The sequence below is a fragment of the Mesorhizobium sp. LNHC252B00 genome (genome assembly GCF_000502955.1).
Lineage (GTDB): Bacteria > Pseudomonadota > Alphaproteobacteria > Rhizobiales > Rhizobiaceae > Mesorhizobium.
Genome location: NZ_AYWO01000001.1, coordinates 1 through 56,546, shown reverse-complemented (window position 1 = coordinate 56,546; position 56,546 = coordinate 1). Strand labels below are relative to the sequence as shown.

Sequence of the window (56,546 nt, the reverse complement as noted above, 5' to 3'; positions counted from 1 at the left end):
CGCCCGATGGCGGCAAGACCTATGTCTTCAGCCTGCGCCATAGCGTCAAATGGCATGACGGAACGCCCTTCACCGCCAAGGACGTGGTGTTCAGCCTCAACCTCTACGCCAACCCCAAGGTTGGCTCGCCTTGGGCGCAGAAGCTCGGCTCGGTGGCCGGATACAAGGCTTTCCAGGATGGCTCGGCCTCCTCGCTTGCCGGGGTCAAGGCGCTTGACGACACGACCGTCCAGATTGAACTCGACAGCGCCAAGCCTCTCTGGGTCGAGCTGCAGCTTATCGCGATCAGCATCTTTCCCGAACACATCCTCGGCAAGGTCGCGCCCGGCGATATCAAGGGCAACGCCTTCTGGGTCAACCGCGTCGGCACCGGCCCGTTTATCTGGAAGAAATACGAAAGCGACCAGTATGTCGAGGTCGACCGCAATCCCGACTATTTCCTCGGTGCGCCGAAGCTCGAGCGCATCATCTACCAGATCTACAAGGACGTGCCGCCGATCATCGCCGCACTCGAAACGCAGGAGGTCGACGCCATGTCCTATGAGGGCGGTGGCGTGCCCATCTCCGAACTCGCCCGGCTGCAGAAGCTCGACTATTTGACGGTGCTGCCGAAATTCTCCGCCGGCTTGCCGACCTACTTGCAGTTCAACCTGGAGAACAAGCGCTTTGCCGACGTGCGGGTGCGTCAGGCGATGCTCTACGCCATCGACCGCAAGGCCATCATCGAGACGGTCAAGCAAGGCGCCGGCGAGCTGTCGAACACGCTGTTTCCGCAGGATTGGGCACGCGCCAAGGACCTCGAGCCCTACGACTACAATCCCGACAAGGCCAAGCAATTGCTCACCGACGCGGGCTGGGACGGCAGCCAGCCGGTCGATTTCATCTACTACTATTCCGACCAGATGAATGTCGACACCGTCACCGCCATCCAGAGCTATCTGGCCGCAGTCGGCGTCAACATCCAGCCGCGCCTGCTCGATCCGGCGGCAATCAACCAGACCTATGCCGACGGCAGCTTCCAGATGGGCTTTTTCGCCAACGGTATGGGGCTCGATCCCTCGCTCGGTTCGCCGGTCGTCGTCTGCGGCGCAAAACCACTCAGCATGGGCTATTGCAATACCAAGGTCGATGAACTGTTCAACAAGGGGCTGGAATCGACCGACCGAGCCGTGCGTGCCGAAAGTTACCAGGAAGCGTCACGCATCCTCAACGAGGAGCTGCCCAAGGCCTGGCTGTGGAACGAGGTGCGGCCGCTGGCTTTCAACAACCGCATCGTTGGCCTGGCGCAGCACTTCAAGGAGCAGCCGCTCGTGATCTTCAACCACCCGGTCTACAACGAAGTCGAGAAGTGGGAAGTGGCAAAATAGGCCGCTGCGTAGACGCCCTCATCGGTTGGTCATGAGGTGGAACCTCATGACCAACCGCCTCAACAGCCGCCTTCAGCGATAGGAGAAGCCGGTGCTCAGCTATCTCATGCGCAAGCTGCTGCTCAGCATCCCGGTGCTGTTCGGCGTCACCGTCATAGTCTTCGCGATCGCGCATGCCATGCCGGGCGACGCCGTGCTGGCGATGATCACGGCGGAGGCGCCGTCGAGCGAGGCGCTGATCGCGATGCGGCGCGGCGAGCTCGGCCTCGACCAGCCGTTCTACATCCAATACCTCAACTGGATCGGCCAGATCCTGCACGGCAATCTCGGCCGCTCCTTCGTCAACGGTCGCAGCGTCGGCGATATCATCGGCGAGCGCCTGCCGATGACGCTGGAGCTGATGGCGGTGGCACTGCTCGTCGCCTTCCTCATCGGCACCACGCTGGGCGTGATCTCGGCGCTCCGGCAATACAAGTTGACCGACTATTCGCTGACGCTGGGCGGCTTCGTCGGCGTGTCGATCCCGGATTTCTTCATGGGGCTGCTGCTCGTCTACGTCTTTGCGCTTGAACTGCGCTGGCTGCCGTCGTCGGGCATCTCGACGGCGGGCGACAACTTCTCGCTCCTCGACAATCTCAGGCACCTGATCCTGCCGGCGGCAGCACTTGCTTTGTTCCGCGCCGCCATCTTCATGCGCTATGCCCGCGCCGGCATGCTCGACGTGCTGAACCAGGACTATATGCGCACCGCCAAGGCCAAGGGCCTGCGGCCAAGCACGATCACGCTGCGCCACGGTCTGCGCAACGCGTTGATCCCGCTGGTCACTGTCTTCGGCCTCGCTTTGCCGACGCTGTTCGGCGGCTCGGTGGTGATCGAGACGATCTTCCAGTGGCCGGGCATCGGCCTGATGTTTATCGATGCGGTGGTCAACAGGGATAGCCCGGTCATCATGGGCTATGTGCTGCTCACCGCCATCATCGTCATGCTGGCGAACCTTGCGACCGACCTTGCCTACAGCGTGCTCGACCCGCGGGTGAGCTATGACTGACGTCACCGCCGCCGATGTAACGATCGCTGTCGGCGTCTCGCGCGGCCTGTGGGCCGAGGCGGTCCGCCGTTTCCTCAATCACCGTCTGGCGACGCTCGGGCTGATCATGCTCGCCATCATCGTGCTCGCCTGCATGCTGGCGCCGCTGATCGCTCACTACGGCCCCAACGACATCGATCTGCGCGGCCGCAACCAGCCGCCCGGGGACGTGCATTGGCTGGGCAGCGACGGCACCGGTCGCGACATCTTTGCCCGCATCCTCTATGGCGGCCGCATCTCGCTGACGGTCGGCTTCGTCGCGGTGGCGATCTCAGCGGCAATAGGCATCTTCATCGGCTGCATTGCCGGCTATTTCGGCGGCAAGGTCGACCTCTTGCTGATGGGCGTGATCGACATGGTGCTGACCTTTCCACGCCTGGTCATCATCATCGCCTTCGTCGCAGTGGTCGGCCCGAGCATCTTCAACACGATGGTGGTGATCGGCCTGCTCAGCTGGCCGTCCATCGCCCGGCTGACGCGCGGCGAGATCCTGGCGCTGCGCAACCAGGAATTCGTCCTCGCCGCGCGCTCGCTCGGTACCTCGCCGTCGGTCATCATTCTCGAACACATATTGCCCAACGTGCTGGGCCCGATCCTGGTGGCGATCACGCTCGACGTCGCCACCGTCATCCTGCTCGAAGCCTCGCTGTCCTTCCTCGGCCTCGGCGCGCAGGCGCCGGCGGCCAGCTGGGGCAACATGCTGCGCGATGCCCGCACGCTGTCGATCCTCGAGAGCCAGCCCTGGATGTGGATCCCGCCCGGCGCGATGATCGCGATGGCCGTGCTCAGCATCAACTTCGTCGGCGACGGCCTACGTGACGCGCTCGACCCGCAGCACATCATGGGCGGTGGTGGCAAATGATGGAGGCCAACACGCTTTCCGTCGACAGGGCTGCAAAGGGGATAGGACAGCAAGCTGTGCTTTCCGTACAAGGCGTAAGCGTCGAATTCGGCCCCAAAGGCAGCTCCGTCTATGCCGTCAACGACGTCTCCTTCGATCTTGCCGAAGGCGAGTCGCTGGCCATCGTCGGCGAAAGCGGCTCCGGCAAGTCGGTCACCGTGCAGACGCTGATGGGCCTGATCCGCAAGCCTCCCGGCCGGGTCACCTCCGGCCGTGCGTTGTTTCGAGGCCGCGATCTGCTGGCCATGCCCGACAGCGAACTGCGCCAGATCCGCGGCCGCGACATCGCCATGATCTTCCAGGATCCGATGTCGTCGCTGAACCCGGTGCTGACCATCGGCCTGCAGCTGACCGAGGCGCTGCGCGAGCACCAGGGCCTGAGCCAGCCACAAGCACAGCGCCAGGCGCTCGACATGCTGGATCTCGTCGGCATTGCCAACGCGCCGCAGCGCATGCGCGCCTTTCCACACCAGTTCTCCGGCGGGCAATTGCAGCGCATCGGCATCGCCATGGCCTTGGTTTGCAAGCCGTCGATCCTGATCGCCGACGAGCCGACCACGGCACTCGATGTCACTATCCAGGCACAGATCGTCGAGCTGGTCGCTCGCCTGCAGAAACAGCTCGGAATGGCGATCATCTGGATCAGCCATGACCTCAGCCTCGTTGCCGGCTTCGCCGATCGCGTCGCGGTGATGTATGCGGGCTCGATCGTCGAATGCGCGCCGGTCGATGAGCTGTTCTCGGCAACAACGCACCCCTATACGATCGGCTTGTTGAATTCGATTCCATCGCTGACGGCGGCAAACACAAGGCTGGTGCCGATCAAGAGATCGGAAGAGCACACGTCTGAACTCNCCGCGAGCAGAACCCGCCACTGGAAACGGTCGGCGCCGGCCACACCGCCGCATGCTGGCGCTGGCGGCAAGTCGAGCGATCGCCGCGTGCGCCGGCAGCCGCGCCAAGCGCGGCACCGGCCGCGACGCTCCAACAAGAACCGCTGCTCGTCGTCGCCGATCTCAAGGTGCATTTTCCCATTCGGCGCGGTGTGCTCAGGCGACAGGTCGGCGCCGTGCATGCCGTCGATGGGGTGAGTTTCAAGGTGATGCGCGGCGAGACTCTGGCGCTGGTCGGTGAAAGCGGCTGCGGCAAGTCGACGACCGGCCGCGCGGTGCTCGGGCTCGAGCCGCCGAGCGCCGGCAGCATCGTCTTCGAGGGCAGGGACTATGCCGCTGCGACAGGCGAGCAGCTCAAGCTGCGCCGCCGCGACATGCAGATGGTTTTCCAGAACCCGTTCGGATCGCTCAACCCGCGCATGACGGTCGGGCGCATTATCGGCGAGGGGCTGCGTGCGCAGAAGATCGGCACGCGCGCCTCGCGCGATGCCCGCGTCAGTGAATTGCTGGCGCTGGTCGGCTTGCGGGAAGCGCTGCGCGACCGCTACCCGTTCGAGCTCTCCGGTGGCCAGCGCCAGCGTGTCGGCATTGCCCGCGCTCTGGCGGCCAATCCAAAATTCATTATTGCCGACGAGCCGATCTCGGCGCTCGACGTCTCCATCCAGGCGCAGATCGTCAATCTGCTGGACGACCTCAAGGCGCGCCTCGGGCTGACCTATCTGTTCATCGGTCATGACCTGTCGATGATCCGCTATCTCAGCGACCGTGTCGCGGTGATGTATCTGGGCCGGATCGTCGAGATCGGCACCACGGCAGGGGTGTTCGGCAGCCCGCTGCACCCGTATACACGCGCGCTGCTGTCGGCGATCCCGGTGCCCGACCCCAAGGCCGGTGGTACACGCCGGCGCATCGTGCTGGGCGGTGCGGTGCCCGATCCGTCGAAGCCACCGCCCGGTTGCCATTTTCATCCGCGCTGTCCGATGGCGAGCGACATCTGCGCGAGGGTGACGCCGGAGGTGCGCGATTTCGGCTCACCCATCACCGGGCAACATCTCGTCGCCTGCCACCATGCAGGCGAGGCCACACAATGAAATTTCCGAACGGACTGAGGATTCCCAAATGACCAAGGAATTGGCGGGCATGTATGCCGCCTTGATGACCGGACTAAGCGATGCCGGCGAATTCGATCCGCAGCGCCAGCGCAACATTAACGACTACGTCCTGCGCCAGGGCCTGGCCGGGCTCTATGTCGGCGGCAGCAGCGGCGAATCTGGCCTGCTGACGGCGGACGAATTGCTGGTTCAGCAAGAGGTGGTGTTCGCCAGTGCTGCAAGCACCGGCACCAGGCTGATCGCTCATGTCGGCATGCCGAACCTGCGCGATTCCATCCGCTTGGCACGGCAGGCGCAAAAGCTCGGCTATCACGCGCTGTCGGCGCTGCCACCGCATTCCTATCCATTCTCCGACGAAGAGGTCTTTGGCTACTACCAGGCGCTGGCGGCGGCGACGGACCTGCCGCTGATCGTCTACGAAATCCCCTTGCGCACCGGCCGGCCGCTGCCGCTCAACCTGCTGGTCCGACTGCTCGATCTGCGCAATGTCATCGGCATCAAATACACCTCCACCGACCTGTTCAAATATTCGCTGCTGCGCAAGCGGCAGCCGCAAAAGCTGTTCTACTACGGCTTCGACGAGATCTATGCCGCCGCCGGCATGCTCGGCACCGATGGCGGCATCGGCACCACCTACAATCTGCTCGGCAGGCTGTACCTGGCGATTGACCAGGCGATCCGCGCCGACGATCTGGCACGGGCGAAAGTGCTGCAGATAGTATCGCAGGACTTCGTTGAGGTGCTGCTGGAAACCGGCGTCCTGCCGGGCATGAAAGCGGCGTTCCGCGTCATCGGCGTCGATTGCGGCCCGACCCGCGCGCCGATGGCGCTGGCTGTTGCCGACGCCGAAGAGCGGATGCGCGCGGTTCTCGCTCGCCCGGCGGTGAAAGAGTGGCTGGCGTGAGAGGAGTTGGCTGAAAGATACGCAGCCGCCGAATGCGAAGAGACCATCGGGCAGTTCCCGCAAATTCGGAGGCATCTTGCCTCAAAAGGATTGCCTCACCGGATCGGTCGATTATCATAAACGGCGATAGCCGCATGGCTGAGGGCAGCACCACAGCGCTCTTGGCGGCGATAGCGGGAACGCGATGGTGTGGGTCAAGAAACTTTCGGCCGACGAGAAGCTGGCCATCGCCGCCGACTGCGAGCGTTTCATCGCCGATGTTCTGAAGCCACGGTTAATCCACGGCCAGCCGAATCGGCTCGACCATCCGTTAGACATTTTCGGCAAGTGGCGAGGAAGCAAATACGGTTTCTCCGCGCGCTACCGTTCGGATGACGGTGAAGAATTCAACGCTCCCTTCGCCCGGCTCGACCATGTGGAGGAGCATCTCGCCGAGACCCGGTTCGACCTCATGTGGCACAGGCACACCGGAACATGGTGGCGGCTGCATTCGACCGTTACGTTGGACGAGGCCCTGCGTCTCATCTCGGCTGACTCGAGGCTTCAGCCGCCACTATGAACCGCAAGAACAGTCGTCCCCGTTTCGATGTCGATGCCCTGCACGACCTTGTCGGCAGCAAGGTGTACTTGCGCGGCGAGGCCTACTGGCGTGACGGGCTGGTGCGACTGCTGACCGTCGGGCCGAAGCGCGTGCTGGCGCAGGTTGCCGGCACGGAGGACTATCGCGTTGAGCTGATGGGGCGTGCAGAGTCGGTCGACGGCACCTGTTCCTGCCGCGCCTTCGAGGATTGGGGCTATTGCAAGCATTTGGTGGCAACAGCGCTAGCGGCAAATGCGGTAGTCAGCGACGCTGAAGCGGAAAGCCTCGACGTCTTCGCGGGCATTCGCCAACATCTGGAGAGCAAGGACATCGCGACGCTCGTGGAGATGATCATGGATTTTGCCGAGCGCGACCCGATCCTGTTGCGTAAGCTCGAAATGGCCGCGCTCGCTACACATGGTGACGAGAGGACTCTCGAGGCGCGTCTGGGCAAGATGATTGACGGCGCAACCGCCACGAATGGCTTCGTGGACTACCGCGAGGCGTCCAACTGGGCCCAAGGCGTGGACGAGGCGCTCGACGTGATCGCCTCGGTCTCGAGCAAGCATGCGGCCATCGTCATGCGGCTCGCTATGCGAGCCATCGATCGGATCGAGGCTGCTATCGAGGGCGTGGACGATTCCGATGGCCATTGCGCCCCACTTCTCGACCGGGCATGCGAAATTCACTGCAACGCTGCCTTGGAGGCGCCTTGCGAACCCTTGTCCCTGGCGCGTGACCTTTTCGCCCGCGAGATGAACGGTGACTACGACACCTTTGCTGGCGCGGCCGGGGTCTATGGCGACATCCTCGGCGAGGAAGGATTGGCTGAATACCGTCGCCTTGCCACCGAGGCCTGGGATGAGCTGCCCGCGACCGCCAGCAGGAACCGGGCGGGTCACATACTGTCTGGGGACCATTTCAGGCTCCAGGAAATCCTCGACTTCTTTGCCGAACGCGATGGCGACGTGGAGGCGCGCATTGCGCTTCGCGCCAAGCATCTGTCCTCACAGCAAGCCTATCTGCAAATCGCCAAATTCTGCCTCTCGCAAGGTCGTGCGGAAGAGGCTTTGCGCTGGGCCGAGGATGGCCTGTGGATGTTCGAGGATGACCGACCTGACGAGCAGCTCGTTTTCTTTGCAGTCGACCTGCTGACCGCAGCCGGTCGCGATGCGGACGCTGAAGCGCATCTGTGGCGCGCATTCGAGAAGGCGCCGAGCCTGAACCTGTGTCAATGGCTGTGCAAGTCGGGTGGCAAGGAGGCGCGCGATCGCGCGATCGAGCGTCTCCAATCCAGACTGGCGCGCGAGAAGCCGTCCGCTTGGCATTATCCGGCCGATCTGCTTATCAGCATCCTAATTGAGGAGAAGCAGTTTGATTTGGCGTGGGCGAATACGCGCGCACATGGCGCTTCCGAGGGGCTGAAGGAAAAGCTCGCGCAGGTCAGTGAAGCCACTCATCCGCGCGAGGCATTGAAGACTTATGCGGAACGCGTCAACCAACTGGCCCAGTTTGGCGGTAACGGCGCCTATGCCGAAGCGGCAGCCCTGATCGGCCGTATGGCCGGTCTGCGCGGCGCGTCCGAACATGCCGCGTATCTGGCGGATGTAAAGGCCCGCTTCGGCCGCAAGCGCAATTTCATGAAACTGTTGGCCTGACATGCGGCGCGCGGCGATTGACGAGCAAAATCGCTACATGCTGGAACGCCAGCGGCAGTTCCGCGCTGCGGCTGATGTCGTCACCGATGCCTGGACGCGCTTCCGCGAGGTGGGGGCGGTGGCCGTTATCGGCTCCGTCGCGAAGCCGCTTTGGAAAGAGGTGCCGCGCTTCAGCGAATTCCGGCGCGAACGGATCGAGGTCTGGCATGAATGCAGCGATCTCGATCTGGCACTCTGGCTCGACTCGCAGGAACGCCTCGGCGAACTGCGCCGCGCCGCCGCGCTTGCCCTGCGCGAGGCCTTTGAGAAGGGAACAGGGATCAGCGTTGCCGATCACCAGTTGGATGTTTTTCTGATCGAACCCGGCAGCGACAATTACCTGGGCCGGCTCTGCAAGTTCAGTTCATGTCCGAAAGGAAAACTCGACTGCCTGGCTCCCGGGTGCGGGGAGGTCGCCTTCAACAAGCGCATCGTGGACTTCACGCCGCATGACGATCTGCTCGCCCCTGCCCAAGGCGCGATGCTCTACAAGCGTGGTCTCGGCCGGGTGCGCTCCGCGCTCGACCTGCCGCAGACTGGCTGAATGCCCGGAGGGCTGGACGAGCCACGCCTCTACGATGCCTGCGGCAACCATCGACTGCTCGGCCTGATCGAGGCGCACCACAATGCGGCCGATCGCTACGTTCGCATCCTGCTGTCGAACCTGGACTATCGCAACCGCTCGCAGACGGAGCACCGCGACTTGCTGGCTGCCTGCCGGCGACGCAATGGCGAGAAAGCCATAGTCATCCTGAGGCAGCATCTTCGCGAAGGAAGCGAGACGCTGGTCAGCGCGATCAGGGAAGATGGCCTGTCGCGAAAATCCTAGTTTGAGGCGTCGCTCGGATTCTTATGCCGGTTGGGCCACGGTCTCATAGACAGCGGTGAGTCTCAGCCCTGCGCGGGCCTGCGTTCGACGATGTAGATGTGGTCGGCCGCGAGCACCACTTCGCCGCGCTGATTGATCACCTCGCAGCGCTCGATCACCCGTCCTGAACCTGGCCGCTTGGGATCGCCTTCCTTGGCCGCGATGGTGGTGCGCGTGCGGATCGTGTCGCCGATGAACACCGGCTTGATGAAGCGCAGCCGGTCATAGCCGTAGGAAAAGGCGACAGGGTTGACGATGGTTGCCGTCAGCCCGATACCGACCGAGAACACCAGCGTGCCGTGGGCGATCCGCTGGCCGAACGGCGTCGTCTTCATGAACTCCGCGTCCATATGGTGCGGGAAGAAATCGCCGGTGTGGCCGGCATGCACGACAAAGTCCGTCTCGGTGATGGTGCGGCCGCTGGTAAGGCGGGACGAGCCGATCTCATAGTCCTCGAAATACTGGATCTGTTCCATCAGGGCCTTTCCGCGATCGGCGTCGCCGGTGCCGCGCTCGACTGATACGCGGCCTCGACCAGCGCCATCGTGCTCCATGCGTCCTCTACCGGACTGATCAGCAGAACATCTTCTCCGGCAGCAAAACGCTGGACATTGGCCATGCGGCCGACGAAGGCGTCGGGGAACCATGCTCCGGCCAATGGCACCGCGACCCAATCCGTTCCGCCTTTTGGGTAGATCTCCAGCACCTCCGCTTCGCCGCGCGGATAGTCGAGGTTGAGGCCAAGCTTGAGATAGGCCGCGCCCTCGGTGCCGCAGATGCGGAACTCGGAGGCTTGGTGCCGGCGACCGAACTTGTGATCGTGGTTGATCGACAGCGCGCAGCGCACGGTGTCGCCATAGTCGAGAATGGCGCTGGTGCGTGTCTGCGCCACCCTATGGTTGGGGTGGCCGAGCGTCTTGGCGTGCACGCCGCGCGGGTCGCCAAGCAGCTGCCGGATCAGGTCGAGATAGTGGATCGAGTGCATGGCGATCTCGACGCGCGGTGCCTTGAGCAGGAACTCCCACAGCTCCCACGGTGTCGCCAACGCCAGCCAGGCATCGAAGTCGACGATCTCGCCGAGCCAGCCCTTGGCGATGGCATCCTTCAGCGCCAGCATCATCGGTGCGAAGCGCCCCTGGAAATTCACTGCGGCCTGCAGCTTCTTGGAACGGCAGATCTCGAGGATTTCGGTTGCCTCGGCAAGGTGGCCGCCCATCGGCTTCTGGATCAGCGCCACGGCGCCGTCAGGTAATGCTTTCAGCACATCGGCATGGCGGGTGGGCGGCGTCGCGAGGTCAAAGATCGCACCCTCGACGGCGGCCGCTTCCTCAAGTGTGCGAAAGGCCGTCACGCCCCATTGGCTAGCAAGCTTTTCCGCTTTGGTGTGATCGGGATCATAGAGCCCAGCGACGGGAAAGCCGGCCTTCCGGTAGGCCGGGAAATGCGCGTCCCCGACAATCGAGCCGGCGCCGAAGGTGACGATCGGCCGGGGCTTGGAGGGTTTGGGCCATGACTGTACGAGCAAGGCAGGGTCGAAACCGCTTTCAGTCATGATGGAAGACCTCGTCCATATCAGCCCACCATTCGCCTTCCCTGCGCGTCGCCAGCGGTTCCTGGCAAGGCATGCAGACCGCCCACCATTCCTGTGTCCTGGGGTCGGCAGCCATCTTGGCCATGTCGGCTTCGTAGTCGGTGCCATGGTACTCGAAGGTGCTGAACAGCAGGTTCTCCGGCCGCTTCAGGTAGATCGAATAGTTCTTGATGTTGCAGGCCGAGATCATGGTCAGCACGTCGGGCCAGACGGCGGCGTGCAGGCGGACATACTCCTCGACTTTTTCCGGCTTCAGCCCCAGAACCATCCCCATCCGCTGCATGCCCGTCTCCTATTTCGTGATCGCCGTGGTGAATTCGGCGATGCTCATGGCCTTGACCGCGTCCCAGTCCCAGTCGATGCCGATGCCCGGTTCGTCCGGCGCCAGCGCCTGGCCATCTTCGATGCGTATGCGCTTGCCGGTCAATTGGTCGAGTTGCGGAATGTACTCGACATATCTGCCGTTCTGAACAGCGCAGGTCAGGCTGACATGCAGTTCCATCAGGAAATGCGGACAGACCGGAATGTCGAAGGCCTCCGCCGCATGGGCAATCTTGAGCCAGGGCGTGATGCCGCCGATGCGGCCGACATCGACCTGCACGATCGAGCAGGCGCCTTTCTGCATGTATTCGCGGAAATGGCGGATGGAGTAAAGCGACTCGCCGATGGCGATCGGCGTCGGCGTCGAGTTCGACAGCCGCACATGCCCATCGATGTCGTCGGCCGGCAGCGGCTCCTCGATCCAGGCGAGGTCGAGTTCGCGCAGCCTCGCCGCGCGCCGGATCGCCTCGTCGATCGAGAAACCCTGATTGGCGTCGGTCATGAGCTCGTAGCCATCGCCGACCGCCTTGCGCACCGCCGACAGGCGGGCAAGATCCTCCGAACCGTGCGGCCTGCCGATCTTCACTTTTGAGCCGCGAAATCCCTTGGCCTTGGCGGCCAGCGCGTCGTCGACCAGTGCCTGCGTCTCGATATGCAGCCACCCGCCTTCGGTCGTGTAGAGCGGGCAGCGGTCCTTGGCACCGCCGGCCAGTTTCCACAGCGGCAGGCCCTGCTTCTTCGCTCGCAGATCCCACAGAGCGGTATCGATCGCCGCGATCGCGATTGCGGTGATCGCGCCGATCGTCGTGGCATGCGTGGCGAATTCGAGATCGTGCCAGATCGCCTCGATCATTTCGGGGTCGCGGCCGATCAGGCGCGGCACCAGATGGTCGGAGAGGAGCCGCATCACCGACGAGCCGCCGGTGCCGATCGTGTAGCTGTAACCGGTACCGACCGCGCCGTCGGAATCCGTGATGGTGACGATCGGCGTTTCCTGGCTGACGAAGCTCTGGATCGCGTCGGTGCGCTTGACCTTGGGCACAAGGTCCACCATGCAAAGGTCGACTTTCTCGATTTTGGCCATGCCGATCAGCTCCGCAGCGTCTTTCCGGTCTCGGTGGCAAACAGATGCGCCTGCGACATGTCGAGGCTCATGGCGACCCGCTCCCCCGGCCGCAGCGGCCTCGGATTCAGCATCCGCGAAACCCAGTCTTGGCGGTTGAATTCGACGAACACCAGCGTCTCGTTGCCGAGCGGTTCGGTGACCGTGATCGGCAGTTCGATCTGGTGGACCTCGGCCGCAGCGCCGGAGCTGATGCCATGGCCGGTTGGGTAGATGTCATCCGGCCTCAGTCCGAACACCACTCTATCGCCGGTCGCGACATTGGCCTTGAACTGGCCGGGCAGCGGCAGCTTTTCGCCGCTGGCGAAGACCAGCTTGCCGTCATCGACTGTCGCTTCGTGCAAATTCATCGGCGGGGAGCCGATGAAGCCCGCGACGAAGCGCGTCGCCGGCCGCCGGAAGACTTCGTCGGGCGTGCCGACCTGTTCGATGTGACCGTCGCGCATGATGACGATGCGGTCGGCAAGCGTCATCGCCTCGACCTGGTCATGTGTGACGTAGATCACCGTCGACTGCACCTTGGCATGCAGCTTCTTGATCTCGGTGCGCATCTGCGTGCGCAATTTGGCATCGAGATTGGAAAGCGGCTCATCGAACAGGAACACATCGGGGTCGCGCACGATGGCGCGGCCCATGGCGACGCGCTGGCGCTGGCCGCCGGACAGTTGCGAAGGGCGGCGATCGAGCAGCGCGTCGAGGCCGAGGATGGTCGAAGCTTCGGCGACGCGGCGCTCCATGTCTTCCTTGGCGGCGCCGGCGATCTTCAGGGAGAAGCCGAGATTCTCGCGCACCGTCATGTGCGGGTAGAGCGCGTAGGACTGGAACACCATCGAGATGTTGCGCGAGCGCGGCGGCAGGTCGTTTACCACCCGCCCACCGATATCGATCGAACCGGCGCTGATCTCCTCCAACCCGGCGATCATGCGCAGCGTCGTCGACTTGCCGCAGCCGGACGGGCCAACCAGCGCGATGAATTCGCGGTCGGCGATGTCGAGATCGATACCGTGCACGATCCCGATATTGCCATAACGTTTGGTCAGCTTGGTGAGGGTAATGGTTGCCATTGGATCAGCCTTTCACCGCGCCGGAGGTCAGGCCGCCGACAAGGTGTTTCTGGACGATGTAGGTGAGGGTGAGCGCCGGAATGATCATCACCACGGCCAGCGCGCACATGCCGCGCCAGTCGATGGTGAACTCGGCGGTGTAGTCGAGCAGGCCGACCGGCAGGGTCTTGGCGCTCACCGAGCGTGTCAGTTGCGAGGCCAGTGCGAATTCGTTCCAGCAGGTCAGGAAGGCGAAGATCGCGGCCGACGCGATGCCCGGCCCGGCGAGCGGGAACTCGACCTGCCAGAAAGCCTGCCAGCGCGTGCAGCCATCGATCTGCGCTGCTTCCGCGAGGTCCTTCGGCACCTGGCGGAAGAAGCCGTCGATCAGCCAGATGGTGAACGGCACGTTGAGCGCGACATAGGCGAGGATCAGCCCGAAATGCGTGTCGATGATGCCAAGCCGCACATAGAGGAAGAACAGCGGTAGCGACAGCGCGATGCCCGGCACCGTGCGCGTCAGCATCAGGCCGAGGAACACGCTGGACTTGCCGTGGAAGCGATAGCGCGCGAAGGCATAGCCACCGGCCATGCCGATGGCCACTGCAATGACCGTCGAGGTCACCGAGATGATCAGCGAGTTGCGGAAATATTCGATCACCGGGATGCCGCCCTTGCCGATGCCGGAGAACATCGCGATGTAGGCGTCGAACGAAATCTCCTGCGGGATCCACACCGGTGGCTTGGCCATGATCTCGACCGCCGGCCGCAGCGACGAGAGGACGATCCACAGGCCCGGCAAGCAGATGGTCAGCATCGCCAGGAACAGGCCGATGCGATAGATGATGCCCAACAGCCGGCGCTTGAGGCGGGCGGAAGAATTCTCGTCCATTCTCACCACTCAGCACCGATCTGCGTGCGCGCCGCGGCGAGCTTGTTGAAGAAATAGACGGTGAAGGCGATCGACAGCAGGATCGAGAAATAGGCCATGGCGTTGGCCATGCCCATGCGTCCGTCGCTGTAGGCGGTGCGCGCCACCAGTGTCCAAAGCAGTTCGGTGCGGCCCGCCGGTCCGCCATCGGTCATGATCTTGACGATGTCATAGGCGCGCGCCACGTCGAGCGAACGTATGGTCATGGCAATGTAGGCGAACGGCATGACGAACGGCCACGTCACATAGCGGAAAGTCTGCCACGGCGTGCAGCCGTCGACCCGTGCCGCCTCGATCGGCTCCTTGGGCATCGCGAGCAGTCCGGCGAGGATCAGGATCGCGAAGATCGCCGTCGACGACCAGATCTCGGCGATAGAAATGGCGATGAAGGCGAGATGGCCTTCGATCAGCCACGGTATGGCATCCCTGGTGATGCCGAGCGACTGCAGGGCATTGTTCACCAGGCCGATATTGTCGTTGAACATGAACTTGAACTGGAAGCCGACCAGGATCGGCGAGAACATCATCGGAAACATCATCAGCGTGCGCAGGACACGCTGGCCGCGCGTTGCCTTCTCGACCAGCATCGCAAGTCCGAGGCCGAGCAGCATTTCGAGATTGAGCGCGATGGTCAGCAGCAGTACCGTGCGGCCGAACGCCCACCAGAAATCGGTGTTGGACAGGATTGAAAGATAGTTCCTGAAGCCGATGAAGACGTAAAATGTCTCGGGCCGCGTCAGGCGGAAAGGCGTGAAGCTGGAGTAGAGCGACAACAGCAACGGCACGACAACAACCGCCGCCAGCACGATCATGGCCGGAAGCAGCAGCAGGAATGGCGCGGACGGCTTGAAGCCCTTCATCAGAATCCTTGAGGTGTTTGCATTGGACGGCGGTGCGCGGGCCTGGGGCGAAGGATCAGCGTAAACAGCTGAGCATCCCGCGAAAACGCGGTCGCCTCCCCCATTTTCTGATGGAGGAGGCAGCCCTGGGAACCGTTACTAGAGCTTGCCGGCGTCCTGGAGGATTTGCGTCGCCTTGGCGGCGGCTTCATCCAGTGCCTGCTTGGACGTCTTGTCGCCGAGGATCGCCGCCTGCAGTTCGGGATAGACGGCGTTCGAAATCTCGATCCATTCAGGCGTCTGCGGCACGGCAAAAGCGTGCTTGGCCTCTTCCTGGAAGGCGGTAAGAACCTCCTTCTTGTAAGGATCGTTTTCGGCCTGCTTCAAGTCCCAGTCCCACACGGCCGTGCGGGTCGGTAGCGGACCTGCGGCAGCCTCGAGCTTCTGGCTGTCCTCGTTGGTCAGCCACCATACCAGCGAGGCCGCAGCCTCCTTATTCGGGCAATTCTCGGTCACCGAGAAACCATGGAAGCCGGACCAGCCGGTGCGCTTGCCAGAAGAACCCTTCGGCGCAACCTTGACGCCGACATTGCCGGCGACTTTCGACGACTTCGGGTCATTGAAGAAGCCGGCCCAGCCCGGCCAGTCCAAGTTGATGGCGACGGTGCCCGAAGCAAAGCCCTGGCCGAGATCGTCCCAGAGATAATTGGTGGTTCCGGCCGGCACGGCCTTCGCCTTGTAGAGGTTGACGAACCAGTCGAGCGCCCGGATGCCGGCCTCGGAATTGAAGACCGGCTTGCCGTCCTTGCCGAGATACTCGCCGCCCTCGGCGACGACCATCTCGTAGAAGCGGCCGTTGATCGCCTCTTCCTTGCCGGCGAACTGCGTGCCGTAGAAATTTGGCGGGTTGGCGAAGAATTCGGCCTGGTCGGTGACTTCCTTCCAGGTGTCCGGCGGCACCAGGTCATAGCCGTATTTCGCCTTGAACTTGGTCTTGTTGTCGGCGTTGTCGTAGAGGCTCTTCTGGTAGTAGAGCGCCGAAACGTCGAATTGCGCGCGCGGCAGCATCTCCAGCTTGCCGTCGATGGTTGCCGACTTGATCGTCGACGGCACAAAGGCGTCGATCTCTTCCTTAGGCAGCAATTTGCTGAGGTCGGTGTAGAGGCTCGTATACTGCGGCGCGAACGACGAATGGTTCCAGCCGACGCACCAGTTGGTGCTGCCCGAGGCAATGTCGGACTTGAGCTCCTTGTCGATGTCGAAGCCGTTCTTCTTGGTCAGGATGTTGACCTTGGCGCCGGTCGCCTTTTCCCATTCGGGAATGCGCTCGTAGAGTTTTTCATATTGTTGGCCGCCGATCAGTTTCACGTCGACGGTCACACCTTCGAACTTGCCGGGCAGGTCGCCGGCAAAGGCCGTGCCCGCAGCTGACGCAAGCAACAATGCGCCGGCGGACACGCCGGAAAGCAGTCTGTTCATTGATATCCTCCCTTGGTGCCGCCTCAGCGGCGACCGCAACTCGTCTGATGACAAGAAGTCCTACATTCATATACAAACAAAACATTCACGGACACGTCAAGACGAAATTTGTTTCCGCCAGCCATGTTCCTGCGTATATGAAGGATGAAATTCACTGGAGGGATGAGTCATGGACGATAGCGAAGACGAGCGCTACCGAGCGCCGGCGCTCGACAAGGGACTCGATATCCTCGAACTGCTGGCGGGCGTCGACGGTGGTCTTACGCAGGCCGAAATCGCCAAGAAACTCGATCGCAGCCCCAACGAATTCTACCGCATGCTGGATCGGCTGGTGCGGCGCGGCTACGTCACGCGGCTCGACGGCGACCGCTATTCGCTGACGCTCAAACTGTTCGGACTGGCGCAATTGCACGCGCCCGTCCGTCGGCTGGTTTCCTACGCCACACCGCTGATGCGCGAATTGGCCGAGACATCGCAGCAGGCCAACCAACTCGTTGTTTTTGATCGCGGTTCCGCCGTCGTCATCGGCCAGCAAGAGGCACCGAACTACTGGGGGATTTCGATCCGGGTCGGCTCGCATATCAGCCTGTTCGACACCGGTTCGGGACATGTGCTGCTCGCCTTCCGCTCACCGGAAGAGCGTCAGATGATGATTTCGGAACACGTCCGCAGCACCGACAAGACGGCGCAGTCGGCCGAGTTCTTCACCCGGCTCGACCAGATCCGCGACCGCGGTTACGAGATGATGGCCTCGATGCAGACCGCCGGGGTCTTCAACCTGTCCGCTCCGGTGCGCAGTTCCGACGGCAAGGCGATCGCCGCGCTATCGATTCCCTATATCACCGTGGTCAACGCGCCGTCGGCACCAGACATTACCCGGACGATCGAGTTGTTGCTGGCAACATGTCAAAAGCTGTCGCACCTCGCGGGCTCGGCAGTCGGCTCATCGGCGTGAATTCTTATTTGAATGAAGAATTCCTCCGTGAGATGATCTGAAACAGCCACGAGGAGGAGCCCGTCATGATCATCGACACCCATTTGCATCTCATCGATCGCTCAGCCTTGCGCTATCCCTGGCTGTCAGGCGTGCCGGCGCTCAACCGCGATTTCTCCTATGAGGAATATTCCGTGGAGGCGCAGCGTGTCGGCATCGGGCGTGTGCTGCATATGGAGGTCGATGTCGACCCGGCCGAGATCGAGGCTGAGACCCTTCGGGTCGAAGGGCTGGCACGGCAACCCGGCAGCATGCTGGCTGGAGCGATCGCATCCTGCCGCCCCGAAGAGGCGGATTTTCCGGCCTATCTTGAAAGGCAGCGAGCAAATCCGTTCGTCAAAGGGTTCCGCCGCGTCCTCCATGTCGTGCCGGATGATCTCTCGGAAGGCGCACTCTTTCGTGAGAACATCAAGCGGCTTGGCGGCACCGGCCTGACCTTCGATCTCGTCGTGCTGCCGCACCAGATCCCGAAGGCATTCGCGCTGGCCGACCTGGCGCCGGATGTCCAGTTCGTTCTCGACCATTGCGGCGTGCCCGATATCAAGGGCGGAGCCGAGCATCCGTGGCGTGAACACATGAGTGAGATCGCGCGGCGCCCGAATGTCATGGCCAAGATTTCCGGTGTCGTTGCCTATGCCGATCCGGGCAGCTGGACGGCTGAGACGCTGCGGCCCTATGTCGAGCACACAATCGGCGCGTTCGGCTGGGACCGTGTTGTCTGGGGCAGCGACTGGCCGGTCTGCACGCTCGGCGGCGGCCTGTCGACCTGGGTGGCGGCGACCCATGCGCTCCTTGCAGGCTGCGGCGTCGATGAGCGCGACAGGCTCTTGTTCGCGAATGCCCGCAAACTGTGGCGGCTCGACTAGGCGAGCTCGCTTACGCTTTAGAGGCATCGCTTGATGCCGAACGATTCTCCCGGAACAGGCGATTGAGATCGGCAATGACCTCGGCGGCTTTGTGCCGGGAGGTCATGCCGGAAAGGATGCGGTCGGACGCCGCCTGCTGGAACGCCATATAGCCGTCATGGCGCGGCCGCACCCACGCACCCTCCAGCGTCGCGCGCGTGTCGCGATAGAAATTGCCTGTCGCTTCATTGACGGCCCGGTCTTCCCAGGCCGCCGCATGGCCGGGCTGCCCGCCAGCGGCGGCATAGGGACCGCGCTGGACCTCGCCGCTTGCCACCCAGTAGGCGAAGGCGATCGCGGCATCCTTCGCTTCGGCAAAGGCCGATACGGCTATGCCGGTGCCACCAAGCGCCGAACCGATCGGACCGCTGGAGCCGACGACCGGGATGTCGGCGAACGCCAGCCGGTTCGCGCGAAAACCAGACATTGCATAGGAAACATAGCCGTAGATCAGCGGTGCACAGATGATGCGGGAGCCGGCCTCCGCCATGCGTTCCGAAACTGCGATCGGATCCATCTCGAAGCAGGCGGGGCCGACCAGTGCGGCTATCTCGCGCATCGTCTCGAAGACTTCGCCGCCGGCGTCGGCATCGATGAGATCGCCGGACGGGTCCGTTGCGCAAGGGCGGCCAAAATTGCCGGCGAGCGTGTAGAACGCCATCAGCACGTGAGGCGGGCGCAATGGCAGCAGCACCCGGCCTTGGCGGGCTAGATCGAGCACATCGCTCCAGCGCGCCGGCGGCGCGTCGAGCGCGTCCGGCCGCCAGGCCTGGACCTGGCTGGCCGCATCGATCGGGAAAGCCCATTGCCGCCCCTGCCAGTTGTAGCTCGGATAGGACCGGCCGACGCTGCCCGAGGCAAGTGCTGCAAGTTCCGCCTCGCGGCCAGCGACATCCAACGGCTCGAGGCAGCGCTCCGCAGTGATCTGGCCGACATGCGGATGATCAATGACGATGAGATCATAGGCGCGCGCCAGTTCCTCGACCGGGAACGATTCGAAATCCTGCAGCGAGCGCTTGTCCCATTCGATGGTGATGCCAGTCTTCTGCTTCCACAGCGACGAGCAGGCGACCATAGGATCGTAGCCGCGCGGATGGCTCCAGGTCATGCCCTTGAGCGTGGGCACGCTCACAGGCCGAACTCCTCGCGGATTGCCGCACTGTGCTCGCCGATGCGAGGCGCTGCCCGATCGACCTTGGCTCTGACGCCATCGACCCGGAGCGGCGAACTGGTGGTCAGGATCGAGACATTATCCTCGCGCGTCACCGTCTGCAGAATATCGAGCGACTGGAAGCCCTCGCTCGCCAGCATCTCCGGCCAGGTCAGCACCTTGGCGCACCAGATGTCGGCCGGCTCGAGGACATCAAGCCACTCGTCGACGGTTTTAGTGGCTATCCGTTGCGCAATAATCGCCTTGATGTCGTCGCGCGCGGTGAACCAGGATGCAGGCAGGTCACGATAGGGCGCCAGCTCGTTAAGTGACAGCAGGTCGGCGAGCTTGGGGATCGGCGTCATGGCGATGGCGAGATAGCCGTCCTTGGCCGGGTAGACGCCATAGGGCGCCGACAGATAGGCATGTGCACTGCGGAAGCTGGAGCGGCGTGGCAAACGCCGGCCGTCGTTGAGATGCGTGGTCAGCACCTCGAACTGGAAGTCGACCAGCGCCTCCAGCAGGCTGGTCTCGATATGGCTCCCCTGGCCGGTGATGCCACGTCGCACCAGTGCCGCCAGAACGCCTTGCGCGCAGGCAGCACCGGCCAGCATGTCGCCGATGGCAAGGCCGAACGGCACCGGCCCCTGGTCTTCGTCTCCATTGAGCCACATCACGCCGGAACGCGCCTGCGCCAGCAGGTCCTGGCCCGGACGCTCGACCCAAGGGCCGTCCTCGCCATAGCCACTGATCGAGGCGTAGACCAGCCGCGGATTGAGCATGCGAACGGCCTCGTAATCCAAGCCAAGCCGCTCGATGACGCCGGGCCGGAAATTCTGGATCAGCACGTCGGCCTTGGCCAAAAGCCCGCGCAGCGCCTCGAGATCCGCCTCGTTCTTCAGGTCGACGGCAAAACTTTCCTTGGCCCTGTTGATGGCGTGGAAGATGGTGGAATCGCCGCCGATCTCGGTGTCACTGAGATAGAGCCGGCGCGAGAGGTCGCCGCCATCCGGACGCTCGATCTTGATCACGCGGGCGCCGAGGTCGAGCAGCCTCAACGAGCAGTATGGGCCCGACAGGAATTGGCTCATGTCCACGACAATGAGACCGGCAAGCGGCAATTCGGCTGCTGCCGGCATTGCTATTTCTCCGTCTTGCCGACGAAGTCGGCCGGGTTGCGGTACTTCACCGTCTGCAGGTGCTCGCAATAGAGGACGAGCTCGCCCTCGCCCTTGAACACTTCGTAGCTGGCGCGGATCAGCCCCATTTCCTTGTAGCGGGGCTTCTTGTCGAGGTTGGTGCGGATCGAATAGATCGTATCGCCGATGAAGACAGGCCTTATAAAGCGGAGCTTGTCATAGCCATAGGAAAAGGCGTTGATGCAATTGGTGGCGACCAGCCCAAGCCCGGCCGAGAAGACGAAAGCGCCGGCGATCAGCCGCTTGCCGAAAATGCCTTCGCTCTCGGCAAACATCTGGTCCTGCACATAGGGGTGAATGTCGAGCACCAGCGTGTTGAACAAATGGCTGTCGCCTTCCGCCATGGTACGCCGCAACGAGCGGATTTTCTGGCCGACCGGCCAGTCCTCATAGAACCAGTTCTCGGCATTCCACACCGGCAGCGCGGCATGGTCCTCAGGCATGTCTTTGGGGTGCGTCGAGGCGACGCCGACGGTAGCAGCGAAGTCGTTCATGGTCAGTTCCGCCACTCGTGCCGAAGGTCTCGCGCAACCGTTTGAACACGCGTCAAGCCGCCTGAATGCACGCCGTCTCCTCCCGTCAATCTTCTTTTGTAAATATTCTTTTCACATGTGGGATTACGATGCAAGCACGAAGAGGCGAAATGTCAGCCGCCCCCGCGCGCCGAAGTGGCGGCGGGGGAGGGGAGCAATTCATGCGCAAGGATTGTCAGGTATTTGCCTGCGAGGCGCTGAGCGATACCGGGCACGCCATCGAGATCGGCACGCGTCTGTCCGTTGGTTCGCCGAGCGCCCGCAAGCAGCCGCCTCGGACAAAGCTCAGGCCTGTTGTATTGCCGAGAGCTTCCAGTTCGCGCCATTCTCGCGCACGAACGTCCACAACTCGGTCGTCTCTGTCGGGTGGTCACCGTCGCCCTCGACGACCTTGCCGCTGGCCCGCTCGCGCGTCACGTCACGAGACTCGTAGCGCAATGCGGCCGTGGCATAGTCGCGGTCATCCTCGTGCCAGCTTTCCGCAATGTCGGCCTGCAACAAAGTGATGTCCGTCACCTCGTTCCTGAGACCTTTCTGGGCATTGTCGGCCAGCTCTTCCGAGAGATAGGACACCATCTCGGGGGTCGTCGCCCGGCGCAGAGCAGCATGGTCTTCGCGCCCGAAGGCTTCCTGAACATCGGTCAACAGCTGCTGGAATGTGTCGAGGTCGGTCTGGGCCAGCGTGATCTCCTCGGAACCGGTGTCCGCAGAGCCTCCCGAACCGCCGCCAAAGCCGGGAATCGTGAAAGGGCGCTCGGTCTGTTGCTGTGTCGTTGCGCGATTCTCAAACCGCGACGCCTGGGCATTGTCGGCACCGGCGAGCGCCTGGGCGGGACCGCGCGCGGATTGCGACCGGAAGAACCTGAGAGCCAGCATGATTGCGCCACCAATGAGCAGGGCCTGAAGCAGGAAACCGAACATGCCGGCCAGTCCGCCGAAGCCTTGGCCCACGAGCAGGCCGATCAGGCCGCCGAGCAGCAGGCCACGCATCATTGTCCCACCGAAGCCGCTCATGAAGCCGGGCCTCTGCATGCCGGCCTGCGGCTGCCGGGCCGCGGTGTTCACACCGGTGTTGGGCGTCATCGAACGCTCGACCGGTGCGGTCGGCGCCGGTGCGGTTCTGGTCGGCGGTGCCGATTGGAACGTGCGCATGCCACGACTGCCGAAACTGCCGCCGCGACGGGCCTCGGCATGATCCATCGCGACCATGGAAAATGCGAGGAACAGTCCTGCAACGAGGGCTGCAAATCGGCTTGTGCGCGAAATCATCGGGATGGACCTTTGTCGATGCGGTTTTGAAGTTTTCAGCAAACGCCGGCCCGGGGTATCGGGCGTGGTGCGGTCAATCGAACAACTCTTCGAAAAATGATTTCTTCCGCTTCGGATAGCGGTGGCCCTGCGAGCGGGAATAATCGTCATCGCGCCCTTGGCCATGTTGCGGCTGGGAGAATGCTGCCGGCTGCGGCGCGGGCGAAGCCTCCCTGCCGGAACGCTCGATTATCTTGTCGAGTTCGCCTCGATCAAGCCAGACGCCGCGGCACTGCGGACAGTAATCGATTTCGATACCCTGGCGTTCGCTCATCACGAGCGCGACGCGACAGGAGGGGCAAACCATACCAAGGACGGAAGATGTCATGTGGGGCTCCAAACCAAAAGTATTTGAGCCCGCTTGATCGAAAGGAATGGAAACGGGCCCGTTAAGCGGTCCGACATCACAATCGCCAAAAGCGACTGTCAGAGGGGCCCGGCCCGCACGGCACAGTTAGGAGTGCAGAGTCCCGCCTTCAAGGGCGATGCTGCTGGCAACGGTGATTTGTTCGCCATCTCTGCTCAAACCGTCACCACGATCTCAGATCGTCACCACGATCTTGCCGAACTGCTCGTTCGATTCCAGGTAGCGATGCGCTTCGACGATCTGGTCGAACGCAAAGGTCCTGTCGATGATCGGCCTCAGCGTTCCGCTCTCCAGACCGTCTAGGATGAACGCCTTGGCCGTTTCCAGTTTCGCCGGGTCGCCGGTGATCTCATGGACGAGGTAGCCGCGCAGCGTCAGCGTCTTGCCCAACACTGCGCCCAAAGGGAACGGCGTCGGCTCGCGGCTGAGGCCACCATATTCGATGAGGATGCCGCCGCGTGCCATTGCCGCCGTCAGCGGCTCGAAAACCGGGCCGCCGATAGCATCGAAGACGACGCGCACGCCTTGCTGCCCTGCGATCTCATTCAGCCATGCCGACAGATCCTCCTCGGCCGAGACCACGACATGCGCCGCACCGGCGTTGAGCAGCACCTGCTTCTTGGCTGACGTTCGCGTCACCGCGATCACGGTCGCGCCGACCCAGTTGGCGATCTGGATCGCGGCAAGGCCGACACTGCTCGATGCAGCGGTGATGACGACCATATCTCCGCTGTGCAGGTTAGCGATGTCGATCAACGCCCCATAGGCGGTCAGATACTGCATCCAGACCGCCGCTGCAGTCCGCCAGTCGAGCGATGGCGGGTGCTTGACGACGAGATTGGCGGGATAGGTGACCAACTCGCCATAGGCTGGCCAAAGGATCATTGATTGCGGCGGGATGACACTAACGCTGTCGCCAGCCATAAAGTCGTTCACGCCTTCGCCCACCGCCTCGATAACACCTGCCGCCTCGAGGCCAAGCCCCGAGGGCAGCGTCGGCGTCTCGATATAGGCACCGGCGCGCAGCAGTGCCTCGGCGCGATTGAGACCAAGCGCCTTGACGCGGATTTGGACTTCGCCCGGACCCGGTCGGGGCAATTCGACATCCTCGATGCGTAGAACCTCGGGGTCTCCATGCCGGTGAAAGCGAACTACACGCGCCCTTCGGTATACTCCAAATTATCTGAACCGAATGAGCTATGCAGCTAGGTTCGACGAGGATAAATGGCTGCAAAGGAGAACAGTAGAAAGCAGGAGTTCCGAATATGGATAGGCTTGAGAGCATGGCCGTGTTCGTCAGGGCTGTCGACCTCGGCTCGTTCGCAGCCGCGGCGGTCGCACTCGATCTGTCCGGACCGATGGTTGGCAAGCATGTCCGGTTTCTTGAGGAACGGCTGGGCGTGCGTCTGCTCAACCGGACCACGCGCAGGCAGAGCCTGACCGATTTCGGACGCGCATACTATGAACGCTGCCGCGTGGTGCTGGCCGAAGCCGACGCCGCCGACGCGCTAGCCGCCGATCAGCTTGCGGAGCCGCGTGGGAAATTGCGTGTCACCATGCCGGCGCATTTCGGCCGCCACTGCGTGACGCCCGTGCTGCTGCAATTGGCGCGGCAATATCCAATGCTGGAGCTGGATCTGTCGCTCAGCGACCGCTTCGCCGACCTCGCCGAGGACGGCTACGATCTTGCCATCCGCACCGGTGCCCTCGACGACAAGGCGGGCGTGATCGCCCGTCGCGTCGCGCGCCAGGGCATGGTCGTCTGCGCCGCACCCGCTTATCTCCAACGTCACGGCGAACCGCGGCGCATCGAGGATCTCGTCGACCATCAAGCGATTGTCTACCGCCGGCTCGGCCAGATCGTTCAACCGTGGCTGTTTGTGCGCGAGGGGCAACTCACGCAAGAGATCACGCCAGCCGGCCGGCTGCGTCTCGACGATCTCGATGCCATCGCCGACGCGGCTGCCGAGGGCATGGGGGTCGCCTGGCTGCCCTACTGGCTGGTGCGTGACCGCATCCGGGCCGGAGCGCTGGTGGCGCTGTTGCCGGATGAGCCGCGCTTTCTCTACGACTGCTACGCGCTTTGGCTGCAGACGCCGCATTTGCCATTGAAGGTGCGGCTGGCCGTGGATGCACTGGCCGCCGCCTTGCCGAAATCGATGGCCTGATCAGGCCAAAATGCGATCGCCGATACAGGCGGATGCGGTCGATGCCCTTGGCGCCGACCGGAAACGCGCAGCCCAGACTGATGCAAACGTGATTGGGGCCGACCACGTCGGCAAGACATCCGATGTGGTCGGGCCAGACTGTCCGACACGGATTTGATCGCCCCTGAGTTCATGAAACAGCGCAAAAAATCATTTTACCGAGCCAAACGCCTTGTGCAATGTGGGGATGGAGGATCGAAATCGTGCCATTCGTCACCATCGGCGGCATCACGCTGCACCATCGCCACATCAAGGCGACCGGCAATGTGCGCCCGATCATATTCATCAATTCGCTGGGCACCGACTTCAGGATCTGGGACGACATTGTCTCGGCGCTTGATGGTGAAATGCCGCTGGTGGTCTATGACAAGCGCGGCCACGGGCTGTCCGATATTGGCGACATCAGTTCGATCGACGATCATGTCGATGACCTCTCAGGCCTCATCGATCATTTCGGATTGAGCAAGGTCGTGCTGTGCGGCCTATCGGTCGGCGGCCTGATCGCGCAAGGCTTCTATCGCAGGCGCCCAGAAATGGTCGAAGGCCTGATCCTGTGCGACACGGCCCATAAGATCGGCACCGCCGAAAGCTGGAACGCACGCATCGCGGCGGTCAAAAGCAAAGGCATTCAGGAGATTGCCGGCGCGGTTCTCAAAACTTGGTTCACGCCGGCATTCCACGCGCAGCGTCAGCCTGACCTGAACGGTTATTGGAACATGATGACCCGGCAGGCGCTTGCCGGTTACATCGGGACTTGCGCGGCCGTTCGCGATGCGGATTTCACCGACAGCGCGCGGCGCATCGCGGTACCGACGCTCTGCGTCGCCGGCGACCAGGATGGCTCGACGCCTCCCGATCTTGTCCGATCCCTGGCCGACCTTATCCCCGGCGCGCGCTTCGAAATCATCGGCGACGCAGCGCACATTTCTTGTGTTGAACAGCCAGAGGCACTGGTCGCCCTGATCCGCGATTTTATCGCATCGCTTGCCTCCGGAGCCGAAACCGATGGATGAAGTCCCCGTCAACGAAGCCAGATATCGCACCGGTCTCGCGGTGCGCCGCTCGGTGCTAGGCGATGGCCATGTCGACCGCGCCGAGGTCGCCGCCACCGATTTCGACCGGCCTTTCCAGGAGTTGATCACCGAGGCGGCCTGGGGAACCGTGTGGGCACGACCGGGCTTCACCAAGCGCGAACGTTCGATCGTCACGCTGGCGCTGCTGGCCGCACTCGGCCATGATGAGGAGGTCGCCATGCATGTGCGCGCCACCGTCAACACCGGTGCCTCGCGCGACGATATCTGCGAAGCTTTCCTGCATGTCGCCATCTATGCCGGCGTGCCTGCCGCCAACCGTGCCTTCAAGATCGCCAAGGATGTGTTTTCGGAAATGGACGGTGCCAAGAATGCCCGCTGAGTCAGGCTTGAACCGGAGACCCGAGACCGGCGCCTTTTTCCAGCGCGACCGGACATGGCATCCGCCGGCCCTGACGCCGAACTACAAGACTTCGGTGCTGCGCTCGCCTCAGAAGGCGCCGCTCGCTTTCGACAACACACTGTCGGAAATAACAGGTCCTGTCTTCGGCCACGCCATGTTGGGCGAACTCGACGCCGACCTGATCCACAATTTCGCCGGACCCGGCGAGAGCGCCATCGGCGAGCGCATCATCGTCTATGGGCGGGTGCTCGACGAGCGCGGCGTTGGCGTGCCCGGCGCGCTGCTCGAATTCTGGCAGGCCAATGCCGGTGGCCGCTATCGCCACAAGAAGGACGGCTACCTGGCGCCGCTCGACCCGAATTTCGGCGGCTGCGGCCGTGCCATATCAAGCGACGATGGCGGCTATGCCTTTCGTACCGTCAAGCCCGGGCCCTATCCCTGGCCGAACGGGCCGAACGACTGGCGGCCCTCGCACATCCATTTCTCGGTCTTTGGCCATGGCTTCGCGCAGCGGCTGATCACGCAGATGTATTTCGAGGGCGACCCGCTGATCTGGCAGTGCCCGATCGCGCGTGGCATCCCCGACAAGTCAGCCGTCGAGACCCTGATCGCCGCGCTCGACATGCAGGCGACAATCCCCTTCGACGCGCGCGCCTACAAGTTCGACATCGTGCTGCGCGGGCGGCGCTCATCGCTGTTCGAAAACAGGCTGGAGGGCAATTGATGGCCCAGTCGCTCGACCGGCTGAAGGAGAGCCCCTCGCAGACCGCGGGACCATACGTCCATATTGGGCTGACGCCTAATTTCTGCGGCATCGGCGGCGTCTATGCGAGCGACCTTGGCGCCACCATGGTCAACGACAAGACCAAGGGTGAGCGCATCGGTCTTCGCATCCGGGTGCTCGACGGCACCGGCACGCCGCTCAAGGATGCGCTGATCGAGATCTGGCAAGCGGATGCGGACGGGCTTTACAACTCGCCGGTTGAATTGCGCGGTGCTGCCGATCCGAATTTCTTCGGCTGGGGCCGCTGCCCGACCGACATGGACACCGGCCTGTGCACGTTCGAGACGATCAAGCCGGGCCAGGTGCCGTTCAGGGATGGCAGCCTGATGGCGCCGCACATCACGCTCTGGATCGTCGCGCGCGGCATAAACCTCGGCCTCCACACACGGCTCTATTTTTCCGACGAGGAAAAGGCCAATGCCGGGGATGCGATCCTGGCACGCATCGAGCACCGCATCCGCGTGCCGACGCTGATCGCCGAGCGCCAGGGCGATATTTATGTGTTCGACGTCCATCTCCAGGGGGAGAAGGAAACGGTCTTCTTCGACAGCTAGGAGATCCGCGACATGACCGTATCGCCTTTCGATCATCCGCTGCTCTCCGCGCTCCTTGGCGACGACGAGGCATCAAGGCATTTTTCGGTCGAGGCGGAAATCGAGGCCATGCTGGCGTTCGAGCGCGCATTGGCCGAAGCGGAAGCCGAAAACGGGATCATCACCAGGGATGCGGCGGCAGCGATCGCGGCGGCGCTGGCCACGTTCCAGCCCGACACTGCCTTGCTGCGGGCCGCTGTCGCCAAGGACGGCGTCATGGTGCCGGAACTGGTGCGCCAGATCAGGGCGGCGGTCGGCGAACCGCATGGCGAGAAAGTGCATTTCGGCGCGACCAGCCAGGACGTCATCGACACCGGCCTTGTGCTCCGGCTGAAGTCCGTCGTCGAGCATCTCGGGCTGCTGCTGACCGAGACCATCATCCGGCTCATCTCATTGGAGGAGCGCTTCGGGGGCAGGGCGCTGACCGGCATGACCCGCATGCAACCCGCGATCCCCATTCATATCGCGGATCGCATTGCGGCGTGGCGGGCACCTCTGGAGCGACATCAGGAAAGACTGTCGGGACAGTCCGGGCGTTTGCTGGTGGTGCAGTTTGGCGGCGCTGCCGGCACGTTGGAAAAGCTTGGCGATAAAGGGCCGGCGGTACGCGCGGTCCTTGCTGCAAAACTCGGCCTTGGCGACGCGCCGCAATGGCAGAGCCAGCGTGACGCGCTCGCCGACTTTGCCGGCTGGCTTTCGTTGGTGACGGGCAGCCTTGGCAAGTTCGGCCAGGACATCGGGCTGATGGCGCAAGGTGGATCCGAGATCGAACTGTCGGGTGGCGGCGGCTCGTCGGCCATGCCGCACAAGCAGAACCCGGTGAAGGCCGAAGCGCTGGTGGCGCTTGCCCGCTTCAACGCCACGCAGCTCTCCGCCATGCATCAGTCGCTTGTGCATGAACAGGAGCGCTCAGGCGCGGCATGGACGCTGGAATGGCTGTTGCTGCCGCAGATGGTCGTCGCCACCGCCGCGTCGCTGCGGCTTGCCGCCGAACTCGCCGCACAGGTCGAAAGTCTCGGCCACTGATGCGCAGCCAAGTCGTTATCATCGGTTCGGGACCGTCCGGCCTGCTGCTCGGCCAACTGTTGGCTGGCATCGGCGTCGAGACGATCATTCTGGAACGCGCGAGCCGCGAGCACGTGCTTGGCCGCGTACGCGCCGGCGTACTCGAACAAGGCACTGTCGAATTGCTGGAGGAAGCGGGTGCTGCGGCACGGCTGCACGCCGAGGGACTGCTGCATTCCGGCATCTCGCTCGCCTTCGACGGACGCCTGCACCGCATCGACCTTACCGCCCTCACCGGCGGCAAGCATGTCACCATCTACGGCCAGACCGAGGTTACGCACGATTTGATGGACAAGCGCGACGCGGCAGGACTGACCACGGTCTGTGAGGCGGCCGATGTCGCGCTGCACGATTTCGATTGTGAGGCACCTTTCGTCACCTATGACAGGGACGGCGCAACGCATCGTATCGACTGCGACTTCATTGCCGGCTGCGACGGCTATCACGGCATCAGCCGCAAATCTGTGCCAGCGGATGCGCTGAAGACCTTCGAACGGCACTATCCGTTCGGCTGGCTCGGCGTGCTGGCCGAAGTTCCGCCGGCCGATCATGAACTGGTCTATGCCAATCACGAGCGAGGTTTCGCGCTTTGCTCGATGCGTTCGACGCATCGCAGCCGCTACTATGTGCAGTGCCCTGAGGACGATCGCGTCGAGGCGTGGTCCGACGACCGCTTCTGGGACGAGTTGCGTAGCCGCTTGCCGGAACAGACGGCGGCAAGTGTCATCACCGGCCCATCCTTCGAGAAGTCGATCGCACCGCTGCGCTCTTTCGTTGCCGAGCCGCTGCGCTTCAACAGGCTTTTCCTGGTCGGTGACGCCGCCCACATCGTGCCGCCGACCGGCGCCAAGGGCCTGAACCTTGCCGCCAGCGACGTGCGCTATCTCTTCGCCGGTCTTCGCGACTTCTACGTCGAGAAATCACACGCTGGCATCGACGCCTATTCCGGCAAGGCGCTGGCGCGGGTCTGGAAGGCAGTGCGCTTCTCCTGGTGGATGACGACGATGCTGCACCGCTTTCCCGACACCGGCGAGTTCGGCCAGCGCATTCAGGAGGCCGAGCTCGACTACCTCGTGCAGTCGCGTGCCGCTTCGACCGCACTTGCGGAGAATTATGTCGGCCTGCCGTACTGAGGGCTGCGGATCATCCGGCGCCTTGCTGCCTGGCAAAATCTAATAGCATCGGGCGCTGCCCCTTTAGGATCTTCGCTTCGGCCTCGGGCAAAGTGAACCAGCCCGCTTTGTCGATCTCCGGGAACTCCTTCAGGAATCCTGACTTTGGCGGCCATTCCATGGTGAAGATGTTGCTGTTGATGGCAGCCACATCGATGTCGACGGTCGGTTCGACAGACCAGGCCACGACGATCTTTCCGCCCGGTTGCCTGTAGTCGCCGAGGCGCGTGAAGGAGCCGTCGATCCTGACGCCGAGCTCTTCCTCGGTTTCGCGTCGCGCAGCCGCCAACTCGTCCTCGTTCTCGCCGACGAGGCCCTTCGGTATCGACCACGCACCGTCGTCTTTCTTCGTCCAGAACGGCCCGCCCGGGTGAACCAGCAACACCCTGAGATCGCCGTCGCTACGGCGATAGATCAGCAATCCGGCACTGCGTTTTGCCATTGTGATGCGTCCGTTTGCGATGTTGGCAACGAAGACCTGCATTCTATCGACTGTGCGTGATCGTTGGTTCGAACCTTGCTTCACAGCATTGCGACGCTATGTCAGTTGCATCTGCATTGCGCCTCACCGACGAGTCCGGCAATCTGATACATCGCTTATTTGGCGGCTCGAAGGCTAGGTGACGATGCAACTCGGTCTTATTGGCTACTACAGCGACTTCGTGGTCTATCCGCTGGTTATCGCCGTGCTGGCAGTGGCCGGGCTGCTTGAGGCCGGCGAAGAGGGTGCGCCAGGCTGGATAGGCACTGTCCTCGTCTGTCTCTTCCTTTGGACGCTGACCGAGTACGTGCTTCACAGGTTCATCCTTCATCACATTCCCTACATCAAGGACTTGCACGAGCGTCATCATGTCGAGGAGCGCAGTTCTGTGGGCACTCCGACCTGGCTCAGCCTCGGTGTGCATGCGCTGGTCGCGTTTGTGCCTGTCTGGATGGTCTCAGGTTTCGCAATCGCAAGTGCCGTAAGTTGCGGGCTGATGCTGGGGTACCTCTGGTACATCAGCATCCACCACATGGTTCATCACTGGCATCCCAGCCATCCGAGCTATCTCTACACCCTCAAGCGCCGCCACGCCGTGCATCACCACATCGACGAATCGGCCAATTTCGGTGTCACGTCGGCATTTTGGGATCGGCTCTTCGGCACGGCACGGCTCTGATCCTCGGTTCTCGGCCTTCAACGCCTCTTTCCGCGACCGCCGAGAGACCTGGCCCCGCGCGGCCCGCTCTGAACCGGCGTGTTGTGCTGGTTTTCGTCGGACAGTTTGCGCCAGCGGGCAAGACGCTCCGGATCGAGCGTCCCGGATTTCAAGGCAGCCTGCACCGCGCAGCCCGGTTCATGCACATGCGTACAGTCGCGGAACTTGCAGAGTGGGGCGAGTTCGGTGATTTCAGCAAACAGCGTGTCGATGCCGGAGGCGACATCACTGACGTGCAATGTCCGCATGCCGGGCGTGTCGATCACCCAGCCGCCGCCGGCGATGGCGTGCAACGATCGCGACGTGGTGGTGTGGCGTCCTTTGGAATCGTGTTCGCGAATGCCCCCGGTCTGTTGCGGCGATTGCTGCGCCGGTCCGGCAAGCGTGTTGACCAGCGTCGATTTGCCGACGCCGGAGGAACCGATCAACGCCACCGTCTGGCCGACACCGCACCAGACAGCCAAGGCGGTTGCCGCATCTGAGGTGCGGGGATTCAGGATCACGACCGGCAGTCCACGCTGCAACGCGGCAGCCTGCCTTTCATACGCTTCGGCATCCTCAGCGGTATCGGCCTTGGTCAGCAGGATCACAGGCGTCGTTCCGGCCTCGTTGGCAAGCGCCAAATAGCGCTCGAGCCGGGCGGGATTGAAGTCGGCATTGCACGAGGTGACGATGAACAGCGTGTCGACATTGGCCGCGGCAAGCTGTGGCACCCTGCCGCCCTGGGTGCGGCGCTCGAGCACCGTCTTGCGGGTCAGGCGGCGTTGCACAAGCTGGTCATGCGCGTCGACGAGCACCCAGTCGCCGACGGCATAATCGCCTGTGTTCGCCTGCGCCGGCAGCGTCAGATCGACTGGCCCTGCCTGCGACAGGCCGGTCAGGCGGTCGCGATGGACCATGGCGATGCGCGTCGGGACGAGATTAGCCTCGCCGGGCTTGAGCTGGTCGCCGAAGAAATCCGTCCAGCCCAGGCTGGCGAGCGATGGTGTGGAGTGACCCGTCAAGGCTTTGACCGAGGCGTCGCAGACATTGGACAGTATCCTTGGCAAAATTGAAAGTGAGGCGGACCACAATCTCGGGTGGGCTGTGTATGGGCGGCGTGGCGGCATTTGGCAAGCAGGGCCGATGCCGTGGCCGATCAGCGCCGTAGCCGGCGGTCAGTCCGTCGCGCTGCCCGATGCCACACTTTCCATCCCGAACCCCTTGTCTCCGGTTTTAAAGCGTCCATAAATAATTAACGCGCGCAATATTTTTGCTTTGTATTGCGAAGTGTGAAAACTTGACTGAATAAGTTCGGCCAAGCATTGCTGCTTTCGGACAACGGCCGCATGAGTGGTAGCGGCTCGTCCGGTCGGCAATGACGGTATGGGGATCAGGAATATCGATGGCGGAGAAGACTCACCGCACGATGGATGACTTCGCCCAGGCATGCGGCGTGTCCCGGCCGACTTTGTCCAAATATTTCGACGACCCGGCAAGCGTGAAGCCGGCGACGCGGGCGCGAATCGAAGCCGCACTGCGCTCCTCGGATTATCAGCCGAACCTTTTCGCGCGCAACCTCAACCGCAAGCGCACCCGCAACATCGGCATCATCGTGCCGACGATCACCGATCCGTTCTACGCCGAGATGGTCAGCCGCATCGAATTTCGCTGCCGCGACGAAGGCTACTGGCCGATCGTCATCTCCTCGCATGGCTCGCCGAAGCTGGAGGTGGAGTCGGTCAGGACGCTGCTATCACTGAAGGTGGCCGGCGCGATCATCGCCCCGCTGGGGCTGGCCTCCGACCGCGGCGTTTTCGACAAGCTTGGACAGGACATTCCGGTCGTCTATTTCGACACCTATATCGAGGGCGATACGCCGTTCGTCGGCAATGACAACCGGCAGAGCGTGTCGACCATCGTCGATTATCTCTGCCGCTCCGGTGAGCCGCCGGCCTATCTCGACATTCCGCATGTCAACCACAACTCCGGCGAACGCCAGCAAAGCTATATCGTCGCGATGGAAACCGCCGGGTTCAAGCCGGTCGTCATCGAGGCTGCGCGCGACTACACCTGGGACTTCGAACGCATTGGCTACGAGCAGATGGAAAGAATGCTGGAGACCGGCACCTTGCCCGGCCGTACCATCCTGTGCGCCAATGATCGTCTCGCCTTTGGCGTAATGGCTGCCGCGTACTCGCGCGGCCTGAAGGTCGGCCGCAGGCCCGACTGCGATCTGCGCCTTGCCGCGCATGACGATCATCCGCTGAGCCGCTACACCTGTCCGGCGCTGACCACCATGGCGCAGGATTTCACCGCCATGGCCGGGCGCAGCGTCGAGATCCTGCTGGCTCTGCTGGACGAGACCGATCCGCCAAAGCAGGGCCTGTCGCGCACGGTCAAGCTCGGCGCGACGCTGGTGATGCGTCAGTCGGCCTGAGCGTTGGTCGTCGGCGAATTCCTCTCGAACTGGCGCCAGGCAGCCACCGCCTCGGCTACCGCATGTCGGCCCCCAGGAATATGGCGTCCCATCGAGACGAAGCCGTGGATCTGGCCCGGCCATTGCCGCAGGATCACCGGCACGCCTTCGGTTTGCAGGCGCGCGGCATAGGCTGTCCCTTCGTCGGCCAGGATGTCGTAGCCGGCAAGCGCCACGAAGGCCGGCGCGACACCGGCGAGGTGAGGCGCCAGCAGGGGCGAGACGCGCCAATCCAGCATGTCGTCGGGCGTTCGCACATAGTGGTCGCGGAACCAGGCCATGGTGCTTGCGGTAAGACCGAAGCCGTCGCCGAAGCGCCGATAGCTGTCTGCCATCTGGCGGGCGTCGGTGTTGGGATAGATCAGGATCTGCGCCGCAACGGGCGGCGCCAACCCATCGCGGGCGAGCAGCGCCAGCACAGCGGCGAGATTGCCGCCGGCACTATCGCCGGCCACGCCGATGCGCGTCTTATCGATGCCGAGACCGGCGGCATTCTCTGCCATGAAGCGCAGCGTTGCCAGCCCATCCTCCAGCCCGGCGGGGAATTTGTGTTCCGGCGCCAGGCGATAGTCGGGACAGACAATGACCGCGTTGCCGAGATTGGCCAGCCAGCGGCAGATCTCGTCATGCGAATCGAGATTGCCGATCACCCAGCCGCCGCCATGCAGATAGAGCAGCGCCGGCGCCCCGTTCGGTAGTGCGCCGATGCCGCGATGGATGCGCACGGTAATCGGGCTGTTCGGCCCCTCGATCTGCTGTTCCAAGGTCGTGGCTACCGGCTCGTGCTCTCCCTGCAGCGTCGGGAACGAAGCATTGTAGGCGGCGCGCGCCGCCGCCACGCTGCCGGTCTCGAACGGCTTGCCGCCGGCTGCGCGGCTGATTTCGAGGACGCGCAGCGCATCCGGGTCGAGTGTCATGGTCATATCCTCAGGCCAGCAGGTCGCTTGCCTCCTCTTCGGTCAGCAGGGCCGGCTGGACGACATCGCCCGCGATGGCGACCGAGCCCTGTGTCTCGCCGGAACGCAGGATCGCCTCCATGATCTCAAGCACATGCAGCGCAAGGCTGCCGGAAGCGCGCGGCGTGCTGCCGGTTTGAAGCGAACGCACCAGATCTGCGACGCCGAGCATGCGGTAATTGGCGCGATCGGGCGCCGCATAAGGCCAATTGCGGGCGCCATAGAGCTCGCCTTCACTGGTGAAATCCTTCCAGTCGGCGCCGCGTTCGGACAGCGACACGGTGCCGCCGAACGTGTCGGGATCGGGCAGGCGCAACGAGCCTTCCGTGCCGTGCAGCTCGATCGGATGGTTGGAATGGCGAAAGACATCCCATGAGGCGCCGAAGGTGACAGTTGCGCCGGAGCGGAATTCGAGCAGCGACAAAACGCTGGTCGGCGTGCCGACCTTGAATGTGGTGTTCTTGAACGGCCCTTCGGCTGATATCAGCCGTTCCTCCTGGCCGCGCGTCGCCATCGCCATGACGCGCTCGACCGGACCAAGCAGATTGACCAGCATGGTCAGGTAATAGGGGCCCATGTCGAACACCGGCCCACCGCCCGGCTGGTAGTAGAATTGCGGGTTGGGATGCCAGTGCTCCATGCCGCGCCCCATCATGAAGGCGGTGCCGGTGACAGGGCGGCCGATGGCACCCTCGTCCATCAGCCGGCGGGCGCGGCGTCCGGCGGCACCCAGGAAGGTGTCGGGCGCCGAGCCGAGCAGCAGGCCGCGCGATCTCGCCTCGTTGACCAGACGCTGTCCATCTGCGGCCGAGGTGGCGAGCGGCTTTTCGGTGAAGACGTGCTTACCGGCCGAAAGCGCGGCAAGTGAGATTTCGAAATGCGCCGCCGGAATGGTCAGGTTGAGGACAAGATCGATCTCGGGATCGGCCAGCAGCGCATCGACACCGAGTGCCTGGATGCCATATTCCTTCGCTCGCATCGCCGCCATGTCAGCCGAGATATCGGCGCAGGCGCGCAATTCGATCCCGCCGAAGAGAGCGGCATTGCGCAGATAGGTCATCGAGATATTGCCGCATCCGACGACGCCGATCCCGAGTTTCGTCTTTGTTTTTCCGTGCATTTCCGATCGTACCTCCCAATGCGGCCATTGTCTGCCGGCCCCGCCTAACCGGTAACGTGATCGCCTAGGATCGGGCTATACAGCATTTCAAATATTGACGCGCGTAAAACTTTTATACAACATACGAAAACGCTGGCTCGATATCGGGAGGCTGCCAGCCCTAGGAGGAGAAGATGACAGACATGAAAAACGGCCAACCGCCGGTACTGAGCCTGTGGGTCATGTGCGCATTTGGATATTTCCGTCGCCGCTAGGGACCGCGACGGGTCAGGCATAGATCACCTTGGCCCCGGTCCTATCAAGCTGGCTGCGTATCGCGCCGGACAGGCCATCGTCGGTGATCACAACATCGACGCTCGACAGCGAAAATGCCTTGGAGGTCCCGCTGACGCCCCATTTGCTCGAATCCGCAAGGAGGACAACGCGCCGGGCCATGCGCACGAGGTTCCGCTTCGTTCGCGCCATGTCTTCGTTCACGTCGACCACATCCAGTGACGCGTCGATCGCATGCGCTCCAACAAAGACCTGATGCGCTACCAAGCCGCCGAGAGCCGTGTCGGGATCGGTGATCAGCGTGCTCACCGTGTCTGGATAGACCCGGCCACCGATCATGTGAACGTCGAGTCCGGGCCGATGCATCAGATGCTGCACGATATTCATCGCCGTGGCCGCGACCACGACATTGCTGAGCGGCGGTAAAAGCATGGCAACCTGCATCAATGTCGAGCCGCCGTCGAAGATGACCGATTGGTTGTCCTCGAACAGGTCTATCGCTGCCCGGGCGATGCGTTTCTTTGCATCGAGGTTCGTTTGCATCCGCCGGGCAAACGCGGCCGTGGTCGAATCTGTGGTCCGGGTCACCGCGCCTCCACGGGTCTTGGTCAGCAGTCCCTTGCGGTCCAGTATCTCGAGGTCGGAGCGCACCGTGACTTCCGACACGCCAAAATCGTCTGACAGGTCCTTGATGCGAACCTGTCCGCTGCGTTGCACTTCACCCAGGATCGATTGGCGTCTCTGCTCCGACAACATTGCCTGTCCTTGCCTCCATGCGCCAAGCGATCGCCCTGGCCTCGGTTCACTCTACCAAAAATACGCGAATTCGAAAGCTTTCGAAAGATTGCATTTATCCTTTCTTTCGCAAACACTGATCCAGGATTTTGAAATCAATCGATTGGAGAGTTTTGGACTCATGAGCCTCGGAACCAAGGTGCGCCTGGCACGCCTCTTCTCACATCCATCTGGGAATCTTTTTGGCGGCGCGGTCGACCACTTTGTCGGCTATGGCGACGTGCGCAAAGGAGGTCTTGCCGACCTGCCAGGCGCGCTTGCACGCGTCATGGTGGGCAAACCCGACTACGTCAGCATCCAGCCCGGCACCGCGCGCCATCTGTGGCCGCAATACGCGGGCAAGGCTTCCCTGGTGATCCAGGCAGGCTGCTTCACCCCAGACGATCGCATCAGTGAACTGATTGCAACGCCCGAGGATGCGGTGCGCGCTGGCGCCGATGCGTTGGCCGTGGCCATTCCGGTGCGCGGCGCGACCGAGGGCAAATACATACGCTGGCTGACCGATTCGGTGAATGCGGCGGCCCGTTACGGCATGCCGGTGGTGGCGCATATCTACCCTCGCGATTTCACCGATGGGGCAAAAATCGTCTTCACCCCCGACGAGATCGCCTATGCGGCACGCATCGGCTACGAGTCCGGCGTCGACGTGATCAAGATCGGCTACACGGGCGATTTCGAGTCGTTTCGGGAGACCGTTCGGACCTGCCCGGTGCCGGTCGTGATCGCCGGTGGTCCGAAGACCGACACGCTGCTCGGCGCCCTTCAGCAGACGGCGGACGCCATCCGTGCCGGCGCGCGCGGTGCCGTGGTGGGCCGTAATCTCTGGGGGCATGGCGATCCGGAAAAGGCAGCGATTGCCTTTCGGGGCGTCATCCATGACGGCCTTTCGGCGCAAGACGCCTTGGCGAAGGCGGGTGCCTGAACGATGCCCACCGTCCCTTCAATCCTCGGCTTCGGAGCTATTGCGATCGACGACATCGTCTATGTCGATCAGCCGTTGTCGGCGGGCAAGGGAAAGGTTGTGCAAAGTGCCCGAGCTTTCGGGGGAAATGTCGCGACGGCACTTGCCGCCGTCGCGCGGCTCGGCGGAACCGCCGGCTTCGTCGGATGGCTGGGCAGTGCCGACGACGACGCCGTATTATGCGATCTCGTTGCGAGCGGCGTTGAAACCGCGTTCGCGCCGCGCCACCCGCACGCGCGCCCGGTGCGCTCGCGGATCACCGTCGGTTCGGATGGGGAGCGGTTCATCGCGTATGACGACGACGCGATGCTGGGCACCGCGCCGGACTTTCCGGACGAGGTCCTCAGCCGCGCGACCGTCCTGATCGTCGACAGTTACGGGATCGGGTCGCTGGATGTCGTGGCTCGGGCTCGCGATCTCGGCGTTGCGATCCTCGGAGATGTCGAATGGAGCCGCGGCCCAGCCACCGAGAGACTGATCGGGCTCTGCGACCATCTCATTCTTCCGCTCGGCTTTGCGCGGACCGCCACGGGCCGCCGGTCACCGGCCGAGATACTCGATGCATTGTGGTTGCCATCGCGGTCCGCCGTGGTTCTGACGGATGGTGGCAGGGGCGTTTTCTATCGCGGGCGCGACGAGACAGGGCTCTGGCACCTGCCTCCGCACCAGGTTGCCGTCGTCGACTCGACCGGCGCCGGTGACTGCTTTCATGGCGCCTATGCCCTTGCATTGACGCGCGGGGCCGGCACCGCGGGCCGGGTCGCATTCGCGGCCGCGGCGGCGGCCCTATCGATAACGGGGCGGGGCGGGCGCGAGGCGCTCCCGACCCACGACCAGGTCACGGAACTCCTGGCATCGACGAACGCGCCGTCGGCGGTCGAACTGAAATATGCGCGGCTCGATACCGGAACATAGCCCGAACTATCCGAGGAAATATTTCGCAGGTGAACATAAGCCGAGCATAATCATAAAAATCAGTGGCTTAGACTTGTGGAGGAGGAATATGGCAGAAGTCGTTCTTGAGAATATCTGCAAGACATACGGGAACAATTTTCACGCAATCGACCAATTGAACCTGTCGGTTGAGGACGGCGAGTTTTTGATTCTCGTCGGGCCTTCCGGCTGTGGCAAATCCACCGCGTTGCGGATGATCGCGGGATTGGAGGACGTCACCAGCGGCAGCCTTCGGATAGGCGGAGACGACGTCGTCGACATGCCGCCAAAGGACCGCGACATCGCGATGGTCTTCCAGAGCTATGCCCTCTACCCGCATATGTCGGTGTTCGAAAACATCGCCTTTTCGATGCGGTTGGCAGGCAAGCCGAAGGCCGAGCGCAAAAAGCGCGTGGACGAGATCGCCAAGACCCTTCAACTGACGTCTCTGCTGGACAGCAAACCCGCGAACCTTTCGGGCGGACAGCGTCAAAGGGTTGCCATGGGCCGCGCCATGGTGCGCGAGCCGGCAGCCTTTCTCATGGACGAACCCCTTTCCAATCTGGACGCGAAACTGCGTGTTCAAATGCGCGCCGAAATCACCAGTCTGCAAAAGCAGCTCGGCGTAACGACCATATATGTGACCCACGACCAAACCGAAGCCATGACGATGGGCGATAGGGTCGCGGTGTTGAAAGGCGGCGTGCTGCAGCAGGTCGACACACCCAAGAGGCTCTATGAATCGCCGGTGAACGCCTTCGTTGCCGGCTTCATCGGGTCTCCTTCGATGAACCTTTTCGAGGCGATCCTGACGGGCGACGAACTGATGTCCGGCGTCGTGTCCATCCGGCTACAGAATGCAGCCTTCGTGCGCAGGCCGGGCTTGAGGTCGTATGCAGGGCGCAAGGTCGTGTTCGGGATACGACCGGAGGATCTCTTTGACAGCAGCCTCGAATCCGGCCGCAAGTATCAGACGATACCGGCAAAGGTGACTTCGATCGAAGAACTCGGATCCGAACATATCGTCCATCTCAACATCGACGCGGTCCGGGTGGACTCCGGCGACCCTGACGCGGTGCAGGATTTCGGCCTGGCGTCGAATGCGGTGGCGAAATTCGAACCAGCCAGCACAGTCCGCTCCGGCTCGGAGATCAGGTTGGCCCTGGATGACGCCAAGCTCCATTTCTTCGATTCCGAGACGCACCTGGCGATCTGAATATCCGCGACAAGACCCGCGGGCGAGGGGAGGCGCCTGCATAATGAGACTTCTGAATAACCAGACGATCGGCCGCATTGTGCGGTCGATCCTAAAGAAGGAGGAGAAAATGACGTTTCGTATAAGACCCGCGATGCTGAAAATAGCCGCGGCCGCATGGTTGCTTGGCGCAACCGGCGCCATGGCGGATACGACGCTGGAATTCACCCAATGGTGGGAGCCAGAATTGCCGGCTGGCTCGCTCAGGGCAATCATGGATGACTTCGAGGCCGCAAACCCCGGAATCAAGGTGACACTGGTCAGCGGCCCCTACGCGACCACGCGAGACCAGATCTCGGTNTTTCTCGAAGCCGCCAAGAAGATGACGCACGCCGACAAGAACCAGTATGGCTGGGTGCTGCCCCTGTCGCTGCAAACGCCATCCGGCGTCCAGAACGACATGATGTCGTGGGTTTGGGCTTCGGGTCAGTCGATGATGGCGAACGGCAAGCCAGACCTTGAGGGCAAACCGGTGGTCGATATGCTCACCTTCGTCAAATCACTCAACGACGCCGGCACCATCTCGCCCGGCATCGCCACCAAGACCGAGCAGGAAAAGGTCGAGGAATTCGTCAACGACCGCGCCGGGATGATGATCGACTCGCTCGCGCATGTGAACCTCATCCGCAAGCGCAATCCCAAGCTGAACTTCGACCTCATCCCGGTCCCGGTCGTGGAAAACTATACCGGCAAGCGCGGCCTTCCCTATGCCTCCTGGGGCATCGGCATCTCTGCTGCCTCGAAACATCAGGAAGAGGCCTGGAAACTCGTCCAATATCTGATGAGTGAAAAGGTGAACGCCAAGCTCGTGTCGCTTGCGAACGCCTTCCCGGGTAACGTCAACGCCAAGCCGGATTTCGTGACCTCGGACAAGGCTTTCGGCAAGGCTTTTGAAATCTTCAAGACCGGTTATCTCGCCAACGAGTTCACGGGCCTGCCGGTGGCTGAAGACCTGATGACCCAGTTCGACGTGCAGGCTCAAAAGATGCTCGCTGGTGAGCAGTCTCCGGAACAAGCCGCAGCCACCGCTCAGAAGGGCTGGATGGCGAAATTCTGATCGGCCTGTTCCCGTTTGCTATCTTCGACCGGGTGGCCTGACTTCGGGCAGGCCACCCGGCAACAACGGATCGGCAATTTGAGATGGACCTGTTTCCGAAGCTTACCTTCTTTTGAAGGCGTATCCCAAGGTTGGCACATGACCCGGCAAAAGCGCTCCCACCATAAGCTGAAACGAGCGGTCGCACCCTACCTCTATCTGTCGCCCTCGCTGCTCATAATCGGGCTTCTGATGCTGCTGCCGATGGTGACGGTGATTGCCTACTCGTTCCAGAACAGCGCGGTGCTGCGTCGTGACCCATCCTTTGCCGGACTGAAGCACTACCAGGCGATCTTCGACGACCCCGTGTTCTGGGCTTCGCTGTGGCACACGCTCTACTTCACATGCATGAGCGTCGTCTTCCACATGACAATCGGCATGATCTTCGCGCTCATGCTGAACAGCGACCGCATCAATCCGATGCTGCGCAATATTCTGCGCGTGCTCTACATACTGCCCTGGCTGTTCACCGCGGTGATTATCGCCGTGATCTGGCGCCTCCTGCTTGAGCCGAACGGTGTCGTGAATAGCATTCTCATGCAAATCGGCATCATCGGTTCTAAGGTCGAATGGTTTTCCTCGCCTGAGACCGCGCTGCACGCCGTCACCTTCGCCAATATCTGGGCGGGCTATCCGCTCTTCATGGTCAGCCTGCTCGCGGGTTTGCAGGGCATTCCCAAGGATTTCTACGAGGCCGCCGATATCGACGGGGCAAAAGCCTACCAGAAGCTGATCTTCATCACCATTCCTATGCTGATGCCGATCATCATAAGCATCTCGCTGCTCGACTTCATCTGGACCATGCAGGTCTTCCCGTTAATCTGGATAACGACGGGCGGTGGCCCGATCTACTCGACCGAAGTCCTCAGCACCTACACGTACAAGCTGGCGTTTTCGAGCTACAACCTGTCGCAGGCTTCGGCGAGCGCTGTGGTCATCTTGTTGATCTCTCTCGGCCTGACGCTGTTCTATATTCGCTATCAAAAGGCTCGGTAGTCACCATGAGGAAAAGACATACGCCGAAAGACAGGCTGATCACCGTCGCGCTCCATGTAGCGCTTGCTGCGGGGCTCTTTTTCGCGGCATTCCCGATCTACTGGATGCTGAGCAGTTCGTTCAAATCGAACACCGAGATCTTTGCCCTGCCACCAACAATCCTGCCAAAGGCCTTCACGCTGGAAGCGTATGCAGCCATCCTTGGCGACCCGGTAAAGCTGCGCTTCTTCTTCAACAGCTATTTCGTGGCGGGAGCGGTGACCGTGCTGACGGTGTTGATCGCCTTGATGGCGGCCTACGGCTTCAGCCGCTTCAACTTCCGCGGCAAGGGCAGCCTGAACACACTCATCATCAGCACGCAGACGATTCCGCCGATCACACTTTTGATCCCCTTCTTCGGGCTTGTCGTCTCATACGGTATCTTCGATACCTACGTCGCACTGATCCTGACCTACCTGGTGTTTACACTGCCGTACGCGATCCTGCTGATGACGGGATATCTGAACACCTTGCCCCGCGATCTCGATGAAGCCGTGGCTGTCGATGGCGGCACCAGTTGGACAGCGCTTTGGCGGGTGATCGTCCCGATTTCTTTGCCTGGTATCGTGGCGACCGCGGTCTACACCTTCCTGTTGTGCTGGAACGAATTTCTCTTTGCGCTGACGCTGACGAAGTCAACGTCCATGCGCACCGTCCCGATCGGGATCCAGCTGTTGATGGGGCAGCACGCCTTCGAATGGAACCAGATGATGGCGATGAGCGTGCTCGGCTCGCTACCGCTCTTGCTCATCTACCTCGTTGCCCAGAGGTACTTCCTCGCCGGCATGACCGCGGGCTCGGTCAAGTAGGATGTCCATCCCAGGGAGAACCGAAGGAGCAGGCCCCGCGTATCGCAATCGATGATTTACGCCGATCGTGCTGGTGCTGCTCTTCCCGCGCCACCTCATCGAGCGGCTGACGCAGGGCGCGCATCAAGAATAGGCGGTATCAAGGAATGAAAGGATGAACGTGAAAGACCTCAAAGTCGGCTGCCAGACCTTCACCTGGGAAATGCTTGGCAAGGGCTGGACTGGCGGCCCCGATGATCTGCTCAAGGCGATCACCGATGGCGGCTATACCGGCATCGAAATCACCGACACCATGATCGGTCATTATGCCGGCAAGCCGTCGGAGTTCGCCGCTGCGCTGAACGCGTCCGGGCTGACGCTCGTCTCCTGCGCCTTCGGCTCGAACAGCGGTTTCACGCTGAAGGAGAAGATCAGCGCCGATCTTGAGACCGCCAAGCGCTGGATCGACTTCGCCGCTGCGTTTCCCGGCGCGCTGATCTCGATGGGCTCGGCGACCGTGGTGTCCGAAGGGCCGCGCGACGACAAGTTCGGTATCGCCGCGGAGGTTTACAACAAGGCCGCCGAGATCGGCCGCAAGGCCGGTGTGGATGTCGCGGTACATCCAAGCTCGCACCACAACACGCTGCTGTTCGACCGCGCCGACTACGACACGATCTTTGCCTTGCTCGACCCCGACCTGGTCGGCTGGGTGCCGGATACCGGCCATATCCTGCGCGGCCACAAGGACTTGTCCGACACGCTGCGCACCTATCGCGACCGCATCCGCTACATCCACTTGAAGGACGTCGACGCCAACGGCGCCTGGGCCATGCTCGGCAAGGGCGTCTGCGACACGCTCGAAGTCATCGAGATCGCCGGCACCGCGCCACGCTTCAACGGCTGGGTGGTGCTGGAGGAGGAATCCGAGACGGCCGCCGCCGACCCTGCCGGGGCGGTCAAGACCAACCGCCAGACAATGCGCTCCTACGGCGCCTGAAGAACGAGACGATGATCCAGAAACAGGACAGACGCCTCAGGGTCGGCGTGCTCGGCTGCGGCCCCATCGCGCAGTTCGCGCATCTGGAATCCTGCGTCAAGGCCGGCAATGCCGACCTTTATGCCATCTGCGACGCGGCGCCCGATCTGCTGGCCCGCATGGGCGCCACCTACGAACCGCAGAAGATGTATGGCGACTATGACGCGATGCTCGCCGATCCCGAACTGGAAGCAGTGATCGTCGCCACGTCGGACGCCTATCACGTGCCGATGTCGATCAAGGCGCTCGATGCCGGCAAGCATGTTCTGTGCGAAAAGCCGATCGGAACTTCGGTCGAGGAAGGCGAGGCGCTCGCCGAAGCGGTTAGGCGTTCGGGCAAGGTGCTGCAGGTCGGGCACATGAAGCGGTTCGACCCGGCGCTGGAAGCAGCGCGCGACTTCGTCCGCGACGAGATCGGCGAGGTGCTGGCGCTAAAGGCCTGGTATTGCGATTCCACCCATCGCTACACCAACACCGATGCCGTGCAGCCGCTGCCTGTCACCAGCAAGCTGGCGATGAAGCCGGCGGGCAATCCCAAGGCCGATCTGCGGCAGTATTTCATGCTGGCGCATGGCTCGCATCTCGTCGACACGGCGCGCTTCCTGTGCGGCGATATCATCGCCGTGCGCGCCCGCCTCAACGAACGCTTCGGTGCCTATTGCTGGTTCGTGGAGACCGAGTTCGCCAGCGGCGCGCTCGGCCATCTCGACCTCACCGTCGCCGTACGCATGGACTGGCACGAAGGTTTTCAGCTTTATGGCGAGAACGGCTCCGTCATCGCCAGGACATTCAACCCCTGGTATTTCCGCGCCAGCGAAGTCGAGATCTTTCATGAGAAGACCGCCACGGCCCACAAGCCGCTCGGCGCCGACGGCCATTTCTTCCGCCGCCAGCTGGAAGGTCTTGCCCAAACCGTGCTGGAAGGCACGCCGATGCGCGGCGCCAATGTCGAGGACGGCGTTGCGTCGATCCGCGCCATGATTGCCATCGCACGCTCGGTAGCATCAGGTGAACGCGTTGAGCTCGCCTCGGTTTCGGGAGCGGTTTGATGCGTCTCGGCATTTTCGCCAAGATCTTTCCCGGTGCCGAGCCGGCCGCGGTGCTCGCAGCCGTTCGGCAGGCGGGATACGAGGCGACGCAGTTCAATCTCGCCTGCGCCGGCCTGCCTTCGATGCCGGATGTGGTGCCGGCGGATGCCATTGCAGCCATCCGCGCCGCCGCGCAATCGAGCGGTGTTTCACTCGCCGCACTGTCGGGCACGTACAATATGGCGCATCCCGACAAGGCCGTGCGCGACGAGGGCCTTCGGCGTCTCGCCGTCGTCATCGAAGCGGCTGCTGCCCTTGACATTCCGCTGGTCACGCTCTGCACCGGCTCGCGCAACGCCGTCGATCAGTGGGCGTATCATCCTAACAATGCCACGCCTGCCTCCTGGTTCGACATGGCCACCGAGATGTCGAAGGCGCTGGCGCTGGCCGAAGAGGCCGGCGTCGATCTCGGCATCGAGCCCGAACAGGCCAACATCGTTACCTCGGCCAAGGATGCGATCAGGCTGATCGCCGAGATGGGATCGAAGCATCTGAAGATCGTGCTCGATCCGGCGAACCTGTTCGAACACGCGACGCCCGACGAGGCGCGCTCCATCGTTGCCGCAGCGATCGACGAGGCAGCCGGCCACATCGCCATGGCGCACGCCAAGGATCGCCACGGTGACGGCCGCTTTGCCACGTCTGGGCAAGGCATCGTCGACTTCCCCGATTTCGTCGCGCGGCTCAAGGCAGTCGGCTTCGAGGGATCGCTCGTCACCCACGGCCTGTCCGCCGAGGAAGCTCCCGGTGTCGCTGCCTTCCTGCGAGGACTGCTCTGATGGGCGCAGCACCGGCAATCCTGCTTCGCGACGATGCGGCACTTCGTGTTTTCGACACGCGGCAAGCCGGGCTTCCCGTAGTCTTCCAGCATGGCCTTGGCGGCGATGCCGCGCAGGTGGCGCTGAACTTTCCCGACAGTCCTTCCTACCGCCGGCTGACCGTCGAATGCCGCGCGCAGGGCGGCTCCGGCGCCGGCAGCGGTCGCCCCTTTTCGATCGACATGTTTGCCGACGATGTGCTGGCTGCCGCCGATGCGGCTGGCATCAAGCACTTCGTTGCCGGCGGCATTTCGATGGGCGCGGCCATCGCCTTGCAGCTTGCCGTCCGGTATCCGGACCGTGTCCTGGGTTTGGTGCTTTTGCGCCCGGCCTGGGCTTTCGAAGCAGCGCCGCAAAACATGCGCCCTTACGTGGAAGTGGCGGAATTCATCCGCAACGGTTCGCTTGATGAAGCGCGCGATGCCTTCGCTGCCTCGGCGACGGCAGTCCGGCTTCGCACGGAAGCACCGGATAATCTCGCCTCGTTGCTTGGCTTCTTCGCACGTGAAAATGCGGCTGTCTTCGCCGAGGTGATGCAGGCGATCGCAGCGGATGGGCCTGGCGTCACGCGGGTGGCGGCCGCCGACCTCGCAATCCCGACGCTCGTCATCGGCAGCGGTGTCGACCTCGTCCATCCGCTGGCGACCGCTCGCAGCCTTGCCGACGCCATCCCTTATGCAGTCTTCACCGAGGTGGCGCCGAAGGCCACCGACAAGGAACGCCATTTCGCCGAGATCCGCGCTGCTATCGCGGGCTTTCTCGATGCTCGTTTCAACAACCAGGACCAGTCATGATTTCGAAACCAGTCTCAGGCCCGGCCGCTATCGCCGCATTGCCACGCGATCGCATGATCGCTGAATTCTCGCTGTGGTCCGCCGACCTCGTCAATTTCGAGAGCGATCTCAGGCGTATCGAGCCCTATGTCGATCTTCACCACATCGATGTGGCGGATGGGCATTTCGCCCCGTCCTTCCTGTTCTTTCCTGATCTCGTCGCCCGCATCGCCAGGCTGACAGCCAAGCCCATCCATGTCCATCTGATGATCGACAAAGCAATCGTTGAGGCGCAGACGCGCCAGTTCATCGAGGCCGGCGCCGACATGATCAGCGTCCATGCCGAGAATGGCGAGGCGGGGTTGCGCGCCGTCCGGTTGGCCCGGGAACTCGGCGCCGAAGCCGGCGTCGTGCTCAGGTTGGAGACGCCGGTCGAGACGGTGACGCCTTTCGTCTCCGAGGTCGCCTTCGTCACGCTCCTCGGGACGGCAATCGGCGTCAAGGGGCAGAGCCTCTCGGACAAGGCCTGCGACAGGCTACGCGACGCCCGCGCCGTCCTCAAGCAGGCCGGCCGCGAGGCAGACGTGGTTCTGGCGGCCGATGGCGGCATCCGCCACGAGACGGTGCCATTGCTGCGTGCCGCCGGGGCCGAAACCGTGGTTCTCGGTTCGCTCGCCTTCGGCGACAAAGACCTCGCCGGCCGCATCGCCTGGCTGTACGGATTGAAGGTCGCGGCATGACAATACAAGCCGCCCTCGCGATCGATCTTGGCGGGACGGAGCTTCGCGCCGCCCTGGTCGACCGTGAAGGCAAGATCCGGGCATTCGCGGCGGTGCCGACGCAGGCGCACGCTGGTCCCGATGCGGTGATCGGCCAGATCGAGGCGCTGGCGGCAACCGTGTATGCCGAGGCCCCGGCGCTCGCCATTGTCGGTGTCGGCGTTGGCGCGCCGGGGCCGCTCGATCCGCAAGCCGGCATTGCGGTCGGACCGCCGACGCTCGCCGGCTGGCTAGACGTGCCGCTTGCCGATATCCTCGAACGGCGGCTCGGTCTGCCGGTGCGGCTGGAGAACGACGCCAATGCCGCCGCGCTCGGCGAATGGCGCTTCGGCGCCGGTCATGGTGCGCGCTCGCTGGTCTTCGTCACGGTTTCCACCGGCATCGGCGGCGGTGTCGTCGTCGACGGGCGCATCCTGCACGGCCGCCGCGGCCTTGCCGCCGAGATCGGCCATATGACCATCACCAACGAAGGCGAGCGCTGCATATGCGGCGTCGTCGGCTGTTTCGAGGCGATCGCTTCTGGAACAGCGCTCGGCCGCCGCGCCACCGCCGCCACGACCGCCGGCGACGGCTCGACGTTGCGGCGCCTGTCTGCGGACGCGGAGGTGACTGGCCGCCATGTCGTCGAGGCGACGCGGCTGCGGGATGGCCTTGCCTCGGCATTGCTGGATGAGGAAGCCCGCTGGCTAGGCGTCGGCTTCACCAACCTCTTGCATCTCTATTCGCCCGATGTGCTGGTCGTCGGTGGCGGCATTGCAAATGGCCTCGACCTGATGCTGCCGACCATCGAGGCGACGATCAGGCAGCGGGCCATGCGCGCCTATCGCGACGTGCCGGTCGTTCAGGCCCAACTCGGCCGCCACGCCGGTCTCGTCGGCGCCGCCAGCCTTGTCCTGTTCGATGATGTGGGCACCCTGGCGGCTCGCATGCCTGTCGGCCCGAGCACCTATCCGGACCAGAGGAGGGACTTCAATGGCTGAGTTCAAGGTGCGCGGTGCGCGCAAGTCCTATGGCGAGGAGGTGATCAAGGGCGTCGACCTTGATGGAGGCGACCGCGAATTCGTCGCCTTCGTCGGGCCGCGGAAAATCGACGTTGCGACCTGAACGACAACGGCCGGAGGCGGCATGCCTCCGGCCGTTGTTGGTATGAGACCGGACGGATTATTACTCGGCGGGAACGACATCCGCCGGCAGGTTGTCATCCGCGGTGCCCGCCAGCGCTCTCGCCAGCTTGGCCTCGTCGAGTTCGCCTTCCCAGCGCGCCACAACCAGCGTGGCGACGGCATTGCCGACGAAGTTGGTCAGCGCCCGGCACTCCGACATGAATCGGTCGACGCCGAGGATCAGCGCCATGCCGGCGACCGGCACCGCCGGAACCACCGAAAGCGTGGCGGCAAGGGTGATGAAGCCTGCCCCGGTGATGCCGGCGGCACCCTTGGACGAGAGCATCGCAACCAGCAGCAGCAGGATCTGGTCGCCCATCGACAGGTGGATGTTGGTTGCCTGCGCGATGAACAGCGCAGCCAGCGTCATGTAGATGTTGGTGCCGTCGAGGTTGAACGAATAGCCGGTCGGAATGACCAGACCGACCACCGAGCGCTTGGCGCCGGCCTTCTCCATCTTCTCCATCAGCGAGGGCAGGGCTGCCTCCGACGATGAGGTGCCCAGCACCAGCAACAACTCTTCCTTGATGTAGCGGATCAGGGACAGGATGGAGAATCCGTTGTAGCGGCAGACCGCACCCAGCACGACGAAGACGAACAGAAACGACGTCACGTAGAAAGTGCCGACCAGCATGGCGAGGTTGATGACCGCGCCGATGCCGTATTTTCCGATGGTGAACGCCATGGCGCCAAAAGCGCCGATAGGGGCTGCCTTCATCAGCACGCTGACCAGCTTGAAGATCGGCGTCGTCAGCGCCTGCAGGAAATTGAGGACGGGCGTGCCCTTGTCGCCGACCAGCGCCAGCGCAATGCCGAACAGCACCGAGAAGAACAGCACCTGCAGGATGTCGCCGTCGGCAAAGGCACCGACGATCGTCGTCGGGATGATGTTCATCAGGAAGCCGGTGACCGACTGGTCGTGCGCCTTCGCGGCATAGGTGTTGACGGTCGAGGCATCGAGCGTCGCCGGGTCGATGTTGAAGCCAGCGCCCGGCTGCACGACATTGGCCACAACAAGGCCGATGATCAGCGCCAGTGTCGAGAAGGTCAGGAAGTAGAGCATCGCCTTGCCGGCGACACGCCCGACCTTCTGCAGGTCGCTCATGCCGGCAATGCCCGTCGTCACGGTCAGGAAGATGACCGGGGCGATGATCATCTTGACCAGCTTGATGAAGGCGTCGCCGAGCGGCTTCATGCTTTCGCCGATCGACGGATAGAAATGGCCGAGCAGGATGCCGACGGTGATCGCGACGAGCACCTGCACGTAGAGTTGGGCATAGAAAGGCTTGCGCCGCGCGGAAGCCGCGCCTGAATGATCTGCGATGTGCATCGAACTCTCCCTGCCGGATGGGGCGGAATGCACCGCCCTGCGTGACTTCTCCCATCGCGGCGCTCCGGTCGCACGCCGCTGCAAGGACTTTTGCAAGCGTCGTGCCAGATCGGGAAAAGGCCGGAATCCCGGTATTTCGGCCCTTGTTCGAAATTAAGCGGGCAATGCCTGTGCGGATTTCCGCACAGGCATTGTTTGCCTGGGCGGATTTTCGCATTACACTGGCCGCAAAGCCGGGAACGCTTGAGGAAGAGGAGCGGGCAGACGTCGCAAGCAGGCACCGATAGCGAATCCCCTGGATTTGCCGGACGTCAACTGCTGCGCGAGGTGGCGGCCCGGCTGCGCGATGGCCGCTGGCTTGTCGTGGTCGTCGCCCTTGCCTTCCTGGCTGGCGCGATTGCAATTGCCGGGCGCATTGCCTCCGGCCAAGCGGCAGACAATCTGCGCGACACAGCGCTTGCGGCCCTGCCGCTGGCGGCGGGGACGCTGACCGGCGAAATCGAAAAGCAGCGTCTGGTTCCCTTGGTGCTGGCACGTGACGACGCTGTGCGCGGCGCTCTGCGCCGAGCCGGAAAAATGCAAGAAAAGGCCCTAAACGACAAGCTCAAGGCGATTGCCGGCGATGCCTCGGCGTCCGCCATCTATGTCATCGACACGGCAGGCATCGCCATATCGGCCAGCAATGCCGGCGAACCGACCAGCTTTGTCGGCACCGACTATAATTTTCGGCACTATTTTCAGGAGGCCATGGCGAAGGGTGCCGCCAGCCAATATGGCCTCGGCACGATCAGCGGCAAGCCAGGCCTTTATTTGGCCAGCCGGGTCGACGATGGCGCCAAGCCGCTTGGCGTGGCGGTATTGAAGGTCGAGCTAGACAGCGTCGAAGCCAACTGGCGCTCCAGCGGCTTTCTCGTCTTCGTCACCGATGAACGTGGCGTGGTGCTGGCTACCAGTCAGCCCGACTGGCGGTTTCGTGCCCTCGCACCACTCTCGGCGCAGGACACCGCCGCTGCCCACGAGCAGCTCCAACTGGCCGATGCCGGCTTCGAGCCCCTGCCGATCCGACGCGGCGCTGGTGACGGCCTGGCGACGATCGACAGTGCCGGCAAGCATCGCCAGTTCGTCGAGGTGGTGCAGGACCTGCCGGGTGCTGTCCCCGGTTGGCGTCTCTGGCTGCTGACGCCCGCCGATGCTGCTCTCTCCGCCGCCGCCAACACGGCGCGCCTCACCACACTGCTCGGCTTGCTGCTGATGGGCTTGCTAACCTTTGTGCTTACCCGGCGCCGGCGCGCCCACCGGCTGAGGCAGGAAGCGCTGGCGCGGATGAATGTCGAACTGGAGAGCCGGGTCAGCATGCGGACGGCCGAGCTGACGCGCTCCAACGCCGCACTTGCCGGCGAAATCGCCGAGCGCGAGAACGCCGAAGCCAAGGTCCGCCGGCTGCGTGACGACCTCGCCCAGGCCAACCGGCTTTCCATCCTCGGCCAGATCGCGGCCGGCGTGGCGCACGAAATCAACCAGCCGGTCGCCGCGATCCGCACTTACGCCGAGAATGCCGGCCGCTTTCTCGACAGCGGCAAGACCGAACCGGCCAGCGGCAATCTGACGTCGATCGTCTCGATGACCGAACGCATCGGCGCGATCACCAGTACCTTACGCAACTTCGCCCGCCGGCCAGGAGTCGCCGCATCGCCGCTGCCGGTGCGCGAAGCGATCGACGGCGCGCTGTCGCTGCTGTCCGGCCGCATCCGCGATTCCGGCGTGACCATCGTCAAGCCGCGTGGCAACGCGTCGCCGGTCGTCATGGCGAGCCGCATCCGGCTGGAGCAGATCCTGGTCAATCTGTTGCAGAATGCGCTCGACGCCATGAAAGACCAGCCCGATCCCCGCATCGAGATTGAACTCGCCGAGCGCGACGATAGGGTGCTCATTTCGGTGCGCGATAACGGCCCCGGCCTCGGGGCGGAGGCCGCCGGCAGTCTGTTCATGCCGTTCCAGACCACCAAAGAAAAGGGGCTTGGCCTCGGACTGGTGATTTCGCAGGAGATCGCCCAGGAACTCGGCGGCACGCTGCGGCTCGATCCCGGCAGCGCCAGCATCCCCGGCAGCGCCAGCGCCCCCGGTGGCGCCAGCGGCGCATCCTTCACCATCGACCTGAGGCGGATAGAATGACGGACCGATCAGGGCTGGTGGCACTCGTCGACGACGATGCGGACCTGCTTCACGCCACCAAGCAATTGCTCGAGCTTGCCGGCTTCACCGTGGCCGCGCTCGACGCCGCCGAGGCAGCCCTTGGTGTCGTCGACGGGAATTTCGAGGGCGTGGTCGTCAGCGACATCCGCATGCCGGGCATGAATGGTCTGCAGCTGTTCGATCGCATCAAGGCGATCGACCCGGATATACCGGTGATCCTGGTCACCGGCCATGGCGATGTCGATCTTGCGGTGGCCGCGCTCAAGGACGGCGTCTACGATTTCATCCCAAAGCCCTATGCCGGCGATCGCCTTGTCGAGGCGCTGAAGCGGGCAAGCGAGAAGCGGCGGCTGGTGATGGAGAACCGGCGGTTGCGCGAAGTCGCAGCGCAGGCTGCCGACGGTCTGCCGCTGATCGGCGAAGCGCCCGCCATCAGAAGGCTGCGCGAAACCTTGCGCCAGATCGCCGACATGGATGTCGACGTGCTGGTTGAGGGGGAAACGGGAACCGGCAAGGAAGTGGTGGCGGATCTGCTGCACAGATGGGGGCGGCGCCGGGCAAAACCCTTCGTGGCGCTGAATTGCGGCGCGCTGCCTGAGACCGTCATTGAAAGCGAGCTGTTCGGCCATGAGGCGGGCGCGTTCACCGGCGCGCAGCGGCGGCGCATCGGCCGCATCGAGCATTCCAGCGGCGGCACGCTGTTTCTCGATGAGATCGAATCCATGCCGCCAGCCCTCCAGGTCAAGCTGCTGCGGGTGCTCGAAACGCGCAGCGTGACACCGCTTGGCTCGAACGAGACCCGCCGCGTCGACCTCAGGGTCGTCGCCGCGACCAAGGTCGATCTCGGCCGGCCAGACCGGCGCGGCGACTTTCGCGAGGACCTGTATTTTCGCCTCAACGTGGTGACGCTGCTCATCCCGCCCCTGCGTGAGCGGCGCGGCGACATCCCGATGCTGTTCGGGCATTTCCTCGGCAAGGCCTCGGAGCGGTTCGGCCGGCCCGTCGCCAAGGTGAACGCCGCAGTCAGCGACCATCTCCAGTCGCATGCCTGGCCGGGCAATGTGCGCGAGCTCGCGCATTTTGCCGATCGCGTCGCGCTCGGCCTCGGCCCGGACGATGAGACGAAGGTGGTACCCACCCGCCTACCGGAACCAGAGGCGACGCTGCCCGAACGGGTCGGCCTCTACGAAGCAGAACTCATCCGCGATGCGCTGCGCGACCATGGCGGCGATGTGCGCAGCGCCATCGATGCGCTCGGCGTGCCGCGCAAGACCTTCTACGACAAGCTCAAGCGCTACGGCATCGCCGCGTCCGAATTTCGCAATGGCGGCGATCAGGACGCGCACCCTATTCGGGGATCGATATGAAGACGACACTTGAAACGACGACAAATCCCCTGCCGGAAGAACTCACCTTTCTCGGCGAGCGTCTGACGGCGTTCAACGATGGCGATGTCGGTGCTTCCAAAAGGAAGGCCTTGGCCGTGTTCGTGCGCGACGAGGCCGGTGCGGTCGTTGCCGGCATTTCGGGCTACACCGCCTGGGGCTGGCTCTATGTGCAATGGCTGTGGGTCGATGAGAGGCTGCGCGGCCAGCAAGTGGCCGGCACTATGCTGGACGCGGCCGAACAGGAAGCTGTTGCGCGCGGCTGTAAAAATGCCTGGATCGACACCTTCAATCCAAACGCCGCCAAGGTCTATCAGCGCCAGGGTTATCAGCCGTTCGGAACGCTTGCCGATTTCCCGGTCGGCCGCAGCCGCATCTTCCTGCAGAAGAAACTGGTTGGCTGACTATCCGGCCAGCCGTCCGCCGCGCATCGGTTTCGGTGCGCCTGTCGTGCTCGGGAAACTGATCGGCAAGCCGCGTAGCACGCGAACCGCGAGGAACGCAAAGCACTCCGCCTCGACCGCGTCCCCGCTCCAGCCCAGGGTCTCGGCCTGCACCACCTCGACACCGGCACGGCTGGCGAGCATTGCCATCATCGTCGGGTTGTGGCGCCCGCCGCCGCTGACCACCAGCTTTCTAGGCCGCCGTGGCAAAAGGTCGAGCGCCTTGCCGACGGCAGCAGCAGTGAAGGCGGTGAGCAGGGCAGCACCGTCTTCGGCGTTCAAACCGTTCGCCATCACGGCACCGAAGTCGAATCGGTCCAGCGATTTGGGATAGGCTTTGGTCAGATAGGGGTGCTGCAACAGCTTGGCGAGCCTTGCCTCATCGACCGTTCCCGCTCGGCCAAGTGCGCCATCGCGGTCCATTTCGCCGAGCCCTTTCGATTTGATGAAATCATTGAGCGGCGCATTGGCGGGGCCGGTATCGAAAGCAACGACATTGTCGGCGCCGTCCCACCAGGTGATGTTGGCGACGCCGCCCAGATTGAGCACCGCCACCTCGCCATTGGCGCCGGCGCTGCGCATCAGCGCCGTGTGATAGACAGCGGCCAAAGGCGCGCCTTGCCCACCGGCGCGCATGTCGGCCGAACGGAAATCGTAGGCGACCTTGGTGCCCAACAGGGCGTGCATCAGTTCGCCATCGCCGAGCTGCCGGGTCTGGCCCAACCGTCCGGCCTGCGGCGCACGATGCAGCACCGTCTGGCCGTGAAAGCCGACGACACCGATGTCGGCCATCGTCATGCCATAGCCTTCGACCAATTCCCTGACCGCCGCCGACTGGGCTCGCGTCAGCGCTTCCTCCGCCTTGCGAAAGATCGCCGGCTCCGGCCCGGTGAAGTTCCAGGCCCGTGCCTCCATCAGAGTCTCTTCCAGCAGGGTGCGGATCGACGAGGGATAAGGCATCAGCCGATAGGTGCCGAAATCGTCGATCCGTTCGCCATCGGTCTTGATCAGTGCGACGTCGATGTTGCCGTCCAGCACGGTGCCGGTCATCAGGCCGACGGCCCAGATTGGTTCCATTATTGAGCTCCATTGACGAGATCGCCGACCGCCTGCCGAAGCGAACCGATTCCACTGTCGAAATGACGTGTCGGATGGATCCGGTTGGTGAGCAAGGTCCAGGCCTTGCCTCCGTCGAAGTCGATCCACAGTCCCGTGCCGGTAAAGCCGGTGTGGCCGATAGTGCCCGGACTGCACAAGGTCCCGCCGGACCAGCCTTCATAGGGGCGCTCCCAGCCATGGGTGCGGGTGGCCGACAGCGGCGTGCGCATCAGCGCGATCGAACGTTCGGATGCGTCGCTCAGCAGCCCTTGCGCGAAATCCAGCACCGAAGCGGCTGTTCCGAACAGGCCGGCGTGACCCGCGCCTTGCAGCGCCGAGCAATTGTCGTCGTGGACCTCGCCGGACAGCACGCGATGGCGCCAGGTGCAGTCCTCGGTCGCGGCGGCAGCATCCGGTTCGGCGGACCAGGCGAATCCGGGGCCGGGATCCATGTTCCGGATCGTTTTCCCCGACAGCCGCTCCAGCGCAAAGCCGAGCAGGATGAAGTTGATGTCGGAATAGACCGGGTCGCGGGCCCGCCATTCGCGCTGCAGGACGAAGGCGCGCAGCAGTTCGGGGTCGCGCCCATACGTGTAGATCGGCTCGACCGCCGGAAAGGGCGTCTGGTGGCCGAGGCACTGCCGAAACGTCACCTTCCGCTCCCAGGCTTCGGCATCATACTGGCGCAGGTCCGGCAGCACCGAGACCAGCGGCGCATCGAGATCGATGACCCCATCTTCCGCCAGTGCCAGGATGCGCGGCGTTATGAAGATGACCTTAGTTAGCGATGCCAGGTCGAACCAGGTGTTGTCCCGCATGGGGCGGTGCTTCGGCACTAGCTGGGCCGAGCCGATCGATCGGATGATGCGGCCGCCGTTTTTATCGGCGATGCCGAGCACGCCGCCGGGTATGCGCTTGGTGGAAACTGCCGTTGCTAGCGGTTGGAATGCGCGATTGAAGAGTTGGGAGAGGTGGTTCAATGTTGGCCTCCGTCCGAGAGGCCGTGATCCGTCACACCCCCCTCTGTCCTGCCGGACATCTCCCCCGCAAGGGCAGGGCTATCGCATATGAGTAAAGAGGCTAAGCAGGTTTTGATCGGCCCATCGTGCCTTGAGTCGTTTGTG

57 protein-coding genes and 1 pseudogene (1 of these 58 running past the window's edge) are annotated in these 56,546 nt (G+C 63.1%); 36 read left to right on the top strand and 22 right to left on the bottom strand.

Features of this window, described 5'->3' with window-relative positions; genetic code table 11:
- The 9 genes from X744_RS168790 to X744_RS168830 form a co-directional block, all read left to right on the top strand.
- On the top strand, positions 1-1,367 hold the 3' portion of the coding sequence (locus X744_RS168790) for an ABC transporter substrate-binding protein (protein ID WP_023756716.1). 235 nt of this gene lie to the left of the window's left edge; the window shows 1,367 of its 1,602 coding nt (coding positions 236-1,602); the start codon falls outside the window, past its left edge; its stop codon occupies positions 1,365-1,367.
- 91 nt (positions 1,368-1,458) lie between these two features.
- Complete coding sequence (locus tag X744_RS168795) at positions 1,459-2,415, top strand: ABC transporter permease (RefSeq protein ID WP_023756715.1); 957 nt, start codon at positions 1,459-1,461, stop codon at positions 2,413-2,415.
- Positions 2,408-3,316, top strand: a complete 909-nt coding sequence (gene opp4C, locus X744_RS168800; RefSeq protein ID WP_023756714.1) for an oligopeptide ABC transporter permease — start codon at positions 2,408-2,410, stop codon at positions 3,314-3,316. Before X744_RS168795 ends, opp4C begins: the two co-directional genes overlap by 8 nt.
- A 1,108-nt stretch (positions 3,317-4,424) precedes the next feature.
- Entirely contained in the window at positions 4,425-5,339 is a 915-nt protein-coding gene (locus X744_RS168805) for an oligopeptide/dipeptide ABC transporter ATP-binding protein (protein ID WP_198032164.1), read from the top strand.
- Positions 5,340-5,367: 28 nt separating this feature from the next.
- Positions 5,368-6,264 carry a dihydrodipicolinate synthase family protein gene (locus tag X744_RS168810; RefSeq protein ID WP_023756711.1) on the top strand — a complete coding sequence of 299 codons (897 nt, stop codon included), beginning with the start codon at positions 5,368-5,370 and terminating at the stop codon, positions 6,262-6,264.
- Positions 6,265-6,451: 187 nt separating this feature from the next.
- Entirely contained in the window at positions 6,452-6,823 is a 372-nt protein-coding gene (locus tag X744_RS168815; protein WP_245266352.1) for a hypothetical protein, read from the top strand.
- Between the two features lie 68 nt (positions 6,824-6,891).
- Positions 6,892-8,502: a DUF6880 family protein gene (locus X744_RS168820; RefSeq protein ID WP_348626145.1), complete on the top strand. Its 1,611-nt coding sequence runs from the start codon at positions 6,892-6,894 to the stop codon at positions 8,500-8,502.
- A 1-nt stretch (position 8,503) separates the two neighbouring features.
- Positions 8,504-9,085: a hypothetical protein gene (locus X744_RS168825; RefSeq protein ID WP_023756708.1), complete on the top strand. Its 582-nt coding sequence runs from the start codon at positions 8,504-8,506 to the stop codon at positions 9,083-9,085.
- A complete protein-coding gene (locus X744_RS168830; protein WP_023756707.1) occupies positions 9,086-9,370 on the top strand; it encodes an FCD domain-containing protein in 285 nt (94 codons plus the stop codon). It abuts the gene before it with no gap.
- Between the two features lie 62 nt (positions 9,371-9,432).
- On the opposite strand, the gene X744_RS168835 is transcribed toward X744_RS168830, so the two are convergent.
- The 8 genes from X744_RS168835 to X744_RS168870 form a co-directional block, all read right to left on the bottom strand.
- Positions 9,433-9,888 carry a MaoC/PaaZ C-terminal domain-containing protein gene (locus tag X744_RS168835; protein WP_031259438.1) on the bottom strand — a complete coding sequence of 152 codons (456 nt, stop codon included), beginning with the start codon at positions 9,886-9,888 and terminating at the stop codon, positions 9,433-9,435.
- Complete coding sequence (locus X744_RS168840) at positions 9,885-10,961, bottom strand: Gfo/Idh/MocA family oxidoreductase (protein WP_023756705.1); 1,077 nt, start codon at positions 10,959-10,961, stop codon at positions 9,885-9,887. Before X744_RS168840 ends, X744_RS168835 begins: the two co-directional genes overlap by 4 nt.
- Positions 10,954-11,283 carry an L-rhamnose mutarotase gene (locus X744_RS168845; RefSeq protein WP_023756704.1) on the bottom strand — a complete coding sequence of 110 codons (330 nt, stop codon included), beginning with the start codon at positions 11,281-11,283 and terminating at the stop codon, positions 10,954-10,956. Before X744_RS168845 ends, X744_RS168840 begins: the two co-directional genes overlap by 8 nt.
- A 9-nt stretch (positions 11,284-11,292) precedes the next feature.
- Positions 11,293-12,405: a mandelate racemase/muconate lactonizing enzyme family protein gene (locus tag X744_RS168850; RefSeq protein WP_023756703.1), complete on the bottom strand. Its 1,113-nt coding sequence runs from the start codon at positions 12,403-12,405 to the stop codon at positions 11,293-11,295.
- A gap of 5 nt (positions 12,406-12,410) precedes the next feature.
- On the bottom strand, positions 12,411-13,508 hold the full coding sequence (gene ugpC / locus X744_RS168855; protein WP_023756702.1) for a sn-glycerol-3-phosphate ABC transporter ATP-binding protein UgpC: 1,098 nt from the start codon (positions 13,506-13,508) through the stop codon (positions 12,411-12,413).
- 4 nt (positions 13,509-13,512) lie between these two features.
- On the bottom strand, positions 13,513-14,379 hold the full coding sequence (locus X744_RS168860; protein WP_023756701.1) for a carbohydrate ABC transporter permease: 867 nt from the start codon (positions 14,377-14,379) through the stop codon (positions 13,513-13,515).
- A gap of 2 nt (positions 14,380-14,381) precedes the next feature.
- Positions 14,382-15,278: a sugar ABC transporter permease gene (locus X744_RS168865; protein WP_023756700.1), complete on the bottom strand. Its 897-nt coding sequence runs from the start codon at positions 15,276-15,278 to the stop codon at positions 14,382-14,384.
- A 138-nt stretch (positions 15,279-15,416) separates the two neighbouring features.
- Positions 15,417-16,736 (bottom strand): sugar ABC transporter substrate-binding protein, encoded by a 1,320-nt coding sequence (locus X744_RS168870; protein WP_023756699.1) that lies wholly within the window; start codon positions 16,734-16,736, stop codon positions 15,417-15,419.
- Positions 16,737-16,905: 169 nt separating this feature from the next.
- Between X744_RS168870 and X744_RS168875 the strand changes: the two genes are divergently transcribed.
- Positions 16,906-17,691, top strand: coding sequence for an IclR family transcriptional regulator (locus X744_RS168875; protein WP_023756698.1), 786 nt, complete (start codon positions 16,906-16,908; stop codon positions 17,689-17,691).
- Positions 17,692-17,756: 65 nt separating this feature from the next.
- Positions 17,757-18,596 (top strand): amidohydrolase, encoded by an 840-nt coding sequence (locus tag X744_RS168880; RefSeq protein WP_023756697.1) that lies wholly within the window; start codon positions 17,757-17,759, stop codon positions 18,594-18,596.
- 10 nt (positions 18,597-18,606) lie between these two features.
- Here X744_RS168880 and X744_RS168885 read toward each other — a convergent pair whose 3' ends face one another.
- The 6 genes from X744_RS168885 to X744_RS168910 all read right to left on the bottom strand — a co-directional run bounded on the left by X744_RS168885 (position 18,607) and on the right by X744_RS168910 (position 24,305).
- A complete protein-coding gene (locus tag X744_RS168885; RefSeq protein ID WP_023756696.1) occupies positions 18,607-19,767 on the bottom strand; it encodes an extracellular solute-binding protein in 1,161 nt (386 codons plus the stop codon).
- Complete coding sequence (locus X744_RS168890; protein WP_023756695.1) at positions 19,764-20,924, bottom strand: CaiB/BaiF CoA-transferase family protein; 1,161 nt, start codon at positions 20,922-20,924, stop codon at positions 19,764-19,766. Before X744_RS168890 ends, X744_RS168885 begins: the two co-directional genes overlap by 4 nt.
- Before the next feature lie 2 nt (positions 20,925-20,926).
- Positions 20,927-21,478: a MaoC family dehydratase gene (locus X744_RS168895; protein ID WP_023756694.1), complete on the bottom strand. Its 552-nt coding sequence runs from the start codon at positions 21,476-21,478 to the stop codon at positions 20,927-20,929.
- A 324-nt stretch (positions 21,479-21,802) separates the two neighbouring features.
- Entirely contained in the window at positions 21,803-22,786 is a 984-nt protein-coding gene (locus X744_RS168900; RefSeq protein ID WP_023756693.1) for a Tim44 domain-containing protein, read from the bottom strand.
- Between the two features lie 73 nt (positions 22,787-22,859).
- Positions 22,860-23,153: a zf-TFIIB domain-containing protein gene (locus X744_RS168905; RefSeq protein WP_023756692.1), complete on the bottom strand. Its 294-nt coding sequence runs from the start codon at positions 23,151-23,153 to the stop codon at positions 22,860-22,862.
- A 213-nt stretch (positions 23,154-23,366) separates the two neighbouring features.
- Positions 23,367-24,305: a zinc-dependent alcohol dehydrogenase family protein gene (locus tag X744_RS168910; protein ID WP_050589457.1), complete on the bottom strand. Its 939-nt coding sequence runs from the start codon at positions 24,303-24,305 to the stop codon at positions 23,367-23,369.
- A 152-nt stretch (positions 24,306-24,457) separates the two neighbouring features.
- Between X744_RS168910 and X744_RS168915 the strand changes: the two genes are divergently transcribed.
- The 7 genes from X744_RS168915 to pobA all read left to right on the top strand — a co-directional run bounded on the left by X744_RS168915 (position 24,458) and on the right by pobA (position 30,408).
- Positions 24,458-25,360, top strand: a complete 903-nt coding sequence (locus X744_RS168915) for a LysR family transcriptional regulator (RefSeq protein WP_023756690.1) — start codon at positions 24,458-24,460, stop codon at positions 25,358-25,360.
- Positions 25,361-25,602: 242 nt separating this feature from the next.
- Positions 25,603-26,412 (top strand): 3-oxoadipate enol-lactonase, encoded by an 810-nt coding sequence (pcaD, locus tag X744_RS168920; protein ID WP_023756689.1) that lies wholly within the window; start codon positions 25,603-25,605, stop codon positions 26,410-26,412.
- A complete protein-coding gene (gene pcaC / locus X744_RS168925) occupies positions 26,405-26,812 on the top strand; it encodes a 4-carboxymuconolactone decarboxylase (protein ID WP_023756688.1) in 408 nt (135 codons plus the stop codon). Before pcaD ends, pcaC begins: the two co-directional genes overlap by 8 nt.
- Entirely contained in the window at positions 26,802-27,557 is a 756-nt protein-coding gene (gene pcaH / locus X744_RS168930; protein WP_023756687.1) for a protocatechuate 3,4-dioxygenase subunit beta, read from the top strand. The genes pcaC and pcaH overlap by 11 nt, the downstream gene beginning before the upstream one ends.
- Positions 27,557-28,171, top strand: coding sequence for a protocatechuate 3,4-dioxygenase subunit alpha (pcaG, locus tag X744_RS168935; RefSeq protein ID WP_023756686.1), 615 nt, complete (start codon positions 27,557-27,559; stop codon positions 28,169-28,171). Before pcaH ends, pcaG begins: the two co-directional genes overlap by 1 nt.
- 12 nt (positions 28,172-28,183) lie before the next feature.
- A complete protein-coding gene (locus X744_RS168940; RefSeq protein ID WP_023756685.1) occupies positions 28,184-29,236 on the top strand; it encodes a 3-carboxy-cis,cis-muconate cycloisomerase in 1,053 nt (350 codons plus the stop codon).
- A complete protein-coding gene (gene pobA / locus X744_RS168945; RefSeq protein ID WP_023756684.1) occupies positions 29,236-30,408 on the top strand; it encodes a 4-hydroxybenzoate 3-monooxygenase in 1,173 nt (390 codons plus the stop codon). Before X744_RS168940 ends, pobA begins: the two co-directional genes overlap by 1 nt.
- Positions 30,409-30,418: 10 nt before the next feature.
- Here the strand turns inward: pobA and X744_RS168950 are convergent, their stop codons facing one another.
- Positions 30,419-30,889 (bottom strand): NUDIX domain-containing protein, encoded by a 471-nt coding sequence (locus X744_RS168950; RefSeq protein WP_023756683.1) that lies wholly within the window; start codon positions 30,887-30,889, stop codon positions 30,419-30,421.
- Positions 30,890-31,073: 184 nt separating this feature from the next.
- Between X744_RS168950 and X744_RS168955 the strand changes: the two genes are divergently transcribed.
- Positions 31,074-31,607, top strand: a complete 534-nt coding sequence (locus X744_RS168955; protein WP_023756682.1) for a sterol desaturase family protein — start codon at positions 31,074-31,076, stop codon at positions 31,605-31,607.
- Between the two features lie 17 nt (positions 31,608-31,624).
- Here X744_RS168955 and rsgA read toward each other — a convergent pair whose 3' ends face one another.
- Positions 31,625-32,650: a ribosome small subunit-dependent GTPase A gene (rsgA, locus tag X744_RS168960; protein ID WP_031259433.1), complete on the bottom strand. Its 1,026-nt coding sequence runs from the start codon at positions 32,648-32,650 to the stop codon at positions 31,625-31,627.
- A 380-nt stretch (positions 32,651-33,030) separates the two neighbouring features.
- On the opposite strand from rsgA, the gene X744_RS168965 reads away from it, so the two are divergent.
- Positions 33,031-34,065: a LacI family DNA-binding transcriptional regulator gene (locus X744_RS168965; RefSeq protein WP_023756680.1), complete on the top strand. Its 1,035-nt coding sequence runs from the start codon at positions 33,031-33,033 to the stop codon at positions 34,063-34,065.
- On the opposite strand, the gene X744_RS168970 is transcribed toward X744_RS168965, so the two are convergent.
- The 3 genes from X744_RS168970 to X744_RS168980 all read right to left on the bottom strand — a co-directional run bounded on the left by X744_RS168970 (position 34,053) and on the right by X744_RS168980 (position 37,209).
- Positions 34,053-35,021, bottom strand: a complete 969-nt coding sequence (locus X744_RS168970; protein WP_023756679.1) for an alpha/beta hydrolase — start codon at positions 35,019-35,021, stop codon at positions 34,053-34,055. The genes X744_RS168965 and X744_RS168970 overlap by 13 nt on opposite strands.
- A 10-nt stretch (positions 35,022-35,031) precedes the next feature.
- Positions 35,032-36,180, bottom strand: a complete 1,149-nt coding sequence (locus X744_RS168975; RefSeq protein WP_023756678.1) for a Gfo/Idh/MocA family oxidoreductase — start codon at positions 36,178-36,180, stop codon at positions 35,032-35,034.
- 267 nt (positions 36,181-36,447) lie between these two features.
- Complete coding sequence (locus X744_RS168980) at positions 36,448-37,209, bottom strand: DeoR/GlpR family DNA-binding transcription regulator (RefSeq protein ID WP_023756677.1); 762 nt, start codon at positions 37,207-37,209, stop codon at positions 36,448-36,450.
- Positions 37,210-37,369: 160 nt separating this feature from the next.
- Between X744_RS168980 and X744_RS168985 the strand changes: the two genes are divergently transcribed.
- The 13 genes and pseudogenes from X744_RS168985 to X744_RS1000000174860 all read left to right on the top strand — a co-directional run.
- Positions 37,370-38,170, top strand: a complete 801-nt coding sequence (locus tag X744_RS168985) for a class I fructose-bisphosphate aldolase (protein WP_023756676.1) — start codon at positions 37,370-37,372, stop codon at positions 38,168-38,170.
- 3 nt (positions 38,171-38,173) lie between these two features.
- On the top strand, positions 38,174-39,124 hold the full coding sequence (locus X744_RS168990; protein ID WP_023756675.1) for a PfkB family carbohydrate kinase: 951 nt from the start codon (positions 38,174-38,176) through the stop codon (positions 39,122-39,124).
- A gap of 88 nt (positions 39,125-39,212) precedes the next feature.
- A complete protein-coding gene (locus X744_RS168995) occupies positions 39,213-40,358 on the top strand; it encodes an ABC transporter ATP-binding protein (protein ID WP_023756674.1) in 1,146 nt (381 codons plus the stop codon).
- 109 nt (positions 40,359-40,467) lie between these two features.
- Entirely contained in the window at positions 40,468-41,454 is a 987-nt protein-coding gene (locus X744_RS169000; RefSeq protein WP_023756673.1) for an extracellular solute-binding protein, read from the top strand.
- Positions 41,455-41,592: 138 nt separating this feature from the next.
- Positions 41,593-42,489 (top strand): sugar ABC transporter permease, encoded by an 897-nt coding sequence (locus X744_RS169005; RefSeq protein ID WP_023756672.1) that lies wholly within the window; start codon positions 41,593-41,595, stop codon positions 42,487-42,489.
- Positions 42,490-42,494: 5 nt separating this feature from the next.
- Positions 42,495-43,337 (top strand): carbohydrate ABC transporter permease, encoded by an 843-nt coding sequence (locus X744_RS169010; protein WP_023756671.1) that lies wholly within the window; start codon positions 42,495-42,497, stop codon positions 43,335-43,337.
- Positions 43,338-43,491: 154 nt separating this feature from the next.
- Complete coding sequence (locus X744_RS169015) at positions 43,492-44,313, top strand: sugar phosphate isomerase/epimerase (protein ID WP_023756670.1); 822 nt, start codon at positions 43,492-43,494, stop codon at positions 44,311-44,313.
- Positions 44,314-44,324: 11 nt separating this feature from the next.
- Positions 44,325-45,401, top strand: coding sequence for a Gfo/Idh/MocA family oxidoreductase (locus tag X744_RS169020; RefSeq protein WP_023756669.1), 1,077 nt, complete (start codon positions 44,325-44,327; stop codon positions 45,399-45,401).
- The gene (locus X744_RS169025) at positions 45,401-46,219 is read left to right on the top strand and encodes a sugar phosphate isomerase/epimerase (RefSeq protein WP_023756668.1); all 819 of its coding nucleotides are present in this window, start codon (positions 45,401-45,403) and stop codon (positions 46,217-46,219) included. Before X744_RS169020 ends, X744_RS169025 begins: the two co-directional genes overlap by 1 nt.
- Entirely contained in the window at positions 46,219-47,052 is an 834-nt protein-coding gene (locus X744_RS169030) for an alpha/beta hydrolase (RefSeq protein WP_023756667.1), read from the top strand. Before X744_RS169025 ends, X744_RS169030 begins: the two co-directional genes overlap by 1 nt.
- Positions 47,049-47,771 (top strand): ribulose-phosphate 3-epimerase, encoded by a 723-nt coding sequence (locus X744_RS169035; protein ID WP_023756666.1) that lies wholly within the window; start codon positions 47,049-47,051, stop codon positions 47,769-47,771. The genes X744_RS169030 and X744_RS169035 overlap by 4 nt, the downstream gene beginning before the upstream one ends.
- On the top strand, positions 47,768-48,790 hold the full coding sequence (locus tag X744_RS169040) for an ROK family protein (RefSeq protein WP_023756665.1): 1,023 nt from the start codon (positions 47,768-47,770) through the stop codon (positions 48,788-48,790). The genes X744_RS169035 and X744_RS169040 overlap by 4 nt, the downstream gene beginning before the upstream one ends.
- Positions 48,783-48,890 (top strand): annotated as a pseudogene (locus tag X744_RS1000000174860) (ABC transporter ATP-binding protein); the annotation flags it as partial. The gene X744_RS169040 and the pseudogene X744_RS1000000174860, both read left to right, overlap by 8 nt.
- Positions 48,891-48,974: 84 nt before the next feature.
- Here the strand turns inward: X744_RS1000000174860 and X744_RS169045 are convergent.
- The gene (locus tag X744_RS169045) at positions 48,975-50,303 is read right to left on the bottom strand and encodes a dicarboxylate/amino acid:cation symporter (RefSeq protein WP_023756663.1); all 1,329 of its coding nucleotides are present in this window, start codon (positions 50,301-50,303) and stop codon (positions 48,975-48,977) included.
- A gap of 315 nt (positions 50,304-50,618) precedes the next feature.
- Between X744_RS169045 and X744_RS169050 the strand changes: the two genes are divergently transcribed.
- Genes X744_RS169050 through X744_RS169060 form a run of 3 tightly spaced genes read left to right on the top strand, consistent with a single transcriptional unit; the run spans position 50,619 to position 54,285 of the window.
- On the top strand, positions 50,619-52,475 hold the full coding sequence (locus X744_RS169050; RefSeq protein WP_032906894.1) for a sensor histidine kinase: 1,857 nt from the start codon (positions 50,619-50,621) through the stop codon (positions 52,473-52,475).
- Positions 52,472-53,863, top strand: a complete 1,392-nt coding sequence (locus X744_RS169055) for a sigma-54 dependent transcriptional regulator (protein WP_023756661.1) — start codon at positions 52,472-52,474, stop codon at positions 53,861-53,863. Before X744_RS169050 ends, X744_RS169055 begins: the two co-directional genes overlap by 4 nt.
- Positions 53,860-54,285 (top strand): GNAT family N-acetyltransferase, encoded by a 426-nt coding sequence (locus X744_RS169060; protein WP_023756660.1) that lies wholly within the window; start codon positions 53,860-53,862, stop codon positions 54,283-54,285. Before X744_RS169055 ends, X744_RS169060 begins: the two co-directional genes overlap by 4 nt.
- Here X744_RS169060 and X744_RS169065 read toward each other — a convergent pair whose 3' ends face one another.
- Positions 54,286-55,401 carry an anhydro-N-acetylmuramic acid kinase gene (locus X744_RS169065; protein ID WP_023756659.1) on the bottom strand — a complete coding sequence of 372 codons (1,116 nt, stop codon included), beginning with the start codon at positions 55,399-55,401 and terminating at the stop codon, positions 54,286-54,288.
- Positions 55,401-56,402 (bottom strand): serine hydrolase, encoded by a 1,002-nt coding sequence (locus tag X744_RS169070; protein ID WP_023756658.1) that lies wholly within the window; start codon positions 56,400-56,402, stop codon positions 55,401-55,403. The genes X744_RS169065 and X744_RS169070 overlap by 1 nt, the downstream gene beginning before the upstream one ends.
- Between the last annotated feature and the right edge of the window lie 144 nt (positions 56,403-56,546).

Coding starts and splice junctions, on each gene's coding strand:
- X744_RS169060 (WP_023756660.1), top strand. CDS start 53,860: ATGAAGACGACACTTGAAACGACGACAAATCCCCTGCCGGAAGAACTC.
- X744_RS168860 (WP_023756701.1), bottom strand. CDS start 14,379: ATGGACGAGAATTCTTCCGCCCGCCTCAAGCGCCGGCTGTTGGGCATC.
- X744_RS168915 (WP_023756690.1), top strand. CDS start 24,458: ATGGATAGGCTTGAGAGCATGGCCGTGTTCGTCAGGGCTGTCGACCTC.
- X744_RS168845 (WP_023756704.1), bottom strand. CDS start 11,283: ATGCAGCGGATGGGGATGGTTCTGGGGCTGAAGCCGGAAAAAGTCGAG.
- X744_RS168840 (WP_023756705.1), bottom strand. CDS start 10,961: ATGACTGAAAGCGGTTTCGACCCTGCCTTGCTCGTACAGTCATGGCCC.
- X744_RS169025 (WP_023756668.1), top strand. CDS start 45,401: ATGCGTCTCGGCATTTTCGCCAAGATCTTTCCCGGTGCCGAGCCGGCC.
- X744_RS169035 (WP_023756666.1), top strand. CDS start 47,049: ATGATTTCGAAACCAGTCTCAGGCCCGGCCGCTATCGCCGCATTGCCA.
- pcaG (WP_023756686.1), top strand. CDS start 27,557: ATGGCCCAGTCGCTCGACCGGCTGAAGGAGAGCCCCTCGCAGACCGCG.
- X744_RS168990 (WP_023756675.1), top strand. CDS start 38,174: ATGCCCACCGTCCCTTCAATCCTCGGCTTCGGAGCTATTGCGATCGAC.
- opp4C (WP_023756714.1), top strand. CDS start 2,408: ATGACTGACGTCACCGCCGCCGATGTAACGATCGCTGTCGGCGTCTCG.
- X744_RS168975 (WP_023756678.1), bottom strand. CDS start 36,180: ATGCACGGAAAAACAAAGACGAAACTCGGGATCGGCGTCGTCGGATGC.
- X744_RS169020 (WP_023756669.1), top strand. CDS start 44,325: ATGATCCAGAAACAGGACAGACGCCTCAGGGTCGGCGTGCTCGGCTGC.
- X744_RS169005 (WP_023756672.1), top strand. CDS start 41,593: ATGACCCGGCAAAAGCGCTCCCACCATAAGCTGAAACGAGCGGTCGCA.
- X744_RS168865 (WP_023756700.1), bottom strand. CDS start 15,278: ATGAAGGGCTTCAAGCCGTCCGCGCCATTCCTGCTGCTGCTTCCGGCC.
- X744_RS169030 (WP_023756667.1), top strand. CDS start 46,219: ATGGGCGCAGCACCGGCAATCCTGCTTCGCGACGATGCGGCACTTCGT.
- X744_RS168850 (WP_023756703.1), bottom strand. CDS start 12,405: ATGGCCAAAATCGAGAAAGTCGACCTTTGCATGGTGGACCTTGTGCCC.
- X744_RS169045 (WP_023756663.1), bottom strand. CDS start 50,303: ATGCACATCGCAGATCATTCAGGCGCGGCTTCCGCGCGGCGCAAGCCT.
- X744_RS168895 (WP_023756694.1), bottom strand. CDS start 21,478: ATGAACGACTTCGCTGCTACCGTCGGCGTCGCCTCGACGCACCCCAAA.
- X744_RS169015 (WP_023756670.1), top strand. CDS start 43,492: ATGAACGTGAAAGACCTCAAAGTCGGCTGCCAGACCTTCACCTGGGAA.
- X744_RS168940 (WP_023756685.1), top strand. CDS start 28,184: ATGACCGTATCGCCTTTCGATCATCCGCTGCTCTCCGCGCTCCTTGGC.
- pobA (WP_023756684.1), top strand. CDS start 29,236: ATGCGCAGCCAAGTCGTTATCATCGGTTCGGGACCGTCCGGCCTGCTG.
- X744_RS168830 (WP_023756707.1), top strand. CDS start 9,086: ATGCCCGGAGGGCTGGACGAGCCACGCCTCTACGATGCCTGCGGCAAC.
- X744_RS168985 (WP_023756676.1), top strand. CDS start 37,370: ATGAGCCTCGGAACCAAGGTGCGCCTGGCACGCCTCTTCTCACATCCA.
- X744_RS169065 (WP_023756659.1), bottom strand. CDS start 55,401: ATGGAACCAATCTGGGCCGTCGGCCTGATGACCGGCACCGTGCTGGAC.
- X744_RS168965 (WP_023756680.1), top strand. CDS start 33,031: ATGGCGGAGAAGACTCACCGCACGATGGATGACTTCGCCCAGGCATGC.
- X744_RS168900 (WP_023756693.1), bottom strand. CDS start 22,786: ATGATTTCGCGCACAAGCCGATTTGCAGCCCTCGTTGCAGGACTGTTC.
- X744_RS168825 (WP_023756708.1), top strand. CDS start 8,504: ATGCGGCGCGCGGCGATTGACGAGCAAAATCGCTACATGCTGGAACGC.
- X744_RS168890 (WP_023756695.1), bottom strand. CDS start 20,924: ATGCCGGCAGCAGCCGAATTGCCGCTTGCCGGTCTCATTGTCGTGGAC.
- X744_RS168810 (WP_023756711.1), top strand. CDS start 5,368: ATGACCAAGGAATTGGCGGGCATGTATGCCGCCTTGATGACCGGACTA.
- X744_RS168995 (WP_023756674.1), top strand. CDS start 39,213: ATGGCAGAAGTCGTTCTTGAGAATATCTGCAAGACATACGGGAACAAT.
- X744_RS168980 (WP_023756677.1), bottom strand. CDS start 37,209: ATGTTGTCGGAGCAGAGACGCCAATCGATCCTGGGTGAAGTGCAACGC.
- X744_RS168955 (WP_023756682.1), top strand. CDS start 31,074: ATGCAACTCGGTCTTATTGGCTACTACAGCGACTTCGTGGTCTATCCG.
- X744_RS168870 (WP_023756699.1), bottom strand. CDS start 16,736: ATGAACAGACTGCTTTCCGGCGTGTCCGCCGGCGCATTGTTGCTTGCG.
- X744_RS168875 (WP_023756698.1), top strand. CDS start 16,906: ATGGACGATAGCGAAGACGAGCGCTACCGAGCGCCGGCGCTCGACAAG.
- ugpC (WP_023756702.1), bottom strand. CDS start 13,508: ATGGCAACCATTACCCTCACCAAGCTGACCAAACGTTATGGCAATATC.
- X744_RS168905 (WP_023756692.1), bottom strand. CDS start 23,153: ATGACATCTTCCGTCCTTGGTATGGTTTGCCCCTCCTGTCGCGTCGCG.
- X744_RS168950 (WP_023756683.1), bottom strand. CDS start 30,889: ATGGCAAAACGCAGTGCCGGATTGCTGATCTATCGCCGTAGCGACGGC.
- X744_RS169055 (WP_023756661.1), top strand. CDS start 52,472: ATGACGGACCGATCAGGGCTGGTGGCACTCGTCGACGACGATGCGGAC.
- X744_RS169040 (WP_023756665.1), top strand. CDS start 47,768: ATGACAATACAAGCCGCCCTCGCGATCGATCTTGGCGGGACGGAGCTT.
- pcaC (WP_023756688.1), top strand. CDS start 26,405: ATGGATGAAGTCCCCGTCAACGAAGCCAGATATCGCACCGGTCTCGCG.
- X744_RS168880 (WP_023756697.1), top strand. CDS start 17,757: ATGATCATCGACACCCATTTGCATCTCATCGATCGCTCAGCCTTGCGC.
- X744_RS168970 (WP_023756679.1), bottom strand. CDS start 35,021: ATGACACTCGACCCGGATGCGCTGCGCGTCCTCGAAATCAGCCGCGCA.
- X744_RS169010 (WP_023756671.1), top strand. CDS start 42,495: ATGAGGAAAAGACATACGCCGAAAGACAGGCTGATCACCGTCGCGCTC.
- pcaH (WP_023756687.1), top strand. CDS start 26,802: ATGCCCGCTGAGTCAGGCTTGAACCGGAGACCCGAGACCGGCGCCTTT.